Origin of the sequence: Halomonas cupida (assembly GCF_900142755.1) — a bacterium.
GTDB lineage: Bacteria > Pseudomonadota > Gammaproteobacteria > Pseudomonadales > Halomonadaceae > Halomonas > Halomonas cupida.
This window is the reverse complement of record NZ_FRCA01000002.1, coordinates 227,094-284,764: the sequence shown is the minus strand read 5'-3', so window position 1 is coordinate 284,764 and position 57,671 is coordinate 227,094. Positions and strand designations below refer to the sequence as shown.

47 protein-coding genes (2 of these 47 cut by a window edge) are annotated in these 57,671 nt (G+C 60.3%); 22 read left to right on the top strand and 25 right to left on the bottom strand.

The annotated features are described in order from the left end of the window. The 8 genes from BUE38_RS05490 to BUE38_RS05455 all read right to left on the bottom strand — a co-directional run. A protein-coding gene (locus tag BUE38_RS05490; protein WP_073434020.1) for an alginate lyase family protein crosses the window boundary here: on the bottom strand, positions 1-598 show its 5' end (the start). 695 nt of this gene lie to the left of the window's left edge; only the first 598 of its 1,293 coding nucleotides appear in the window; its start codon is at positions 596-598; its stop codon lies off the left edge, out of view. 28 nt (positions 599-626) lie between these two features. Then, on the bottom strand, positions 627-1,553 hold the full coding sequence (locus BUE38_RS05485) for a polysaccharide lyase (protein WP_174788048.1): 927 nt from the start codon (positions 1,551-1,553) through the stop codon (positions 627-629). Positions 1,554-1,611: 58 nt separating this feature from the next. Continuing rightward, positions 1,612-3,423, bottom strand: coding sequence for a PilZ domain-containing protein (locus BUE38_RS05480; RefSeq protein WP_234986782.1), 1,812 nt, complete (start codon positions 3,421-3,423; stop codon positions 1,612-1,614). A 20-nt stretch (positions 3,424-3,443) separates the two neighbouring features. Next, complete coding sequence (locus tag BUE38_RS05475) at positions 3,444-5,039, bottom strand: glycosyltransferase (protein WP_234986781.1); 1,596 nt, start codon at positions 5,037-5,039, stop codon at positions 3,444-3,446. Positions 5,040-5,048: 9 nt separating this feature from the next. Next, positions 5,049-6,395 (bottom strand): UDP-glucose dehydrogenase family protein, encoded by a 1,347-nt coding sequence (locus BUE38_RS05470; RefSeq protein WP_073434019.1) that lies wholly within the window; start codon positions 6,393-6,395, stop codon positions 5,049-5,051. 530 nt (positions 6,396-6,925) lie between these two features. Continuing rightward, positions 6,926-7,246: a hypothetical protein gene (locus BUE38_RS05465; protein WP_073434018.1), complete on the bottom strand. Its 321-nt coding sequence runs from the start codon at positions 7,244-7,246 to the stop codon at positions 6,926-6,928. A 101-nt stretch (positions 7,247-7,347) separates the two neighbouring features. Next, entirely contained in the window at positions 7,348-7,959 is a 612-nt protein-coding gene (gene cobO, locus BUE38_RS05460) for a cob(I)yrinic acid a,c-diamide adenosyltransferase (RefSeq protein WP_073434017.1), read from the bottom strand. 59 nt (positions 7,960-8,018) lie between these two features. Further along, on the bottom strand, positions 8,019-9,533 hold the full coding sequence (locus BUE38_RS05455; protein WP_073434016.1) for a RimK family protein: 1,515 nt from the start codon (positions 9,531-9,533) through the stop codon (positions 8,019-8,021). Positions 9,534-9,765: 232 nt separating this feature from the next. Between BUE38_RS05455 and BUE38_RS05450 the strand changes: the two genes are divergently transcribed. The 4 genes from BUE38_RS05450 to pepN all read left to right on the top strand — a co-directional run bounded on the left by BUE38_RS05450 (position 9,766) and on the right by pepN (position 14,312). Continuing rightward, positions 9,766-10,233, top strand: coding sequence for a GNAT family N-acetyltransferase (locus tag BUE38_RS05450; protein WP_073434015.1), 468 nt, complete (start codon positions 9,766-9,768; stop codon positions 10,231-10,233). A gap of 169 nt (positions 10,234-10,402) precedes the next feature. Next, positions 10,403-10,888 carry a YajQ family cyclic di-GMP-binding protein gene (locus BUE38_RS05445; protein WP_073434014.1) on the top strand — a complete coding sequence of 162 codons (486 nt, stop codon included), beginning with the start codon at positions 10,403-10,405 and terminating at the stop codon, positions 10,886-10,888. Positions 10,889-11,135: 247 nt separating this feature from the next. Then, entirely contained in the window at positions 11,136-11,516 is a 381-nt protein-coding gene (locus BUE38_RS05440) for a YbaN family protein (RefSeq protein ID WP_307725402.1), read from the top strand. Positions 11,517-11,678: 162 nt separating this feature from the next. Then, a complete protein-coding gene (pepN, locus tag BUE38_RS05435; RefSeq protein WP_073434013.1) occupies positions 11,679-14,312 on the top strand; it encodes an aminopeptidase N in 2,634 nt (877 codons plus the stop codon). 191 nt (positions 14,313-14,503) lie between these two features. Here pepN and BUE38_RS05430 read toward each other — a convergent pair whose 3' ends face one another. Together BUE38_RS05430 and BUE38_RS05425 are read right to left on the bottom strand one after the other, a co-directional pair. Further along, positions 14,504-14,791, bottom strand: coding sequence for a hypothetical protein (locus BUE38_RS05430; protein WP_073434012.1), 288 nt, complete (start codon positions 14,789-14,791; stop codon positions 14,504-14,506). Between the two features lie 54 nt (positions 14,792-14,845). Continuing rightward, positions 14,846-16,465 carry a cation:proton antiporter family protein gene (locus tag BUE38_RS05425; protein ID WP_073434011.1) on the bottom strand — a complete coding sequence of 540 codons (1,620 nt, stop codon included), beginning with the start codon at positions 16,463-16,465 and terminating at the stop codon, positions 14,846-14,848. Positions 16,466-16,640: 175 nt separating this feature from the next. Here BUE38_RS05425 and yegS point away from each other — a divergent pair, with 175 nt between their 5' ends. Further along, positions 16,641-17,570, top strand: coding sequence for a lipid kinase YegS (yegS, locus tag BUE38_RS05420; protein ID WP_073434010.1), 930 nt, complete (start codon positions 16,641-16,643; stop codon positions 17,568-17,570). An 85-nt stretch (positions 17,571-17,655) separates the two neighbouring features. Beyond that, positions 17,656-18,396 (top strand): hypothetical protein, encoded by a 741-nt coding sequence (locus BUE38_RS05415; protein WP_073434009.1) that lies wholly within the window; start codon positions 17,656-17,658, stop codon positions 18,394-18,396. Between the two features lie 207 nt (positions 18,397-18,603). Here BUE38_RS05415 and BUE38_RS05410 read toward each other — a convergent pair whose 3' ends face one another. After that, the gene (locus BUE38_RS05410; RefSeq protein ID WP_073434008.1) at positions 18,604-18,810 is read right to left on the bottom strand and encodes a cold-shock protein; all 207 of its coding nucleotides are present in this window, start codon (positions 18,808-18,810) and stop codon (positions 18,604-18,606) included. A 344-nt stretch (positions 18,811-19,154) separates the two neighbouring features. Here BUE38_RS05410 and BUE38_RS05405 point away from each other — a divergent pair, with 344 nt between their 5' ends. Together BUE38_RS05405 and BUE38_RS05400 are read left to right on the top strand one after the other, a co-directional pair. Continuing rightward, positions 19,155-19,583, top strand: a complete 429-nt coding sequence (locus tag BUE38_RS05405; RefSeq protein ID WP_073434007.1) for an NINE protein — start codon at positions 19,155-19,157, stop codon at positions 19,581-19,583. Next, positions 19,583-20,236 carry a LysE family translocator gene (locus BUE38_RS05400; protein WP_174788049.1) on the top strand — a complete coding sequence of 218 codons (654 nt, stop codon included), beginning with the start codon at positions 19,583-19,585 and terminating at the stop codon, positions 20,234-20,236. Before BUE38_RS05405 ends, BUE38_RS05400 begins: the two co-directional genes overlap by 1 nt. A 495-nt stretch (positions 20,237-20,731) precedes the next feature. Here BUE38_RS05400 and BUE38_RS05395 read toward each other — a convergent pair whose 3' ends face one another. After that, positions 20,732-22,708 (bottom strand): transglycosylase SLT domain-containing protein, encoded by a 1,977-nt coding sequence (locus BUE38_RS05395; RefSeq protein ID WP_073434005.1) that lies wholly within the window; start codon positions 22,706-22,708, stop codon positions 20,732-20,734. Between the two features lie 292 nt (positions 22,709-23,000). Between BUE38_RS05395 and BUE38_RS05390 the strand changes: the two genes are divergently transcribed. From BUE38_RS05390 to htpG, 3 genes are all read left to right on the top strand, one after another. After that, complete coding sequence (locus tag BUE38_RS05390) at positions 23,001-23,348, top strand: YkvA family protein (protein ID WP_073434004.1); 348 nt, start codon at positions 23,001-23,003, stop codon at positions 23,346-23,348. A 123-nt stretch (positions 23,349-23,471) separates the two neighbouring features. Next, complete coding sequence (locus tag BUE38_RS23220; RefSeq protein ID WP_234986780.1) at positions 23,472-24,494, top strand: PaaI family thioesterase; 1,023 nt, start codon at positions 23,472-23,474, stop codon at positions 24,492-24,494. 159 nt (positions 24,495-24,653) lie between these two features. Further along, complete coding sequence (gene htpG, locus BUE38_RS05375; RefSeq protein ID WP_073434003.1) at positions 24,654-26,558, top strand: molecular chaperone HtpG; 1,905 nt, start codon at positions 24,654-24,656, stop codon at positions 26,556-26,558. A gap of 226 nt (positions 26,559-26,784) precedes the next feature. On the opposite strand, the gene sstT is transcribed toward htpG, so the two are convergent. From sstT to trpB, 5 genes are all read right to left on the bottom strand, one after another. Continuing rightward, positions 26,785-28,026, bottom strand: coding sequence for a serine/threonine transporter SstT (gene sstT, locus BUE38_RS05370; protein WP_073434002.1), 1,242 nt, complete (start codon positions 28,024-28,026; stop codon positions 26,785-26,787). Positions 28,027-28,394: 368 nt separating this feature from the next. Further along, a complete protein-coding gene (locus tag BUE38_RS05365; RefSeq protein ID WP_073434001.1) occupies positions 28,395-28,682 on the bottom strand; it encodes a type II toxin-antitoxin system RelE/ParE family toxin in 288 nt (95 codons plus the stop codon). Further along, positions 28,679-28,927 (bottom strand): type II toxin-antitoxin system ParD family antitoxin, encoded by a 249-nt coding sequence (locus tag BUE38_RS05360; protein WP_073434000.1) that lies wholly within the window; start codon positions 28,925-28,927, stop codon positions 28,679-28,681. The genes BUE38_RS05365 and BUE38_RS05360 overlap by 4 nt, the downstream gene beginning before the upstream one ends. 455 nt (positions 28,928-29,382) lie before the next feature. Next, a complete protein-coding gene (gene trpA / locus BUE38_RS05355; RefSeq protein ID WP_073433999.1) occupies positions 29,383-30,204 on the bottom strand; it encodes a tryptophan synthase subunit alpha in 822 nt (273 codons plus the stop codon). 73 nt (positions 30,205-30,277) lie between these two features. After that, positions 30,278-31,489 (bottom strand): tryptophan synthase subunit beta, encoded by a 1,212-nt coding sequence (gene trpB, locus BUE38_RS05350; RefSeq protein ID WP_073433998.1) that lies wholly within the window; start codon positions 31,487-31,489, stop codon positions 30,278-30,280. Positions 31,490-31,677: 188 nt separating this feature from the next. Here trpB and BUE38_RS05345 point away from each other — a divergent pair, with 188 nt between their 5' ends. Further along, the gene (locus tag BUE38_RS05345) at positions 31,678-32,682 is read left to right on the top strand and encodes a LysR family transcriptional regulator (protein ID WP_234986779.1); all 1,005 of its coding nucleotides are present in this window, start codon (positions 31,678-31,680) and stop codon (positions 32,680-32,682) included. Positions 32,683-32,716: 34 nt separating this feature from the next. Here the strand turns inward: BUE38_RS05345 and BUE38_RS05340 are convergent, their stop codons facing one another. The 3 genes from BUE38_RS05340 to BUE38_RS05330 are packed head-to-tail and all read right to left on the bottom strand — an operon-like array spanning position 32,717 to position 38,900. Further along, positions 32,717-33,616 (bottom strand): DUF4434 domain-containing protein, encoded by a 900-nt coding sequence (locus BUE38_RS05340; protein WP_200802139.1) that lies wholly within the window; start codon positions 33,614-33,616, stop codon positions 32,717-32,719. After that, entirely contained in the window at positions 33,613-36,720 is a 3,108-nt protein-coding gene (locus tag BUE38_RS05335) for an NfrA family protein (RefSeq protein WP_073433997.1), read from the bottom strand. The genes BUE38_RS05340 and BUE38_RS05335 overlap by 4 nt, the downstream gene beginning before the upstream one ends. After that, on the bottom strand, positions 36,717-38,900 hold the full coding sequence (locus BUE38_RS05330; protein WP_200802138.1) for a glycosyl transferase family protein: 2,184 nt from the start codon (positions 38,898-38,900) through the stop codon (positions 36,717-36,719). The genes BUE38_RS05335 and BUE38_RS05330 overlap by 4 nt, the downstream gene beginning before the upstream one ends. Positions 38,901-39,539: 639 nt before the next feature. On the opposite strand from BUE38_RS05330, the gene BUE38_RS05320 reads away from it, so the two are divergent. The 4 genes from BUE38_RS05320 (at position 39,540) to BUE38_RS05305 (ending at position 45,323) form a co-directional block, all read left to right on the top strand. Continuing rightward, entirely contained in the window at positions 39,540-40,040 is a 501-nt protein-coding gene (locus tag BUE38_RS05320) for a putative pterin-binding protein (RefSeq protein ID WP_073433995.1), read from the top strand. 23 nt (positions 40,041-40,063) lie between these two features. After that, on the top strand, positions 40,064-42,415 hold the full coding sequence (locus BUE38_RS05315; RefSeq protein ID WP_073433994.1) for an ATP-binding protein: 2,352 nt from the start codon (positions 40,064-40,066) through the stop codon (positions 42,413-42,415). A 126-nt stretch (positions 42,416-42,541) separates the two neighbouring features. Further along, on the top strand, positions 42,542-43,045 hold the full coding sequence (locus BUE38_RS05310; protein WP_073433993.1) for a putative pterin-binding protein: 504 nt from the start codon (positions 42,542-42,544) through the stop codon (positions 43,043-43,045). Between the two features lie 10 nt (positions 43,046-43,055). Further along, positions 43,056-45,323: an ATP-binding protein gene (locus BUE38_RS05305; protein ID WP_159438852.1), complete on the top strand. Its 2,268-nt coding sequence runs from the start codon at positions 43,056-43,058 to the stop codon at positions 45,321-45,323. 21 nt (positions 45,324-45,344) lie between these two features. On the opposite strand, the gene BUE38_RS05300 is transcribed toward BUE38_RS05305, so the two are convergent. After that, positions 45,345-46,595, bottom strand: a complete 1,251-nt coding sequence (locus BUE38_RS05300; RefSeq protein WP_073433991.1) for a threonine ammonia-lyase — start codon at positions 46,593-46,595, stop codon at positions 45,345-45,347. A gap of 111 nt (positions 46,596-46,706) precedes the next feature. Next, positions 46,707-47,477, bottom strand: coding sequence for a gamma-glutamylcyclotransferase (locus BUE38_RS05295; protein WP_307725403.1), 771 nt, complete (start codon positions 47,475-47,477; stop codon positions 46,707-46,709). Positions 47,478-47,712: 235 nt separating this feature from the next. Between BUE38_RS05295 and BUE38_RS05290 the strand changes: the two genes are divergently transcribed. Further along, complete coding sequence (locus tag BUE38_RS05290) at positions 47,713-48,153, top strand: YtoQ family protein (RefSeq protein WP_073433990.1); 441 nt, start codon at positions 47,713-47,715, stop codon at positions 48,151-48,153. A gap of 63 nt (positions 48,154-48,216) precedes the next feature. Here BUE38_RS05290 and BUE38_RS05285 read toward each other — a convergent pair whose 3' ends face one another. Continuing rightward, the gene (locus BUE38_RS05285) at positions 48,217-50,148 is read right to left on the bottom strand and encodes an alkaline phosphatase D family protein (protein ID WP_073433989.1); all 1,932 of its coding nucleotides are present in this window, start codon (positions 50,146-50,148) and stop codon (positions 48,217-48,219) included. Positions 50,149-50,267: 119 nt separating this feature from the next. Continuing rightward, positions 50,268-51,902 (bottom strand): FMN-binding glutamate synthase family protein, encoded by a 1,635-nt coding sequence (locus tag BUE38_RS05280; protein WP_073433988.1) that lies wholly within the window; start codon positions 51,900-51,902, stop codon positions 50,268-50,270. Positions 51,903-52,345: 443 nt separating this feature from the next. Between BUE38_RS05280 and BUE38_RS05270 the strand changes: the two genes are divergently transcribed. The 5 genes from BUE38_RS05270 (at position 52,346) to BUE38_RS05250 (ending at position 57,514) form a co-directional block, all read left to right on the top strand. Continuing rightward, complete coding sequence (locus BUE38_RS05270) at positions 52,346-54,016, top strand: GMC family oxidoreductase (protein WP_073433986.1); 1,671 nt, start codon at positions 52,346-52,348, stop codon at positions 54,014-54,016. Positions 54,017-54,197: 181 nt separating this feature from the next. Further along, positions 54,198-54,404 (top strand): cold-shock protein, encoded by a 207-nt coding sequence (locus BUE38_RS05265; RefSeq protein WP_021818720.1) that lies wholly within the window; start codon positions 54,198-54,200, stop codon positions 54,402-54,404. Positions 54,405-54,628: 224 nt separating this feature from the next. Continuing rightward, complete coding sequence (locus BUE38_RS05260; protein ID WP_073433985.1) at positions 54,629-56,404, top strand: SLC13 family permease; 1,776 nt, start codon at positions 54,629-54,631, stop codon at positions 56,402-56,404. Between the two features lie 111 nt (positions 56,405-56,515). Then, on the top strand, positions 56,516-57,184 hold the full coding sequence (locus BUE38_RS05255) for an alpha/beta hydrolase (protein ID WP_073433984.1): 669 nt from the start codon (positions 56,516-56,518) through the stop codon (positions 57,182-57,184). 105 nt (positions 57,185-57,289) lie between these two features. Further along, positions 57,290-57,514 (top strand): hypothetical protein, encoded by a 225-nt coding sequence (locus tag BUE38_RS05250; protein WP_073433983.1) that lies wholly within the window; start codon positions 57,290-57,292, stop codon positions 57,512-57,514. An 84-nt stretch (positions 57,515-57,598) separates the two neighbouring features. Here BUE38_RS05250 and BUE38_RS05245 read toward each other — a convergent pair whose 3' ends face one another. Then, a protein-coding gene (locus BUE38_RS05245) for a PhoH family protein (RefSeq protein ID WP_073433982.1) crosses the window boundary here: on the bottom strand, positions 57,599-57,671 show its 3' portion. 1,331 nt of this gene lie beyond the right edge of the window; only the last 73 of its 1,404 coding nucleotides appear in the window; the start codon falls outside the window, past its right edge; its stop codon occupies positions 57,599-57,601.

Genomic DNA, 57,671 nt, shown 5'->3' with positions numbered 1-57,671 from the left:
CGGTGTAGGCCTCGATCTGTGGGCGAACCAGGGAGTAGGCCATGCCGGCGGCAAAGATCATCGATTCGGTGGCAAACCAGGCCTGAGGCTCGATAGGGTCATAGTGGAAGTCCATCAGTGCATCATGCTGTGCCCACCTGTCGAGAAAGGAAACCAGGCATTCCGCGTAGTACTGGTCGCCGGTGGCTACATAGGAACCCGCCAGCATCGAGACACTGTCCTCGAACTGGAACAGTGGCTCGGATGCCAGCTCCCAGGCTTCCGGGCTGGGGTAATAGCCGGGGATGCGCAGGCGTGTGGTAATCGGCTCCAGCGCCAGTAGTTGCTGGCAGCTGGGGCCATTGGCCAACTGGTCACGCTCCTGCAGCAGGATCGAGTTCTCGGTATGGCGCAGTACCTCGATGCGAGAACCGAGGTCTACATACGAGGCGTCGGAATCCGTGACACGATAGTCACTGAGATCCAGCTCGGCGCGCTCATCAAGGGTCATGGCACTGACTGGTGCAGCGAGCAGAGTCGCGAAGGTCAGTGCCAGCACCCGCTGTAGCGGGTGCCTTGATGGTGGTGATTGCCACGCTGTGATGGCTCTGGTGAGCATGAAGTTGTCTCCTCGACAGGACATGTGCTCAGGAGGCCGGGGCATGGATACGGAAGTCGGCAAAGTCGGCGTGCTGGTCACGAGGTGTGCGCCACTCCTCGCCGTGTCCACCGAAGAAGGTCGAGAACATCAGCCCATCGATATGCACCGAGTCGCTGGTGCGGTACACCAACCCCTGCTGTTCCAGCACAGGCTGGCCATCGACCCACACGCGTACCACGCCATTGCTCTGGCCCGGGTCGTTGAGGATGACTTCCTGTTCCAGTTGAACCCACTGACCACTGGGGAAATACCACTGTCCGCGACCGACGGACTCGCCATAGTCATCATCGTCCTTGTTGACGACGTATTCGTAGAGTTCTCCGGCGCCTTGCTCGCGCCACATGTAGCGCATCGAGAAGCCGTTCTCGCCGGTCACCTCGTCACCTCCGCTGGGTGCCTCGCCGCCATACAGCCCGGGCAGCTTGCCGCCCTTGACGAAATCGAAGCCCGATTCAAAGCGAACGCGGTAGCTCAGGCAGGCATGGTCACGCCCCTGGAGCGCTGGCGGGGCGGAGTAGAAGCCGGCGCCGCCGACCTCGGTATCACCCGGAGAGGAGGTGTCCTCGGGATAGGTCACGCGCAGGGCGGTAGCCGTGCCGTCATTGAGCAGGTCGACATTCTCTTCAGTACCCCAGGTGCGATCGGTCGAGAAACCTGCACGGATTGCCTGATGGGCATCGGCACTGGTCGGTAATGGAGAGGGGGCGGCCACCAATGGCATGCGCGCGGAGCAGGGTGCCACTGCGGGAACATTGAGTTGAGGCTGATCGTCATCGGCCTGCACGTTGAACGACAGGCCAGCCATCAATGGCAGGGCCAGCAAGCCCATTCCGGTTGCGGTTTTCAGGGGTACTGTTCTGGACAGCAGGGCCTGCAATAGTGCGGATCCTGAAGGCATGAATCTTGATGTCATGAAGCTTGTCCCTGTTGTTGCGCCCCGGCTTTCGCGGGAGCGCAGTATGAAAGATGAATTACAGAGCGGCTTGCTGTGGGTCCTGCGACGTCTCATCGTCAGCCAGACCAAGCATCTGACTGGCGCCCTGGAAGACGGCACGGCCGCCTTGCCAGATCCATTCAGCGGTGGCCCCCAGCATCGGCTGTTCGGTGAAACGCACATCGACCGGTGTACCGACAGCCTCGACGGGGATCGGCTGCTGAGGCACCAGCAGTACGCTGGCTACGTTCTGTTGCTGACGGACCCAACTGGGAAAGCCGGCTCGTGGCTGGCGCTCGATATCCAGTGCCACACTGCGAACTCGGGCGCTGATCGGGCCAGTGGTATTCGGCAGCGAGATGTAGGCCAACTGATCCGGCTCGATACGTGCGATGTCTTCCATATGCACCAGCGCCTCGACCATCACCTCGTCCTCGCCGGTGCGAATCAGGGTCATGATCTTCTCGCTCTCGTTGATATAGGTGCCGTCAGCACTACTCAGTGCCCAGGCCACCAGGCAGTCGCAGGGGCTGTAGATCTCGTTCTGTGACTGACGTGCCTGAAGGGCTGTCAGGCGAGAGCTCTGGAAGTCCCGTGCGGTCTCGAACTGTTCAATACGCGCCTTGGCCACGTCAGGAGAAACGTTCTCGAAGCTCAGCGACTCGCCATTGGCGGGCTCGGCGGAGTTGGCCAGGCTGACATCCTGACCGCTGGAATTGTCGATGCTCTCTTCGAGGTTCTCGATCAACTGGGAGTTATAGCGCTGCGCCGCCTCGGCCAGAATCAGATCCGACTCCAGGTCTACGTCCTTCACCTGGGTCAGGCGTTCGTCACGGGCCACGCTGTCCCCCGCCTGCAGGTCGTGGGCCATGAGGATGCCGGGGCTCGGTGCGCGAATATCGATACGCGGTGCAGTCACGGCAGCGAAGCTGGGCTCGATCAACATGAAGTTGCGGTAGGCGGTGGCGGCAGCGACCACAGCCAGCACGGCGAAGGCCATGAACAACGCCACGTAACGGCCCAGTGGTTTGGGAGGCCGTTGAATGGGTTGCGGTGCGCTCCCGGTGCTACGTCGCTTGCGCGGAGTCTGGGGATCCTCGCCCTGCAGCAGGTTCTGCACATCCAGCGGGCGCCCCGAGAGGTGAGCGCGCACGACCTGACGCAGCAACTCGAGATGGGCGGGGCTGATATCCAGGATCTCGAAGCCAGCGATATAGTGGCTTCTACGGCCAGGTTGAGCCTGACAATGGCGACATTCAGCCGTTACCGGAACCAGTAGTTCGGTACCTGAAGTAAGGATGGCCAGTTCACCACGTATTCGGGCCTGGTCACGCATCGGGCGCGGAGTCTCGAGGGCGAATCCGCCCTGACTCACGTCGACGCCTCGGAAGCGGTTCCCGTCCTCGAAGCGTACCTCGAAGCTGGCATTCACACGGATGAAGCGGCGCTCATCGCGGCGCTCATGGGACAGTGGCGCACCTGTGCTGGCCGGAGCCTCATGGGGGGCGGTATCGGCAGCAGGCGGCTCTTCCGACAGGTGGGGTTCACGGCGCTCACCATCCTCGCGGCGCCCACCACTGAAGTGGGCCGGTATGGCGGCTCGTGAGGAGCGGTCGGCTCCAGCCCGGCCATAAGGGCCGGACCCACGGTCGTCATGTCTGTTCATGCCGAGATCACGGTGGTCCGAGTCGCGGGGGAGGGCACGGGAGTCGAAATCGCGGTTGTCAGGGGCTCGAGTCCCAAAGTCTCGAGTTTCAGGGGCTCGGGCTTCAGGATCCCGGGTTTCGATATCCCGGGTTTCGATATCCCGGGTTTCGATATCATTGTCGTTGGCGAAATAGTCGCTCATGGCGGATTCCTTGTGTCTGATCAGGGGCTCTCATGGGGAGCTGGCGCGCTGGCAGGTGTCGGCTTGCCGGGGTCGAGAATCTGCAGGGACACGCGGTCGGGTGCCTTGAGCACCCCCGTGGCCAGCAGCAGCACGAAGACCATCAGGCAGACGTGGAAACCATGCAGGAGGTGCCCCATGCGTCGCTGGCGCCGAGCGGCGGCAAGGGAGTCGGGTTCACCGGCGGAAATACCCTGGCGAGACCACTTCTGGCGGTTGAAGCGGAAACTCACCCAGGTCTTGAGCAGCGCGCCGTAGACCTGGTTGTAATAGATGAGCGGTATCCACAGCAGGCTGTAACGCCCACGCTGCCAGGCCAGAATCAACGTCGAGATACCCCGGGTCATCAGAATCCACAGGGCATAGACGAAGATGAAGGATGGCCGGATAAACAGGGTTACCAGTATCGCTACGCTGGGGCCGATCAAGGTCGTCCACATCGAGAGCCGTTGGTCGACCAGGCTCCACCACGTAAATAGCCCCATGGGCCTCGGGCCCAGAGCGATAGCGCGTCCGCTGGTACGCAGCATGTTGCCGTACCAGCGCCGCATCAGATCGGTGGTCGAGGCGAAGAAGCGCTTGCGGTCGGGTAGCTCCTCGAAGCCAGTGACGAAGACATCAGGGATGTAGAGCATCTTCCAGCCGTTCTTCAGCAGCCAGTACCAGGTCGACTTGTCATCGCCGGAGAGGAACTTGAAGTTGCCGAAGCGCCAGTGATTGACATGATCGTTCTCGACCATCTCGATGAAGGTCGGATGAGTGGCCAGGTCTGCACGGAACACACTGTAGCGTCCTGTCAGCACCAGCAGGCGCTCGGAGACTGACATGGAGCTCATCACCAGATGACGCTGGGCATAGCGTAGGTCGTACCACTCGGCGGTAGCATCAGTACCGGTGACAATGGCGCTGTTGTTGGTGGTCAAGGCGCCAAGGTCATCGCGCAGGGCGAAGAACGACAGTGAGCGTTCCAGGGTGTCCGGTTCGAGCAGGATGTCACCGTCCATGGAGATCAGCAGCGCCCCGGGAGCCGGCGCACGGCGTGAGATGGCTCGCAATACCTCGGCCATGGCCGAGCGCTTGCCGTCGCCCTTCTGGAACATGTAACGCAGCTCGATGTTGGCCGGCCAGCCGTGGTCCTGAAGGACATGGCCGATGATATCGACGTCGGTCTGATCAGAGACCGAGGCGAATATCGTGGTCGGGACGCCGTAATTCCGAACCTCGCGGATCAGGGCGTCATAGACGCGGTAGCAGACCGGAGGGTCGATACGAAAGGACGTGCACAGAACGTACAGCTCGGGTGGCAGACCCGACTCGCCCAGCGCATCGGCTTCGGCACGCATGCGCGGGAAGATTCGCCGGTTGTACCATACCGAGCGCAGGGCCTGGATGAACCACCAGCTGTAACGCCAACTGCCGACCGCACCGATGGCAAAGAAGAAGCTCTTCGACTCGGTCGAGAAGATCTCGCGTGGCAACTCACTGATCAACACGATCAGCAGGGCCAGCATCAGCAGCAGTACCGTCAATTCCGTGGCCTTGCTGGCCACGGAAACATGCCTGGGGAGATTCGACATGGCGTGACCTCAGCGGCCGGTCGGACGCAGAGAGTCACCGCGCCCGATGGCGTAGTAGTCGAGTCCGGCACGTTTGACGTCTTCCGGCGAGTAGAGATTGCGGCCATCGACAATGACCGGATGGTTGAGCGTTCGGGCAATGTATTCGAAATCCACGCTGCGGAACGCCTTCCATTCGGTGCAGATGACCAGGGCATCCGCACCCTCCAGAGCGGCATCACGCTGGCGGGACAGGCACAGATCCGGGCGCTCGCCATAGAGGCGGTGGCACTCTGCGGAAGCCTCAGGGTCATAGGCCTGAACACGCGCACCTTCCGCCCATAGCTGCTCCATCAAGGTGCGGCTGGGGGCCTCGCGCATATCATCGGTATTGGGCTTGAATGCCAGTCCCCAGAGGGCGATGGTGCGTCCCTTGAGGTTGCCGTGCATGGCCTGCTTGAGCTTGTCGAACAGGCGCGACTTCTGGGCTTCGTTGACCTCTTCCACCGCATGCAACAGCTGAGCCGGGGCGCCCACTTCGCCAGCGGTCCGGGCCAGTGCCTTGACGTCCTTGGGGAAACAGGAGCCACCGTAGCCACAGCCGGGATAGATGAAGTGATAACCGATGCGCGGGTCACTGCCGATCCCGTGACGGACCTGCTCGATATCGGCACCGAGGCTTTCCGCCAGGTTGGCGATTTCGTTGATGAAGCTGATCTTGGTGGCAAGCATGGCGTTGGCGGCGTATTTGGTCAGCTCGGCGCTGCGCACGTCCATGAAGATCAGCTTGTCCTTCTGGCGGCTATAGGGGGCATAGCACTCACGCATCAGTCGTTGAACCCGCTCGGACTCGCTGCCGACCACGATGCGAGCGCCGCGCGAGAAGTCCTCGATGGCGGCGCCTTCCTTGAGGAACTCAGGATTGGAGCAGACATCGAAGTCCAGTGTTTCCGTGCGGTCTTCAAGCACTTCATGAATGGCCTGATGGACCCGGTCGGCAGTGCCGACAGGTACCGTCGACTTGTTGACGATGACTCGGTAATCACCCATGTGCTGACCAATGCTGCGTGCCACCTTGAGCACATGAGTGAGGTCGGCGCTGCCGTCTTCATCGGGGGGCGTGCCTACGGCGATGAACTGTAACAAGCCATGCTCGACACCTTCCTCCGGGTTGGAGGTGAACCGCAGACGACCGCTTTCCAGGTTGTAGCGAATCAAGTCTTCGAGACCTGGTTCGTGAATTGGCACGTTACCCTGCTTGAGGCTGGCAATCTTGATCTGATCCACATCGACACAGACGACGTCATGTCCCACGTCTGCCAGGCAGGCGCCGGTAACCAGTCCCACATAGCCGGAACCATGAATGGTGATCTTCATCAATGACCTCCTCGCGTCACTTCAGTCAAAAGGGGCTCCCAGTTGCTGCGTCAGGCGCCGACCGGCACCGGCCAGGGCATGCGCTGGAGGCGCATACCGTAGCCGGCGGCGGGCGTCACTGGGGGCGGTAGTCGGCGCTCGTCCGGGCATCTAGCCGGGCAACGAGGCCTGGACCGCGTGTTTGGTAGCGATGAGGTGCAAGAACTGATCCAGCAACGGAATTTTTGTTTGTGAACAGTGTTTTATTTGATGGGAGGCGATGGTTCCGACAAAGAAGACAGACGCCGTTGCGCCAAATACGTCGCCAGTGGGCGACGTAAATTCGGGATGAGTATTAAATATCAATTAAAACAGCATGATATGTGTATGCGGTCGGCTACGTCGGGGATGGCAGACACACAGATTATCGACCACAAGCGCGGCTTCGCAGCGGGTGACAGGAAACAGGGCAATGACACCTGGGGAGCATGAGGCCAGTGGTTCGGGGATGATTCGGCACCCAGGTGTTGGCTCGGGCTGACGCTTGAGCATCAGTCCGAGCTATTAACATGGCAATCAAATAGCTCATCCTGATCGATTTGATTGTCGTCCGCACCCCACTGGCGCAGATGCGCGGATCTGCTGGTGTGGTGCGGTCTCGCGTCGGCCTGATGGCCGACGGCGGCACGTCCGTGTGCCGCTATTAACCCAACATAAAAGGATGCCGGGTTAATAACATGGCAATCAAATAGCTCATCCTGATCGATTTGATTGTCGTCCGCATCCCACTGGCGCAGATGCGCGGATCTGCTGGTGTGGTGCGGTCTCGCGTCGGCCTGATGACCGACGGCGGCACGTCCCTGTGCCGCCATTAACCCAACATGACAGCATGCCGGGTTAATATATCGTACGCGCGGTAGGTGGCAGATCAGATGGTGGAAAATCAGTTGATGGCGGATCAATCGACGCCAGATCAGAAATCGATGCCGCGGCGTGCCTTCAGGCCGTTGTTGAAGCCATGCTTGACCTCGTTCATTTCGGTCACGGTGTCGGCCATCTCCACCAGCTCGCGGTGGGCGTTGCGACCGGTAATGATGACCGTCTGTTCGGCTGGACGGTTGTTCAGGGCGTTGCGCACTCTTTTGATGTCCAGGTAGCCGAACTTGAGCATATAGGTGATCTCGTCGAGCACCACCAGATAGACTTCCGGGTCTGCCAGCATACGCTCGGCCTGTTCCCAGACTTCGAGACAGGCGGCGGTATCGCTCTCACGATTCTGGGTATCCCAGGTGAAGCCGGTGGCCATGATGGCAACCTCGAGATTGTCGTCGGCCATCAACTTCTCGCGTTCACCGCACTCCCAGAGTCCCTTGATGAACTGCACCACGGCAACCCGGTAGCCGTAACCCAGGGCGCGGGTGACAGTGCCCCAGGCGGCAGTGGTCTTGCCCTTGCCATTGCCGGTGAAGACCAGCATCAAGCCGCGCTCCTCGTCGGCGGCGGCCACTTTCTCATCAACATGGGACTTGAGTTTCTGCATGGCCTTCTTGTGTCGAGTATTCCTTTGCGAGTCGTGATCTGTCATGGGAAGGCCTCCGGCGCCGTGAACGAGATCTGGCAGCGTAGCGCAGACGCCAGCCCACGTCAGCCTGCGCTGGTCTGGCGGCCCGGCAGGGAGCGAGCCAGGTGGTGACGTCTGGCTTCCATGCGGGTGAGAAATACCTGCATCACTCGATCGTAGAGCTGGTTGCCAAGCACCGCATCCTCGATGCCGGCATCGATATTGGGATTGTCATTGACCTCGATGACCACGACTCGTTTGCCGCTCTGTTTGAGGTCCACGCCATACAGGCCCTGGCCGATCAGGCGGGTGGCCTTCAGCGCCGTATGGATCACGGCACGTGGCACATCCTCCACAGGGTGAGTGGTAAAGCCACCACTCTTCACCCGCGCGCTGGAATGGTCATAGATCTGCCAATGACCACGTGCCATGAAGTAGCGGCTGGCAAACAGTGGCTTGCCATCGAGCACGCCGATGCGCCAGTCGAACTCGGTGGGCAGCCATTCCTGCAACAACAGTAGATCGGAAGAAGCGAACAGCCTTGTGGCTTCCTCCACCAGTTGCGCCGGCGAGGTCACCTTGACAATGCCCCGGGAAAAAGCGCCGTCGGGAATCTTCAGCACCAGCGGGTAGTCAAGCCGCTCGGCCTGGGCGAGTAGCCGGGTTGCCGATGCCTTCTTCAGCAGCTGTCCGTTAGGGGCAGGAATACCACGAGCCCGGAGTAACTCATGCAAGTAAACCTTGTTGGTACAGCGCAGAATATCCTGCGGGGCATCGATGACTACCAGATCTTCATGTTCGGCCCGCCGAGCCAGGCGCCAGGTGTGATGATCGAGTGACGTCGTTTCGCGGATGAAGAGTCCGTCGAATTCCGCCAGACGGCCGGCATCGCGGTGGGTGATCAGCGAGACATCAATGCCTTGACGACGACCGGCGCGGATGAATGCCTTGAGTGCCCCCTTGTTGCTGGGCGGCAGACGCTCCTCGGGATTGACCAGCATCGCCAGGTCGAAACGATAGCGGCGCCTTGCGCGAGGAGTGCGCCATATCTTGCGTGAGTGACGGTTGAGAGCACGAGCAAACTGGTCCTGCTCCACACCTTGCAGATCCTTGAGGCGCAGCGGCTTGATGCGGCTGAGGCGCCAGGTATTCGACTTGCGAACCAGGCGCACATCCAGCAACGGGCAGGGCAGACGCTCGAACAGTCGACGTGCCAGGCGTGCCAGTAGTGACTCAGCACACTCACCGAACATGACCTTGAGGCCGAGAGTGTCCGGCAACTGTTGAGCCTCGGGGTTACGCGACAGCTCCTCCAGTATGGAGGCCAGTCCTTCCAGCTGCATGTCGGTGGTCGACTTGCGACGCAGGGTGTTGAGCGTATCGACGCTGGGCAGGACACGATCGCCACGAGCCTGGGCCAGCAGCGAGACATAGTAGCCGGTGCCCAGATAGTCGAGATCGGAGCACAGGTTGATCACCTGATGCTGGTGGTCGGCCTCGGTCCGCGACAGGTAACCATCGGCGTCGATCAGATCATCGGTGGGATAATAGGGGCGCCAGTCGTCGTGACGATCCACGACAATCCGTAACGAGCACATCACGGTAAATTCCTCGAGCAACCCCGGAGGGGCGACGAAATATCGCCGCCGGGTTGCGCAGAGAATGCACCTGAGCTGAAGGCTGCACAAGCTGGGATGAACGTGAAATGATTTCACGTTCATAGTGGCTGACAGTGATCCTGGTCAGGCGGCAGAATGCCGATAAGCCGCTTGTCGTTGTACCAGCCCACAGTCTCACTCTGGGGCTCACTGAGTCAGGAAACTTCCATTCATGTCCGCCTCGATTCGCCCCGCGCAGGGGAGTGATCTCAATGCTCTGGTTGATCTGGAGGAACAGGCCTTCAATGGCGATCGTTTCTCGAGGCGTCAGCTATGGCACCTGATTCATCGCGCCAATGCGCGGACGCTGGTGGTCGAGGCCGAAGGGCAGTTGCTGGGTTACGGCACCTTGCTGTTGCGACGCAACAGTCACAATGCGCGACTCTATTCGCTGGGCATCGCTCCCGCCGCACGGGGGCATGGATATGGGCGCCAGTTGCTCGAGGCGCTTGAAGGGCTGTGCCCCGATCTTGGTTGTCGTCTGCTGACGCTGGAAGTGCGCGCCGACAACCGCACCGCCCTGGCGATGTATCGACGCTCTGGATTCCGACTCATGAGCTGGGTGGAAGACTATTACGAGGATGGCTGTGCTGCCTGGCGGATGCGCAAGGTCCTCGCTGTCGAACAATTGGCGGGGTGATCCCACGGCCCCCCCATTTCCTCGACCGCCCCGTGTCCTCGACCAACGCCCGGTTTTCCTGGCCAACCCCTGGTTTTCTTGGCCAACGCCCGGTTTTCTTGACCAACATAGTGACCGTGACGGCATGCTGGTAGAATAGCGGCTTTCTCTCGCGCAGCAGGAGCCTTGCATGCCTTCCTTTGACATCGTCTCTGAATTTGATCGCCATGAAGCCCAGAATGCGGTGGATCAGGCCAATCGCGAAGTGCAGGGGCGTTTCGATTTCCGTGGCGTCGATGCCAGTTTCGAACTCAACGATGAAACCGTCGCCCTGAGTGCCGAGGTCGATTTCCAGCTCCAGCAGATGCTTGATGTGCTGCGCAACAAGCTGGTTGCCCGCAGCATCGATCCGCGTGTCATGGATATCCAGGATCCCGAGCTGTCCGGCGTCAAGGCTCGCCAGAACGTCAAGCTCAAGCAGGGCCTGGATCAGAAGGAAGCCAAGGACATCGTCAAGTTGATCAAGGACAGCAAGGTCAAGGTCCAGGCACAGATCCAGGGCGACAAGGTGCGTGTCACCGGCAAGAAGCGCGACGACCTGCAGGGCATCATGGCGCTGCTGCGTGGCGAGCAGGGCCCCGAACTGGCGCTGCAGTTCGATAACTTCCGGGACTGATCGGCCCGCAAGCGGACCGATCAAGCCTTAAGCTTTAAGCTGTAAGTAACCCCGACCCTGGAGCAGAGTTTGGTTCACGGACATGTCACTATCAGTCGTGCGTTGGACGGCTCGCAGCTCGACACTCCGTCGCTTACGGCTTACGGCTTACGGCTAACACCTTGATAGTTTGGGACCATTGGCCTTCGAGGCGGAAATCAGCTTCAATCAGGTTATGTTGATGGATGAAGGCAAGGGGAGAGGTGCTGTGATCGGACCTGTCAGACGCGCCCTGTATCTCACTCTGGCCTGGCTGAGCTTTGGCCTCGGGGTGCTGGGTGCTTTCCTGCCGCTGCTGCCCACTACCTGCTTCATGCTGGTGGCGGTGTGGGCAGCCTCGAAGGGGTCGCCGCGGTTCGCCAACTGGATTCGCTCCCATCCGCGCTTCGGCCCGACCGTGGTGGCCTGGGAGGAGTCGGGTGCCATCCCGCGTCATGCCAAATGGCTGGCCATGACCATGCTGGGCATCTCGATCATCATTCTGGCCTTCACCGTTTCTCTGATGTGGTTGAAGGTTGCCTTGATTGTTGGCCTGATGGGGTTGGCCATCTGGATCATGACCCGCCCCGAACCCGTATCCTCATCCTGACGCCTTCGTCTCTGGCGGACACTTCTGCCCAGCCCCGGCACCAACGAGGCTGGTCTGCGCTGCGTATTGTTCTGTGACATTTTTCTTCAAGCACACTTCTTTGAGCATCGGTGCTCAGGCACCGTACAATGCTTACGACCTTTCTGAACTGGAGCATCACTGATGTCCGAACCCCAGCCGATTCATTTGAGCGACTATCGTCCGCCTGCCCATCGTGTGACACGTACCGAGCTGACCTTCGACCTTGATCCCGGTGCCACGCGCGTCAAGGCACGTCTGCACCTCGAGCGTCATCCGGAGCGTGAGGCAGGCGAGCCGTTGTGGCTGGATGGTGAGTCACTGGTGCTCAAGAGTATTGCCATCGACGGTCAGGCGCTCGACGCCGACGAGTATGAGCAGAGCGATAACGGGCTCAGAGTGCACCGGGTCCCCGAACAGTTCATTCTCGACACCGAGGTCGAGATCGCTCCCAGTGAGAATACGGCGCTGGAAGGCCTCTATCAGTCTGGTGGAATGTATTGCACCCAGTGCGAGGCAGAAGGCTTTCGTCGCATCACCTTCTACCCGGATCGCCCGGATGTGATGGCAACTTTCACCACCACGGTCATCGGTGGCCGTGATCAGGAACCGGTACTGCTGTCCAACGGTAACCCTGTCGAGCGCGGTGAATTGCCCAATGGTCGCCACTTCGTGACCTGGCAGGACCCGCATCCCAAGCCCTGCTATCTGTTTGCGTTGGTCGCCGGTGACCTGAAGAAGGTCGAGGACCACTTCACCACCATGAGTGGGCGTGAGGTCACGCTGCAGATCTGGGTCGAGGAAGAGAATCTCGGCAAGACCGAACATGCCATGGAGTCGCTCAAGCGATCCATGCGCTGGGATGAGGAGGCCTACGGCCGCGAGTATGACCTCGATCTATTCATGATCGTGGCGGTGAACGATTTCAATATGGGCGCCATGGAGAACAAGGGGCTCAACATCTTCAACTCTGCGGCGGTGCTGACCCATCCGCAGACCGCGACTGACGCCACCTTCCAGCGGGTCGAAGGCATCGTGGCCCACGAGTACTTCCATAACTGGTCCGGTAACCGCGTCACCTGCCGTGACTGGTTCCAGTTGTCGCTCAAGGAAGGCTTCACGGTCTTCCGTGATCAGAGCTTCTCGGCCGATGTCAATTCCGCACCGGTCAAGCGCATCGAGGAGGTCTCCTTCTTCCGCACTGCCCAGTTCGCCGAGGATGCTGGCCCGACGGCTCACCCGGTGCGTCCTGACCAGTACATCGAGATCGGTAACTTCTACACCCTGACCATCTACGAGAAGGGCGCCGAGATCGTTCGCATGCTGTGCAACCTGGTGGGCGAAGAGAAGTTTCGCGAGGGCTCGGACCTGTACTTCTCGCGCTTCGACGGCCAGGCAGTGACCATCGAGGACTTCGTGACCTGTATGGCTGAGGTCTCGGGGCTGGATCTGACCCAGTTCATGCACTGGTATCGTCAGGCTGGTACCCCGGAGATTGATGCTTTCGGCGAGTACGATTATGCCAATGGCCAGTACCGCCTGTTGCTGCGCCAGCGGACGCCGGCCACACCGGGACAGTCCGACAAGGTGCCGTTGCATATCCCGGTACGTCTCGGCCTGGTGGGCACCAAGAGTGGCCGCGACCTGCCGCTGACGCTGGATGGCGAATCGCTGGGTACGGACGCGGTGGTGCATCTGCGTGAGCAGGAGCAGGAGTTCCTGTTCACCGACGTCGATGAAGCCCCGATTCCTTCGCTGCTGCGTGGCTTCTCGGCACCGGTCAAGCTTGCCTTCCCGTATTCTCGTGAAGACCTGGCCTTCCTGCTGGCCAATGACAGCGACGGCTTCAACCGTTGGGATGCCGGTCAGCGTTTGACCCTGCTGGCGTTGGACGACCTGATTGCTGCGCACCGCAATGGTGTCGAGAAGGTCATGGATAGCCGTGTGGTTGACGCCTTCCGTGTTCTGCTCGAGGAAGATACGAATGACAAGGCGGTGCTGGCCGAAATGCTGACACTGCCCAGCGAAGCCTATATTGCCGAACAACAGCCGCTGGTGGATGTGGATGCCATTCATGCGGCGCGTGAGTTCGTGCGTCAGTCACTGGCCCGGGAACTGCGCGACGAGTTGCTGGCCGTGTATCGCGCGAACCAGAGCGATGCTGCCTATGAGCCGACACCTGAACAGATCGGTCAGCGTGCCTTGAAGAACGTGGCGCTGTCATATCTGATGAGTATCGAGGATGAAGAGGGCGTGGAGGCAGCGAAGGCCCAGTTCGATGCCGATCACAACATGACCGATGTGCGTCATGCGCTGACTTTACTTGTGCACAGCTCGCGTGCCGACATCGCTGACCCTGCACTCAAGGCGTTCGGCCAGAAGTGGGCCAACGACACCCTGGTCATGGATCAGTGGTTCAGCCTCCAGGTGACTCGCCCGCAGCCGGATGCGCTGGAGCGTGTGCGTTATCTGATGCAGCACCCGGCGTTCTCGCTCAAGAACCCCAACAAGGTACGGGCCCTGATCGGTGCCTTCGCTGGCCAGAACCGTATCAATTTCCATCGTCTCGACGGTGAAGGCTATCGTCTGCTGGCCGATGTGGTCATCGAGCTCAACCGTCTGAATCCCGAGATCGCGGCTCGCATCATTACACCGCTGACCCGCTGGCAGCGCTTCGACGAGCAGCGTCAGGATCTGATGAAGGCGGAGCTCGAGCGTATCCGTCAGGAAGACCTGTCGCCCAACCTCTATGAAGTGGTGACCAAAGCGCTGGCCTGACGCGCCTTGCGCCCGGGGGCGCAAGGCGAGCTGTAAGCTGTCAGTCGTAAGCTATAAGTCGTGTGGTGCAGGATTGAGACTGCACCACCGGCTACCGAGCTTTGGGGGAGCTTACCGCTTATAACTTATGGCTTATAGCTCCGAGCTGCTTGCAGCTCGTTGCTCGGGGCTCGCCGCTCGAGGCTTGCTCCTCACGCCATCAACGTCGACAGCACCAACAGGCCCAGTAGCGTCCAGACCAGCGCGGCGACGACCGAGCGGTGCATGGCGGCGCGGATCGCTCGCCACAGCATGAACAGTCCGAGAATCAGCAGCGCCAGGCTGAAGAAGGACGGTGCAATGCCCAATGAGCTGGACAGGCCGTTGATGAAACCGGCACCGGCGTCGTCGAGGCCGGAGAAGATGGCGCCAAGGCCATCGACAATGAAGCGAATCAGGTGGCCGAGTGTCTCGCCAAGCCAGGTGAAGATGTCTTCCATGGATAGGGGATCCTTGAATTCCGGGGGCGCTATTCTAGCCCAACTGCTCGCTGTCTAGCCCAACTGCTCGCTACGCGAGGTCAATCCTGCCTCTTCTGCGGCGCTGTCAGCCAGAGCGCGTCCAGCCTCATCATAGACGTGGTAGACGGCATGAGCACCCAGCTCCCGAATCGGTTCGATTTCCTCGGGGTACTCGACGACCGCGGTGATCTTGCCCGGGAACTGGCGGCTGCGCAGCTGCTTGAGCGCAAAGAGGTTACCGGCGTGGTGAGGCATGGCCAGCACCACCAACTGAACCTCGGAGGACATCAGCATCTTGTCCCAGAAATCCGAGTCAACGGCATCACCTTCGAGAATATTGAAACCAGCCTCTCGGAGGGTGACCACACTGCGTGGATTGGAGTCGATACCCAGTACCTTCAGGCCGTACTCCTTGGTCAGGCGGCGATAGACGCTGCGGCCGATACGCCCCATTCCCAGTACCACCGCTTCGGCGTCGCCGACCTCCAGTGGCCGGTCGCTGGGCGACAGATCCACGATGTCGATCTTCGGTAGATGAGGCTCGGCCCGTTGGTAGATCTGCTCACTCACGGTATTTAGCAGGGCCGACACGACGAGACTGAGGGCCAGCGCCAGCGATATAACCACCATCCACTCTGGCGACAACCAGTGGTGCGACACGGCGATGGCACCGACGATCAGGCCGAACTCCGAGTAGTTGCTCAGGCTCAGTGTCGCCAGTATCGAGGTACGATGGCGAATACCGAAGCGCATCAGTACCAGCTGGTAGATCAAGGCCTTGAGAGGTAACAGCAACAGCAGCAACAAGGCGGCGCTGAGCAGCGTCCAGGTAGGGAGAGCACTGAAGCCGATGGTCAGGAAGAAGCCGACCAGCAGCAGTTCCTTGATGTTGAACAGCGAACGCGCCAGGGATTGGGCGGCGGCATGTGGTGCCAGCAGCATTCCGACAATCAGGGCGCCAAGGTCTCCCTTGATGTCCACAGCCTCGAAGAGTCCGTAGCCGAGTACCAGGGCCATCACCATGCCGCATAGCATCTGCATCTCGCCGTGCCCCATCCGGTCGAGCAGTCGGGCCAGCCAGGGGGCCAGCGGAATCAGTGCCAGTAGCCCGAGAGCCAGCAGACCAGGGGGCTCTCCTTCGGAGAAGGTCAGGAACACCACCGCAAACAGATCCTGCATGATCAGAATGCCGATCGACAATCGACCATAGGCTGTCTGTGTCTCACTGCGCTTTTCGAGTACCTTGACCACAAATACGGTACTCGAGAAGGAAAGGGTAAAGCCCAGCAACAGTAATGTGGGAAAATCGAGAGACGACAGCAGGTCGCTGGCGCCGAGTCCGGGTATCATCCACAGGGCGGCCCTGACACCGACCAGCAGGGCCATGATGGCGACGGTCGTCAAGCCCATGCTCAGGGTGGCACCACCCCATATGTCGGGTCGCAGCAGGGTGCGAACGTTGAGTTTGAGACCGATGGAAAACAGCATCAGTGTCACGCCGAGGTGGGCGATGGTGTCCAGCAGCGGCGGCTTTTCGTAACCCTGCGCGTTGAGTACAAAACCTGCGACGAGAAACCCGACCAGTGGTGGTAGTCTCAACAGTAGCGCTGCGACGCCGGAAAGAAATGCCGCAAGGATGAAAACTGGATCCATCGATCACCTGTATAGTCGGAAAGGTAATTGCAACGGCCAAGTGTAACGGTATTGTTACGGGATTGGGACGATCTTGCCCGGCACACTCATCAACCGGAAATTTCCTCGCCAGGGACGCCCAGGAATCGATGAACTCCCATGAATAGCGTTCAAGAATAACCAGGGAAGCGTCAGGATGACCCAGCCGTCAGGCACCAATCGACTGATTCTCAATGGCAAGGCGGCGAATTCCCCCGAGGTCCGCAGTGCGATCTACGCCTGTCGCCGTGGAGGCATGGATGTCGATGTGAGGGTGACGTGGGAGAAGGGCGATGCCCAGCGTCAGGCGGCTCAGGCGGGGCGAGATGGTGTCCGCCGGGTCATCGCCGGCGGTGGCGACGGCACGGTACACGAGGTGGTCAATGGACTCATGCAGTTGCCTCGTGACATGCGCCCGGAACTGGCGATCATGCCGCTCGGTAGTGCCAATGACCTTGCGCGATCGCTGGGCCTGCCGGTGGGGCAGGCTGCGGCGTTGGATGCTGCGTGCCGGTTGCCTAGCCGCTGGGTCGATATCCCGCGGATGAACGACCACTATTTCATCAATATGGCCACTGGAGGCTTCGGTGCCGAGATCACTACCTCGACACCCAAGGGGCTCAAGCGGCTGATGGGCGGTGGTGCCTACTCTGTTGTGGGTGCACTCAAGGCATGGCGTTACAAGCTTTATCCGGGGCGCCTGGCCTGGGATGGCGGAGAAAGCCATACCGAGATATTCCTGCTGGCCATCGGCAATGGCGTTCAGGCTGGTGGCGGTCAGCAGCTGACACCGGCAGCGCGACTGGATGATGGCCTTTTCGATGTCATGCTGGTCCGTGACTTCAAGTCGCTGCGTCAGCTGCGAGCCATGATGCAGGAACTGCGGACCCGCCCTTATCACGGCCTGCACGTTGATGCCTTCCGCTCCGCCTGGCTGCGGTTCGAGGCCGATGGTGATGCCTGGCTGCCACTGACCCTGGATGGTGAATCCTGCTACCAGCGCTGTTTCGAGGCGGAGGTGACCCCATTGGCGCTGCGCCTGGTGATGCCCGACCGTTGTCGCCTTGCCGCGCCACTGGGTGAGTAGGTCCGGCGGGGCTGCGTGATAGGCGGCGCTTGCGCCTCGGGTGTGGCTTTGGTGCAATACAGGCTTATTTCATGGAGAGACGCTGATGGCAATGAGACCCGGCAAGGCCGTGTTGGCGGCGATGCTGCTGCTGGCCCTGACTGCCTGCGACAGTGATGAGTCGGCAGGAGAGGGCGAGTCGGCATCGAGTGCCGAGCCGACCGCCGCTGAGTCATCGGCGGCAAACGGTGATGTAGCGAGTGATGAGGTTGATGGTGCGGCGGAGTCGAACGTCGGCACTGAGGTCGGTAGTGAGAGCGCGGAGGAAGAGGTTCCTGCATCTGGTGCAGCTGAGGGCTCCAATCAAGCTGAAGGCTCTGGTCAAGCTGAAGGCTCTACAGAAAGCAGCCTGGGTGCAGACGCCGAGGCGACGCTGGACGATGAGACTGCGTTGCCCAATGAGACCAGTTCCAGCGAAGTCGATGCGATCATTGAGGAGACCGAACGACGCTTCGAGGAAGCCAGTCGTGAGCTGGATCAGCAGTTCGAGGGAGTCGATGACCCGGAGCTGGCTCCTTCAGAACCTGCGACTTCCGCGGAAAATATGCCCAGCGATGATGTCTCCACCGAGAGTTCGATTGAAGACGAGCTGAGCAGAGATCCGACGACCAGAGAAGTCGATGCGATCATCGAGGAAACCGAGCGTCGTTTCGAAGAGGCCAGTCGTGAGATCGACCGCCAGTTCGAGGAAGCCGAGCGTCAGGTGCCCGATGCGGTGCCGGCGGACGTGGAGGCGGAAGTCGACGCCAGTGTGGACTCGGAGAACGATGGTGACAGTTCGCAGTAGAGTATGATCTGCGGCAATCGTGACTCTGGAGCAGGCGGTAACTGGGTGCTACTATCCCCGCGTTCCGGCCTCCGCTCATTCCAGCACAAGAAGGCCCACCTTGTTGGTGGGCCTTTGACTGCGCAGGACGGTGTCGCTTGCGCAGACTCCGAGCTTGACGGAGTCGTTACTTCGGCGCGCTCGTCCTGGCCTGGTCAGTCACCAGGTTCAGTCGGTAACCTTGATGTTGGAAGCCTGAAGGCCTTTCTTGCCCTGAGTGACGTCGAAGCTCACCTTCTGGCCGTCCTGCAGGGACTTGAAGCCTTCAGCCTGAATTTCGGAGAAGTGGGCGAACAGATCATCACCGCCGTCGTCGGGAGAGATGAAGCCGAAGCCCTTGGTGTCATTGAACCACTTGACAGTGCCAGTTGCCATTGTCTATTTCCTTAACTCGCTATGAAGATGGTGCGGGTCCAGCCAGCCGGGGATCTTTTCCACCATGGCATGGTCCGAACCTTGATGCGTGGGCAAGGCAAGAAAGAAGACGTATTGCGTGTTTCGAAAGAATCGAGTGATCGACAAATCGAACTACCACTTACGACATTTCTGCTTGCTGTCCAACGCTGCGATTCGAGAACATGCCCGGCCACAGTCTGTAGAAGCTATTGTGACGAATGGCATGCCTCGGCTCGCCAGATTACTGTAGATCGAATGGGGTGCAGCGTCCAGAGCTCAGCGGGGCTGTATCGAACCAGGATTTGACCTGATCGGGATTTACGATGACGACATCGGTAGTACATTCAGAAAATACTCACTCCAAGGTAGTGGGATACCTGCTGTGGCTGTTCGGCTTTCTTGGCGCGCACCGTTTCTATTACGGTAAGCCAGTGACCGGAACCATCTGGTTTCTGACCCTGGGACTGTTCTTCATCGGTTGGATCATTGACCTGTTTCTGATCCCGGGTATGGATCGCGAGGCCGATATGCGCTTTCGCGGTGGCTCGATCAACTACACCGCCGCCTGGTTGCTGCTGACCTTTCTGGGCATCTTCGGTGTGCATCGCTTCTATATGGGCAAGTGGTTGACCGGCTTGATCTACCTGTTTACCGGCGGACTGTTCCTGATCGGCATCCTGTATGATTTCTGGACGCTCAATGATCAGATCTCCTTGAAGCACAGCGAAGAGCTGGGCGGCGTGTCTCGCTGATGGAGACGCTGGTCGATGCCCAGTTTCTGCCCTTTGTGGTGGCCATCACTCTGCTGAGTATTACACCCGGGGTGGACACACTGCTGGTCATTCGCAACACCGCTCGAGGTGGTCTGCGTGACGGGGCTCTGACCAGTCTGGCCATCTGCATGGGGCTGTTCGTGCATGCCACGGTATCGGCATTGGGCGTGTCGCTGATTCTGTTGCAGTCGGCGTGGGCCTTTTCGGCACTCAAGCTGATTGGCGCCGGTTACCTGATATGGCTGGGCATCCAGAGCCTGAATCAGGTGCGTTATTCCCGGGGATTGCCGGTGGCCGAGGTTGCTTCCGGTGAGTTTCAACGCACGGGTATCTGGCGACCGGTACGTGAGGGCCTGTTGTCCAACGTACTCAATCCCAAGACGGTGGTGTTCTACATGGCATTCCTGCCACAGTTCATCGCCCCGACCGACCCTGTCCTGCTCAAGTCATTGTGGCTGGCTGGCGTCCATTTCGTGATTGCCAATATCTGGCAGATCGGCGTTGCGGTGATGGTCGGCAGTGCCGGGTCTCTGCTGGCAAGGCCTGGTTTTTCGCGCTGGCTCAATGGCATCACCGGCGGTGTACTGGTGGCCTTCGGCATCAAGCTGGCGCTGGCCAGAGCCCCGAGCTGAACTGAAGAGCTGACCTGCCGTCCCGCGTGTGGACAAACGGTGTCAGACGGAAAAGCTGAAGACTGCCTCGTGGCTCCAGGCGCTGATCCGGGCCTACCCCATGGAAAGCCGATGAGCACCGGCACGTGGTTTCGATTCGGGCCCTTCAGGGGCTCGGCAGGGATGCCGAGCCGCAGCGTCGGCACAGGGATGTGACATCGCTGCGCCCGGGACCACGTGTCGGCGGCTATGTTCGTTCCCAACGAACAATCGCACTTCCCACATCCGTGTGGGTCGCGCAATGGAGTCGTCAGACCGGCTTTCCGGGGCGTGTTTCTTTTGCATCCTTTTCTTTCACGCAAAGAAAAGGGTGTCGCCATCAGGCGAAATAGGGAGCCGCCAGAGTGGCAGAGGAGTCGACCGGACCATTTCACGGCAAAGTGTGGCGAACCAAAAGAAAGGGCCTCGACGTTTCCGTCGAGGCCCTTGTCGTTGCCGGGAGTCAAAGTCAGACCATCAGCGCCTGGCCATCAGCCCTGTATCGTAGCGACGATCCCTTTCCGCAGGAGTCAGGACACTGACGCCCTGAGTGGAGCCGCCGTTGGCGAGGCTTTCGAATACCACTCGATACTCGAGCACCGCGCGCACATAGCGGCGTGTTTCCTTGAAGGGGATGTGTTCGACAAACAGGTCGAAGTCGCCGGGGGCCCGGGCCAGCCATTGGTCAACCCGCTGAGGCCCGGCGTTGTAGGCTGCAGCAGCAGCGATGCGATTGCCGCCGTAACGGTTGATCATGTCGCGGATATAGCGACTACCGAGGCGGATATTGGTCTCTGGCTCAAGCACACCATAGGGGCCAGGGTCACCGATGCCGACCTGGCGGCCCACTTGGGTGGCGGTGCCGGGCATCAACTGCATCAGACCTCGGGCACCGGCTGGTGACTGGGCTCTGGGATTGAAGGCACTCTCGCGCCGGGCGATCCCCATCAGCAGGTAGGGGTCGACGTCGTTGGCCTGGCCCCACTGCATGAAGTCCGCACGGTAGGCCTCCGGGAAGCGCCACTCCAGGGCATTGAGCATGTCGTCAGCGGCAATGGTGGTCTGCACCAGCAGCATGTACCAGCCACGATGGCGAGCGTAGTCTGCCAGGCGACGAGCGTCGTCAGGTGTGGCGTCCTTTACGGCATTGATCCACTCCAGATAGGCCAGACCATCCTGACCGATGCGCAGGAGGGCTTCGGTGCGACGCACGGTTGGCCAGCTGGCGACTTGTGCCCGCTCGGAGTCGCTGAAGGTACGGGTCTCCATGTTCAGATTGTAGGGTTGGCCAAGACGATCAGCAGCGACAAAGCCGAAGAAGTCGCGTTGACCGGCCGCACGGGCGAAGGCGGTCTGAGCTGTCGAGGATTGCCCGCGAATCTCCAGGGCTCTTGCCAGCCAGTACTGCCAGCGAGCCTTGCCCTGGGTTTCGGCCGGCATGATGCCTACAGTGCGCTCCACTGCGGCCCAGTCTGCGTCACGAATCGCCAGGCGCGCGCGTAGTTCATAGACTTCCGGGTCGGTCTGGCGGGGCAGGGCGGTATCGATCCATGACAACATCTGGCGCTGATCGCGGCGTAGTCCCCAGTAGATGATGTCGTGTTCGATGGTGCGTGTCGCATCCATCGAAAAAGGCTGCGAGCGGGAGAGCTGCTGCCAGGCACTGAGTGCCGCAGCGCTGGAGGAGCGTGCCGTAGACAGCAGGGCCGCGGTGTAGAAGTTCTCGTTGCCGGCGCAGTCGGGGCCGATACAGTTGCCGACACTGGTCAGAGCACTGGGAGTGACGGCCACGCGCTGCTGAGCAGCGACGGCGCTGGACCAGGCAGGACTCATCTGGCGGCCGAGGTAACTGACCAGTCCATCCTCGCCATTCTCCCAGGCCAGCATCATGCGTTGCCAGGTTTCGAGGTCGCCGATCTGGCCGTTGTTGCGCAAGGTGGCGAACAGCGAGTTGCAGGCATCCGGCTGTGAACTGCCGACTCGCCACAGGCGTCGCCCACCTTCGGCGGCGGTAGCCGGGTCGCTGGACATCAAGGCGGTGTAGTAGTGGCACTGTTCCTCGGTGCTTTCCGGAACACCGTTGGCTACGGCCAGCACGTTGTCGTAGCGTCCGGCCCTGCCGTACCGCAGGATAGCCTGTTCACGCATCCAGTCGCCCATGGGCGCGTCGGCATTGGCGGCGATGTAGTCGAGCACTTGCTGAGGCGTGGCATGGGGCAGCCGTTCACGCAACAGGTAGTATTCGACATAGCCGCTCAGTTCATGACCTCGGTATGCCGACTCACTGACGCTTTGCGCATCACCACGCCGCGCGGCATCAAGGGCTGCACTCAAGGTACTGTCACTGGCTTGCGCAGTGGCGCTGGTCAGTAGTGGCAGGCTCATGGCCGCGATGGCCACCAAAGGTGACAGGCGGCGTAACGGGGTAAAACGACGTAGCAACGCAAGCGGCATATGTTCCCTCCTCGACGACAATTCCGTGCGGTCTTCCTGCCATGGCAGGCATCCTGCCTGTATCGACCTCATGATCGAGGTCCATGGTCGCCTGGCGCGGTGTGGTTGAACAGTCCCCAGGTAACGAATAATCGCTGCTGTCCGTGGCAGATGTGTACCCAGCGAGTACTGAAACAGCATAGCTGGTGCTGGTCACAGCGCTTGAATGCCAGGCCAGTTGGCCCCATTACTGCGATACTGACAGAAGGCCGCTGGACCTGGGCCAGTGAGCCGTATCAGCAGGAGAGACTTCATGGCAATTCGCGACTATCTACCCATCATCGGACGGTTCTCGCAGCGTTCACGTGCGTTCAAGCAGATCCTGCGAGCGCTGAAACTGTTCGTCCCGATGCTGCGGGATGTGGTGAGTGGGCGCTATCGGCCGGTACCCTGGGCGGCGATCGGATGGATGGTCGCGGCCTTTGCCTATCTGGTGTCCCCCCTCGACCTGGTGCCGGATTTCCTGATGCTGATTGGTATCGTCGATGACGTGGTTATCGTCAGTTGGCTGCTGACCCGGGTTGACCGTAGTCTGGTCGACTACCGTGCCTGGCGTGGTGAGCCTGAAGAACCCTCGGACTCTGATACGCACGATATCTGACCTGGAGCTATCCTGTTGGGCGAGAGGCGCCTTTCGCCTCTGGTCGTATTGCGTGGGGAGCGGTGACAGGCCATATTCAGACGTACGTTTGAATGTCCTGCTCATCCACCACGGAATCCAAGAATGCCTCCTGCACCTACTCCCTCCTTCCCGTTGTGGCGGCGCGCATTGCAGCGTGTGGTCGAGGTAATCCCTCATACTCAGCGTCTCGACCTGCAGGTCGTCGAAGTCGATGATGATGGTGTGACATTCCATCAGCCCTGGCAGTCGAATCTTTGCGGTGATATTCAGCGTGAGCTGGTACACAGCGGTGTACTGAGCATGTTGCTGGATACCGCATCCGGTGCGGCACTGTTGCCGGCATTGCCGACACCGGAAATCTGTCCGACGCTCGACCTTCATGTCAGCCATCGCCGCCCGGCAACGGCCGGACAGGGGCTGTGGGTACGTGCCCGTGCGGTGGAAGTCACCCAGTCGCTGGTCTTCACCGAAGCCGAAGTCTGGCAACAGCCTGGTGTCGTCATCGCGCGTGCGACGGGCCATTTCATGCGCCTTGGGGAGCGCAATACACCGCCGGACTTTGCCATGGCATTGTTCGAAGGTCTGGAAGACGGTGCTTCGGATGAGACGGCAACTGCCGCTGCCGTCTCTCCCTCCGCGGTGCCCGCTTCGCAAGAGAGGAAGCTCGTGCCGGAGTTGCCGCTCGAATTCCGGGTGCTGGACTCTCTGAACCGGGGGCGCGAGAGTGGTGATATCAGCGCCTGGCTTGAGTGGATTCCCTATGCTCAATACATTGGCGTTCGGGCGGCGGGTAGCGAGGAGCCGGGGCAGTTTGTGCTTGAGCCTCGTCGACGCAATATCGGCAACTTCATGCTGCCTGCCCTGCATGGTGGTGTGGTAGCCGCCTTCATGGAAACGGCGGCAGCATTGAGTGCCCTGCAGGCCGGGCGGGAGCCGCGCCTGCCGCGCCTTGTCGATGTCACGCTGGACTACCTGCGCAGCGCCGAGGTCAAGCCGACCCATGCGCAGTGCTGGATCGAGCGGGAAGGGCGACGTATGGCCCACGTCAGGGTCAAGGCGTGGCAGGACGACGATCGGTTACCGGTGGCCAGTGCGCGCGTCAACTTCCTGCTCGGTGATTTGTAACATCCGCTGACCCATTTCTCTCGTCACGTGGCTTGAAATGCCACAGCCAGGCCCCATATCCCTGAGCATATCGCAGTAGCGCCCAATGATGGGCGTTGTTCAACGAGCGGCATCTGCCGTGGATCCTGGCCAGACATGTCGAAAGGGGTTCGACCAACCATGACCACCGCTACCCACGAAGAAACACTGGGTTTCCAGACTGAGGTCAAACAGCTCCTCAATCTGATGATTCATTCGCTGTATTCCAACCGTGAGATCTTCCTGCGCGAACTGATCTCCAATGCTGCGGATGCCTGTGACAAGCTGCGCTACGCGGCGCTGGACAATGACAGCCTGTATGAAGGCGACAGCGAGCTGCGTATCGAGATTGAGCACGACAACGATGCTGGTACGGTCACCATTCGTGACAACGGCATCGGCATGAATCGTGAGGATGTGGTGACCAACCTCGGTACCATCGCTCGCAGTGGCACCGCCGAATTCCTCAAGCAGCTCTCCGGTGAGCAGCAGAAGGATGCGCGCCTGATCGGTCAGTTCGGGGTGGGCTTCTACTCGGGCTTCATCGTTGCCGACGAGATCACGGTGCGGACCCGCAAGGCGGGTGATGAGGCCGCGGCCGGTGTTGAATGGCGCTCACGCGGCGAAGGCGAGTTTACCGTGGCCGATGTCGAGCGCGAGCAGCATGGCACCGAGATCATTCTGCACCTCAAGGAGGATGCCGCAGAGTTCGCTGACGACTTCCGCCTCCAGAGCCTGGTACGCAAGTATTCCGACCATATCGAAGTGCCGGTGAAGATGCCTCGCACCGAGACGGCGCGGGATGATGATGGCAATGAGGTCGAGGGATCCGAGGTTACCACCTGGGAGAACGTCAACGAGGCAACCGCACTCTGGGTGCGCCCCAAGAGTGAGGTATCCGACGATGAGTACAAGGCCTTCTACAAGCACATCGCCCATGACTTCTCCGACCCGCTGAGCTGGAGCCACAACAAGGTCGAGGGCAAGCTCGAGTACACTAGCCTGCTGTATGTACCGGGGCGTGCACCTTTTGACCTCTACGAGCGCGATGGTGCGCGTGGCGTCAAGCTGTATGTGCAGCGCGTCTTCATCATGGACGATGCCGAGCAGTTCCTGCCGCTGTATCTGCGCTTCATCAAGGGGGTGCTCGATACCCGTGATCTGTCGCTCAACGTGTCTCGCGAGCTGCTGCAGCAGGACCCCCAGGTCGACCGGATCAAATCGGCGCTGACCAAGCGTGCTCTGGATATGCTCAAGAAGCTGGCCAAGGACAAGGAAGCCTATCAGGGCTTCTGGAACACTTTCGGCTCAGTACTCAAGGAAGGTCCGGCGGAAGACTTCGCCAACCGTGAAAAGATCGCCGAGTTGCTGCGTTTCTCCACCACGCATAACGACAGTGCGACTCAGGATCAGTCACTGGCTGATTATGTGTCGCGCATGCCGGAAGGTCAGGATCGCATCTACTACATCGTCGCCGATGGCTTCAATGCTGCACGCAACAGCCCGCACCTCGAGATCTTCCGCAAGAAGGGCATCGAGGTGGTGTTGCTCCATGACCGCATCGATGAGTGGCTGATGAGCCATCTAACCGAGTTCGACGGCCACAAACTGGTGGATGTTGCCAAAGGCGACCTCGACCTGGGTGATGTCGAGAACGAGGACGAGAAGAAGGCGCAGGAAGAGACCGCCAAAGCCAAGGAAGATCTGGTCAAGCGCGTCAAGGATGCCCTCGGTGAGGAAGTGCAGGAGGTCAGGGTGACCCATCGTCTGACCGACTCCCCGGCCTGTGTGGTGCTGCCGGAGCATGAAATGGGCTTCCAGATGCGACGCATCATGGAGGCTGCCGGGCAGAACGTTCCCGAGGTCAAGCCGATCCTCGAGCTCAACCCGGAACATGCGCTGGTCAGTCGCCTGGAGGGCACCGAAGGTGACGGCTTCAATGATCTGTCGCGTATCCTGCTCGATCAGGCGATCATCGCTGAAGGTGGTCATCTCGATGATCCGGCCGCTTACGTCAAGCGTCTCAACGCTCTGCTCAGTGCCTGATAGATATGAGCCAAGGCTGATTGACTTGGGTCAATATAGATACCTCCATTGGCTGATATGGTGATACCACGCTCCCGGTGAAACCATGGATGGTTGAGCCCCTTCAGGACAGAAGAGGCCGGGAGCATTGACTTCTTCAGAGCGACATTGCGCAATGTTGCCCTTGAATCAAGCAAAAAGGCCGATACCTCAGGGTATCGGCCTTTTTTCATGGGCATCCAGCGTGTCAGTCGGCCGGTTGGCTGACTGCCTGGTCACGTTCGCGGGCCTGACAGGCGGCGGCGGTGAACAGTACATCCGTCGAGGAGTTCAGCGCCGTCTCGGTGGAGTCCTGCAGCACGCTGATGACGAAGCCGATCGCCACGACCTGCATGGCCACATCTGCCGAGATGCCGAACAGGCTGGCGGCCATGGGGATCAGCAGCAGTGAACCGCCGGCGACACCGGACACACCACAAGCCGCCAGTGCTGAGACAATGCACAGCAGCAGAGCAGTGGGAAAGTCGACGCTGATACCGAGGGTATGAGTTGCCGCCAGGGTGATCACGGTGATGGTGATGGCGGCACCGGCCATATTGATGGTAGCGCCGAGCGGAATCGAGATCGAATAGGTATCGGCGTGCAGTTTGAGTCGCTTGCACAGCTCGAGGTTGATCGGAATGTTGGCCGCGCTGCTGCGAGTGAAGAAGGCCGTGATGGCACTGCCGCGCAGACAGGTGAACACCAGCGGGTAAGGGTTGCGGTGGATCATCAGGTAGACAATCACTGGGTTGGTGACCAGCGCCACAAACAGCATGCAGCCGAGAATGATGGCCAGCAGGCGGCCATAGTCCAGCAGTGCGCCCATGCCGGAAGTCGCCAGGGTCCCCGCGACCAGGCCGAAGATGCCCAGGGGCGCAAAACGAATCACCAGGCGGACGATATTCGACACTGCACTGGATAGGTCATTGAGGGCGTTCAGGGTGGTGGCATTGGCGCCACGTAGTGCAATGCCCAGACCAACCGCCCAGGCGAGAATGGCCACGAAATTGGCCTCCGTCAGCGCACTGACGGGGTTGGCAACCACGCTGAGCAGCAGGTCACGCAGGATCTCGAGCACGTTGCCGGGAGGATTGCCGCTGGCCTGGGGCATGTCGATGATCAGCGTGGTCGGGAACAGGAAGCTGGCGGTGACCGCCACCAGGGCTGCGACCAGCGTACCGATCAGGTAAAGCACCAGCACTGAGCGAATGTGGGTGGGCTGGCCCTTGCGGTGGTTGGCGATGGCTGCCATGACCAGTACGAAAACCAGTATCGGTGCCACGGCCTTGAGTGCGGAAATGAAGATCTGACCCAACAGGGCGACGGACTCGGCCGTCTGAGGTGAGACGAGGACCAGCAGTACACCGCACACAATGCCGATGGCGATCTGCGGTATCAGGCCCAGGCGCAGGATAGCGCGCAGTGGAGCAAGCAATGGGGCTGTCATCTTGGTGTTCTCGGAGTGTGAAGTGGGGGCGGATCACGCCCTTTCATGGCCATGCACACGCGGGGGTAACCGCGAAGCGGCGCATTCTAACATTCCGATGCAGGAAGGTGGGGGCGACTTAAGTCGCAGAAAGCGAGTGATATTCCATGCCGAATGGCTGAAAGATAGATGAATCAGGTGGCTGGAAGGTCGGTGGTAGAGTAGATCAGCCACGAGCCACGAGCCACGAGCCACGAGAACGCTACGCTCGAGCCGAACCCCGAACCCCGAACCCCGAACCCCGAACCCCGAACCCCGAACCCCGGCTCGTGTTTGTGATCCAGGGTGCGGCACTATACTGCTCGAAGCTCGAAGCTCGTACTCGCCTGTCACAGGTGCCGGCCTACGTCCTGTCTTTCGTGGAGGACTCGAATGATTTGCAGATGATCGTCCCGATCCCGGAAGAAAATCACATGCGAGCCGGTGCGGCACTTCAGATACCCGGGACGCACGTCGGCTGTATTGCCCCGTTTCTGGCCCGAAGCCAGAGCAAGGCAGGCATCGCGGATTTCGTCGGTATAGCGGTCAGCCTGATCTGGCCCCCAATTCTCGGTGCTGTAGTCCCAGATACTGTCAATGTCAGCCCGCGCCGCAGGCGAGAATACAAGGGCTTTCATCCAGCCTTGTACTCCGCCCGTTTTCGGGCCTTGAATGCCTCGAAATCGAAGGGCTGTGGCTCCCCGGATTGCTCGCCTTCGACCAAGGCAGCTTCCAACGCCTTGACTCTGGTCTCGTGCTCTTCCAGCAGGCGCAGTCCAGCTCGAACCACATCGCTGGCAGAGCCATAACGGCCTGTCTGCACCTGCTCGCTGACGAAGTTGGTGAAGTGATCTCCAATCGTTACGGATGTATTCCGAGCCATGATGACGCCTCCTGCCGCTGGTTTGATGAGCGTATACCAATAAGTATTACAGTGCCAGTGTTCGGGAGCGTGGTGTCTGCTATACGAACAGGGCGGACAGGAAGTCACCGCACAGTGGGGCACTTGGCTCCGAGCCTGAGGAATAGCAGTAATTGCTGAGCTATTAACATGGCAATCAAATAGCTCATCCTGATCGATTTGATTTTCGCCCGCACGACACTGGCGCAGATGCGCGGATCTGTTGGTGTGGTGCGGTCTCGCGTCGGCCTGATGGCCGACGGCGGCACGCTCCTGTGCCGCCATTAACCCAACATGAAAGCATGCCGGGTTAATCACAGGTTGCACTGGACCACTCGTGGCTCGCGTCTCACGGCAGGGGTTGCCTGTGATCCAGGGGGCGGCACTATACAGCTCGCAGCTCGCAGCTCGCAGCTCGCGTCTCGAAGCTCTCTGCATTATCCCCTTGCGCCGCGCAATGCTGCGGCCAGCTCTCGGGTCAGCTTATGCACCGCTGCTGTACCCTGTTCAGGCGTTTCGCCGCTTGCCTGGGCATCGATCAGGGCTGAGCCGACTACCACGCCGTCGGCGAAGCGGCCGATGGTGGCTGCCTGTTCCGGGGTACGGATACCGAAGCCGACGGCGATGGGAATCTCGCTGTGTTCGCGGATCCGCTCGACTTCCGTGGCGACACGCTCGGCCGTCGGGGCGGCGCCACCGGTGACCCCGTTGCTGGAGACGTAGTAGAGGAAGCCCGAGGTATTGGCGAGCACCCCCGGCAGTCGTCGGGCGTCGGTGGTCGGGGTAGCCAGGCGAATGAAGTCGAGACCTGCGGCGGCCGCCGGCAGGCACAACTCATCGTCGTGTTCCGGAGGCAGGTCGACGACGATCAAGCCATCGACTCCAGCGCTGCGTGCCTCATCCAGGAAGCGCTCGACGCCACGGCGATAGATGGGGTTGTAATAGCCCATCAGTACCACCGGCGTATCGTCATCCTGACGGCGAAGCTCGCGCACCATATCGAGAGTCTTTTCCATGGTCTGGCCACCATCCAGTGCACGTCGAGTGGCATGCTGGATCGAGGGGCCATCGGCCATGGGGTCGGTAAAGGGCATCCCCAGCTCGATAATGTCGGCACCAGCCTCGGCAAGGCCGCTTAGCGTCGCGAGGCTGGTGGTGTAATCAGGGTCGCCGGCGGCGATATAGGTCACCAGAGCCGCACGGTCTTCCTCGCGTAACTGCTGGAAACGGCGGTTCAGGCGGTCGTGAGTCGTGGTCATCAGGTTATCTCCTCAAGGCGCAGTGACAATCAGTGGGCATCATTCGAGCAGCGAACGTCGAGGCCGGTACCTATCAAGCCAGGTGATCGGCCAGGTGCTCGGTGACAGTGGCCATGTCCTTGTCGCCGCGTCCGCTGAGGTTGACCACCATCAGATGGTCACTGGGCAGAGTGGGTGCACGACGGATAACTTCAGCCAGCGCGTGGGAAGACTCCAGCGCCGGGATGATGCCTTCCAGACGACACAGTAGGCTGAAGGCATCCAGTGCCTGCTGATCGGTGGCGGCGACATACTCGGCGCGTCCCACCTGATGCAACCAGGCGTGTTCAGGACCGATGCCCGGGTAGTCGAGGCCCGCCGAGATCGAGTGGGCGTCACTGATCTGGCCCTGCTCGTCCTGCAGCAGGAAGGTTCGGTTGCCGTGCAGGACTCCGGGGTGGCCACCCTGCAGGCTGGCGGCATGGCGTGGTGTGTCCATGCCTTCACCGGCGGCTTCCACGCCGATCAACTCCACCTCGCTGTCCTCGATGAAGGGGTGGAACAGGCCCATGGCATTGGAGCCACCCCCGATGCAGGCCACCAGCGAATCCGGCAGACGACCTTCCTTGTCCTCGAGCTGCTGGCGAACTTCCTTGCCGATCACCGACTGGAAGTCGCGCACCATGGCCGGATAGGGGTGAGGGCCGGCAACGGTACCGATGATGTAGAAGGTGTCCTCGACATTGGTCACCCAGTCGCGCAGCGCCTCGTTCATGGCATCCTTGAGCGTGCCATCCCCTGCGGTTACTGGCCGTACAGTGGCTCCCAGCAACTGCATGCGATGTACATTGGGCTGCTGGCGGTGGATGTCGGTGCTGCCCATGTAGATCACACAGTCGAGGCCAAAGCGAGCCGCCACTGTTGCAGTGGCCACACCATGCATGCCGGCACCGGTCTCGGCGATGATGCGAGTCTTGCCCATACGGCGAGCCAGCAGGATCTGGCCCAGGGCGTTGTTGATCTTGTGAGCACCGGTGTGCATCAGGTCTTCGCGCTTGAGATAGACCTTCGCGCCACCCAGGTGCTCGGTGAGTCGTGCTGCGTAGTACAGTGGGCTCTGGCGACCCACGTAGTCGCGTGACAGTTCAGCCAGTTCGGCGGCAAATTCCGGGTCCTGGCGGGCGAGTTCATATTCCTGTTGCAGATCAAGGATCAGCGGCATCAGGGTCTCGGCCACAAAGCGACCGCCGAAGTCGCCGAAGAAGCCCCGCTCGTCCGGGCCGATCTGAAGGTTGGCATGCGTCATGCTGGGAACCTCATCATTGCAGGAAAAATTCAACTGTTGTCAGTTTTTTCAACTGTTTCCATTTGCTGTCACCTGCCATGTTCGGGCCGGCGAGCCTTTGTATAGTGAGAGATTAGGTGTAGCAGGGCTCGAAGACTATCGATTAATTTGCCATGATGTGTGAGTTTTTATCACATGAGGAGTGGCTTGTGGCTGGCCCGGATTCCCGAGACCTGACGGATCTGCCGTCCCTCAATGCCTTGCGGGCCTTCGATGCGGTGGCCAGCGGGCAGAGTGTGTCCCGCGCCGCAGAGGTACTGCATGTCACCCATGGGGCGGTCAGTCGCCAGATCCGGCAGCTGGAGACACAGCTGGGTATTGCCTTGTTCGAGCGAGCTGGACGCGGGTTGGTGCTGACTGTTGCCGGGCACCAGTTGGCCGTGGCCACGCGACAGCACTTCTCCGGCCTGGCACGAACCTGTCGTGAACTTTCGCGAGCTGACGGCAAGGCGCCTTTGGTGTTGAGTTGTCCGGGCTCCTTTCTGGCACGCTGGTTTATCCCGCGCATGGCGGAATTGCAAAGGGCACTGCCGGAACTGGAGCTGCACTTGACGGCCAGTGACGACAGCAGCGTACTCAAGCCTGGTGTCGACGCTGTGCTGCGTTTTCAGGCTCCTCCGCTTGAGTGCGGTGAAAATGAACAACTGCATATTCTGGGGCCTGAACGCATCGGTCCCGTAATGCGCCCTGGCCAGTGGCCTGAGCTGGAAGGAGCCTCGACACTATCGCTCGGACAGTTGGCAGAGCGGCTGGCCAGATTGCCGCTTCTGCATACCGGCTCGCGTCCCGACGCCTGGGCCGACTGGGCTCGACATCAAGGGCTGGCAGGCGCAAAACTCGCCGCAGGGCAGGGGCCCGGACATCCGAGCTTTGAACATTCTGGTTTTGAACATCCTGGTTTTGAACATCTTGGCTTCGAACACTTGAGCTATCTGCTCGAGGCGACCCTGGTGGGGCTGGGTATCGGTATCGCCCCGGATTATCTGGTCGAGGAGGATCTGCGCAGTGGGCGCCTGGTGGCTCCATGGGGCTTTGTCACCACGGAGGCCCGCTTGACACTGGTGATTCCGGGAGACCGTGGAGCGCCCAGACACCCGGCAACCAGTGAGCTGGTGGCGTGGCTATCTCGTCAGTTGGCAGCCACGCCGAGCTGAATGTCGGATCTCTGGCCGGGCCGGTGAACAACGTTCAACGCAGAGTGTCTGCCCAACTCATGTAGCGCAGTGAGAAGACGGCCTGGGGGTGACAACTGTCGGGCTCTGTCTGTGGTGTGGCGGGCTCGGCGCGGAAGTCTTCATCCTCGGCAGAGACCACCTTGAAGGCTTCACGGATGATGCCGATATCGCAGGTCAGTGCCTGTTCGTAGGTGTCGCGTACCTGAGGAGACAGGCGATGGGTACCGCGGCCATCCTGCCACCAGACATGCCAGCCATTGTGGGCCAGCGTATCGCCCCATTCGGCATACAGGGCAGGAGACAGGAAGCCACCGGTGAACATGCTGAGATGCAGCTCACCATCCAGCGCCGCTGCGGTACTGGCCAGCTGTTCCAGCAGCTCGTGACGAACACTCTTGTCACGGAACAACCAGTCGTCCAGTTCCAGCGGTAGGTACCAGCCGACGGGATGCAGTGCCCATTCGTCCTGCAGCCGACGCTGTTGGCGGATGGCCTCCGCCATCTGTTGATACCAGTAGCTGGCAAAGCGTGGGTTGTCGGGCAGCGTTGCGTAGTATTCCGGGTCCTGAGTCAGGCCGAGGACCAGCTTCAGGCCGTGTTGTTCGGCGGAGGCCAGGGCCTGTGCCAGCCAGCCGGTATTGCCACCGAGGTCGTCCTCTCCGTAACGGGTCCATTGGACCATGACGCGATCGAAGCCGGCATCTCTGGTGTGTTTCCAGATAGCGTCCCATTGCTCGGATGACAGAGTGGCATCGCGATTCTGTGGTTGATAGAAGATCCCGTGGGACTCCCTCAGCTCTCGAGGAGGCACGTGCTGCATGCTGGCATGGGAGTCATTCAGCACTGTATGGATGATTTCTGCAGCCAGCAGTACCAGCAGGATAATGCACGCTGCGGTACCACTTCGCTTCACATGTCCAGTTCCAGATTTATCGCCCATCCATGGTTTCCACCGTATAGTTCGCCTGATACCGAGCGTTGAAATTCGGTGCCGATGGTAAGCTTGCGGCGATAGGCATTGTACTGATCCTCGTCATACCAGAGTTGCCAGCGAACGCCTGCCGCCACTCGGCCATCACTGTCCCAACCGTTGCCGCGCTGGCTGGTGAATTGAGCGGCCACATAGGGCATCAAGGTCTGTGCGGAAGTGGTGCCCAACTTGAACGAATGGCCCTGCTGGTATCGAGCATAGACCTGAGCGGATTCTCGGTGTATCCACCAGGCGCTGTCCAGATACAGCGAACGCTCGTTCCAGTGAGTTTCACTGGGCCGCCATTCACTACTGTAGTCGCCCTGGTCGAACAGTGAGGTGTTGGCACGCAGCATCACGTCGAGGTCGCTATCACCTCCGTCGCTGTGGTCGGCATAGAGTTCAGCATAGAGGTTCAGATTATGCGTGGCGAAGGGTCTGGCACGCAGTCCGAGGCCGAGGGACTGGCTGTCGGCGTAGCTGTGATGACTGTCGTTATCGCCCTCACTGCCACCAAGAATGGCACGGCCATATACCGCCAACTGACGACCATCGTGCCAGGGCTCGTTGCCCAGTGCATGATCCCATTCGAGGATCTGGGAGTTGATGCCTCCGCCGCTGTCATTGTTCTCTTTGTTGTTCTCTTCGTTGTAAATGCCAGCAGAGGGCAGGGTGGGGGCCCAGCTACTGGAAATCCGAACACTGTCACGCCGCGACAGGCTTTCATGCATGCGGCGCTGCCAATAGCGCCGATCGGCGATGACGGACGCTTCTGCCCCGCCGACGGCGATATCTTCCGACTGAAGATCGATGGAGCGCCTCAGCCAGTGGCGTGTGCTGGCGTAATTTCCTGATGAGAACTCGAGGTTGGCCAGACTGCTGGTGACCATGAAGTCCTCGGGATAATCCCGGCTGGCCTGCTCGAGTAGTGATACGGCACGCTGGCGTGTCGGCGCGTCATCGGCTGCGGCCAGGTTGATGCCCAACTGTCGGGTCAACTGAGGGGAGTTCGGATTGAGTCGCCAGGCCTGCTCCAACCACTGGGTGGCCAGGCGATCATCACCGACATTGGCTGCGACGGCACTGGCTTCGACCAGTTGTCCAGTGTCATCGGGATTCGTGGGTGAAGGCGTCACAGCGCTGCGTGCCAGTTCGAGGGCGTGCGCGTTTTCTCCCCGCGCCATGGCGATGCGTGCTCCCAGCAGGCGGGTACGACTAGAGCTGGCGTCGAGGTCCTGCCAGAGCGTCCAGGCATCCTCGGTGGCACCAATGGCCAGTGCACTGCGGGTTTCGGCCTCGTGAGCGGCGGCACCGAGATGCTGCCAGGGGATCTGTTGCCATTGTCGCCAGGCACCGGGATTGTCCCCGGCATTGCTCAGGGCATAGGCCAGCGCACGGCGGTTGTCCTCGATCAGGCGGGTATCGTGTTCGTCGAGGCTTTGACCCAGTGCCTTCTGCCAGAGCACCGCGGCCTGACCTGGCTGATCCTTGGCACACAGGGCCAGGGCGCGCCATGGTGTGGGACGCAGTGACTCAGCCAGTGGATTGATCAGGTCACAGCGTTGCGCGTACGCCAGACTTTCCAACAGAGGCCTGCGTTGCTCCGGGGAGATCCGGGCAGTGATGCTGGTGAGGGTCGTCGCGTCCAGGCTTTCGGGCGATTGGCGATAGAGGTCGGCGAGACGCTCGATGGTACGAGGGGCCAGGCGCTCAGGGTGTTGCTGCAGCACTGTCTGCAGCAGGGCGATGGCGTCCTGGTGATGTCCTGTTTCGGTCAACTGGTAGCTTGCGGTTTCCAGTGACCGAGGGTCACCGGTCAGGCGGTAGTGAGCCTGCCAGGCTCGGGCGGCGCGCAGGGAATCGCCGGCACGAGTGGCCAGCTCGGCCTCGAGCTGCCAGCGCTCGGGGCTGGAAGGCACCGCCTGCAGCCACGCAAGCGCCTGCTGCCAGTCATGCTGGCGAGCGTATCCGTGTACCAGAACCATGGTGCGCTGATCGTTGAGTGTCGCGGGAAGAGGGGTGTTCTCGATCAGTTCCAGAGTATCCAGTCGCGCTGCCAGATTGAGCCAGGTGGCTGCGCTCTCGGGTTGTCCAGGAGGGCACTGGCGGAGCACCTTGCGGGCATCCTCGACGGAGTGATCGGCCAGCCATACTGCCTCGCTCAGGCAGTTGTCACTGTTGTGCAGAGCAAGGTCACGGACGGTCCCGACGTCACTGACTTGAAGGGCCGTTTCCACCAGCTCCGCTCGGGTTGTCTCGTCCAATGCACCCAGGCGGTCGAGCTGCTTCAACCAGCGCTCGGCCAGCCTGGGGTGTCCCAGCGCAATGGCATGCTGGGCGCCTTCGTTCAAGGCGATGGTCTTCTGATCATCAGGCATCACTTCCAGCAGTCGGTCGAGGCCTGGGGCGTCGCGGTTGCCCACCAGCCCAGAGATCAGTCGTTGCCAGTCGTTATCGTCGAGCTCGCCGCGCTGGGCATGTGGGGTCAGCGTGCCTATAACGGTTGGCCAGTCCTGAGCGGATTCAGCAAGACTGGCACGGTAGCGATCAAGGGACAGATCGTTGCCGTTGCCGATGTCGCCCAGCCAGTCTGCAGCGAAGCCGGCACCACGGGTCACGCGTAGATGCTCCGCCTCGCTTCGCCACAGGCGCTCACGGCCACTGCCGGTGGTTTCCTGCACCCACTGCCTGACCTGATCAGGTGTTGCATGGCCGCTATTGATCCACTCCTCCTGGAGCGCCAGGCGCTGAGTGACGGCAATGTTGGTATCCAGGCCATGCAGGGCTGCTAGAGCTCCTTCGATATCGCCTTGTTCCTGCAGCGACTGCGCCAGTAGACGGTGTGCCTCCAGGTTACCGGGGACCCGAGCGATGAGATGCTCCATCAGTCGTTGGACGTCTGCCCAGCGGTGCTCATCGGCCGCACGGTAGGCGTGGTCGAGATAGGGATAACTGCGGAAGTTGTCGAAATGGCTCAGGTCCGCCTGACCCTGGGCTTGCACCAGGCCGGGAAGCAACATCATGGCAAGCGCGAGAGACTTCTTCATGCCGCTTGCCCTTCCAGTGTCTGACGTGCGAGTTGTTCTTCCTCATGGAGCACCTCGAGTGCCTGATCGAGAGTGGGGGTATCGATCATGCCTCGCTCCACCAGGAAGTCACCGAGTCGCTGCTGTTGGGGGGCGAAGTCGATCATGGCCTGGATGAACAGGGTATTCGACAGCCAGCCTCGTTCGAGCAGTACCTGGCCCAGCAGGACCTGATGACAGCAGTAGGCATCGAGACAGGCTTCGTCGACGTCGTCATCCGGCTGCCAGGCGGAAATCTGATGCTCTTCGTTTGGCTGGAGTTGGCTCAGGTGCCAGTGGCGAAGGCCGAGGGTGACACGGCCGGTCGGTACCAGATAGACCTCGACCTGACAGCGGAGTCGACGGCAGATAGCGCCAATGGCCACTGGTGTCAGGGGGGATTCTGTGGCCAGTTCGAGCACTCCGTCATGTTCGCCGATCGGCAGAATGGCATAGCGCATGGCCGTGGCGGTGGGGACTCTTTCGATCAGCTTCACAGGAATGGCCAGCGGATTGATCGAGCGCCAGTGCATCTCATGCTTACGCGCTAGTGCGCTGGCCAACTGGCGACCGCTGATCAGCCTCTGGACGAGCATTTCTCGGCCTTCTTCACGCTGAATTCCCTGTGCCTTGAAGGCTTCCAGCTGCTGGTGTGTGATGGCTCCGTCCTCCAGCAGGTATGTCTCCAGTGGCACCTGGACCGGCAGTTCCACATGCGGAAACTCATGGGTGGTCTTGTCCCAGGCGAAGGTACGGTGGCGAGCCCGTTGCATGAACAACCGCCAGGCGCGCACATTGGCGAGGAAATTGATCACGTTGCTCCACAGCATGCGCGGGAAGGACAGCAGTCCCTGGCGCCATCCGTAGTAGACCTTGACGAAATAGAAGCGCTGAAAGGCACGATTGGCCAGCAGGAGACCGTTGAGCCACAGCAGTGTGCTCAGCGGGCCACCGCTGAGAATATCGGGGAAACGCCAGGCTTCGGGAACCAGTACGGCGGCCAGCCACAGGCTGACGAGAAGGATCAGCAGGCAGGAGGCAATCAGGGCGACCGGGTAGGCGATCACGCCGCGTCGATCACGCCAGAGAAAGTAATTGAGGCGCCAGTCACGACTCCAGCCGAGGTGCTGATAGCCCTGGAATACGATACCGGTGATCCAGCGTGACTTCTGGCGGATCACTGCCTTGAAATTGGTCGGGAAGTGTTCGCGAACACAGATCACTCGGCTGTCGTGGTAACGCTGTCCCGCAGCGTGCTCACGGTGTGGTGACAGACGGTCGTCGTCGGTGCTGTAGCGGATGAAGGCGCAGGACATGCCTCTTTCGTGGAGGCGGAACCCGATGTCGTAATCCTCGGTCAGGCTCCAGATATCAAAGGTAATGCCGTCATTCAACTCGCGCAACAGGGTCAGTGCGCGGCGGCTGAAACAGGTACCGACACCAGCGCTGGGGACCTGACCGGTGATTGCCTCACGGGTGACCACATCCTTGCCGTGATACTCGGAAAACTCATCGATGTAGTGCCCGCTGGAAAGCTGGTACCAGCGTGGGCGAAACGGATAGACAGGAACCTGGATCAGATCCTTGTGAGGCAGCAGGTAGTTGAACATGCGCAGTTCGAGCGGCGAGATGACATCCTCGGCGTCGTGGAGTATGCAGCCGGCGAACTCTATCCCCGCCGCTGCCTCGAAGTCGGCGATGGCCTGGATGATGTTGTTGAGGCAGTCGGCCTTGCTGGTAGGGCCGGGGCGTGCCGTCACTACCTTGTGCACGTTGTGGAAGGTGCGGGCAACGACATCGACCTCGGCCTGGGTCTCTGGGTCGTTGGGGTAGGTGCCGACGAAGATCTGATAGTTCTCGTAGTCCATGGTGTTGGCCATGAGCTGTGCCATGGAACCGACGACGCCGACCTCCTGCCAGGCGGGCACCATGACGGCCAGAGGTTTTTCCGGCACGTCGTACAGCCGATCCTCGTTGGCATGCGGATGTTCCTGATAAACCGTCCAGCGGCGCCAGAAACGACGTGTCCAATAGCAGATATCGAGGAAGAGGTCGTCGAGGCCGCACAGCAGCATCAGCATGGCCAGGAGCAACGCTACCCACTTCAGACCGTAGAGCACATAGATGAGAATATCGACTGCCAGGAAGCTCAACTCGCTCATTCCACGCTCCCTGCCGCATCTCCACTCTGTTGCTGGCCCTGACGCTGCCGGGGCTTGATGGCGATGGTCTGGACAGCGTTGGTGCCTGTGTGAGACATGGTTTTCGCCACTTTCGGCTCGGGGGTCATGGAAACGCCTTCTCCGCTTTCTGGCACTGTGCCGACAACCATCATTACTGAATACATGTTGTATCCCTCGTCAAACAGCGGTTTCGGTGGCTCCAGTGCCATTGTGCGCAGAGCGGGCAGTCCCGGAAGTGCTCTGTTCGGATTGATGCGGAAACGGCTCGAGTTTACGGCCCGACACCATGGGTGTCCTGGTCGTGACTAGGCTAGAAGGGGTATGAGGGTATGACAAACAAGGGTATTGAAGTTTATCAGTCAATGGTAGTTGTATGGTGGTTCCATTGAGCAGTGATCGACTCTGCGCCATGTTCGGCTCGAGGCATCCTGTGGCGTAGTGGTTGAATGGTATCTGCATCGCATTGTGGGCAGCGTGTCGGGGCTGTGACGGCTGATTCAATGGGGAGGTGTATTGGTAGTCAAATTTACTGGGTTTTCTGCTCGTACGTAAGTATGTAGTTCAGGTGTCGTGCGCCATTCGTCCAGGCGTGCCTTGCCATCTTGTGGAGGTGAATACATGGCCGGTCGTTGGATAGTAGTGGTGTTCGGTCTCTGGGGGCTGGGGACTGGGTGGAGTCATGCGCTTGAGCCGCCGAAGGGGCCTGTGGTGTTGGTGGTCAGAGGTGATATCACCCACACCAATGTCGGTGATGAAGCGCATTTCGACCGGGACATGCTTGAGTCTCTGCCGCAACGCGAGATTTCCACGGATCTACCCTGGTACGATGGCCCATCGCATTTCAGTGGTCCGCTGACGCGTGAGCTGCTGGAACTCGTCGGTGCGCGAGGAGACGAGCTGTATGTGGAGGCCCTCAATGATTACGCAGCACAGATTCCTCTTATCGATGTGATCGACTACGACGTAATACTGGCCACGAGTCGCAATGGCCGCACACTACGTATTCGCGACAACGGCCCTCTGTTTGTTGTCTACCCCTTCGATGACCACCCAGAACTGTGCACCGACATCTACCTGACCCGCTCGGTGTGGCAGGTAGCCAGTATTGAAGTGCGTTGAGTCGCCTGACCCGGGGCCAGAATATGTACTCTCTTCCCTTCCGTTCACGAATTTCGGCCATCGCGACACTGCTGTTCTTTGTGGCGGCTCTGGTGGCCGGGGGGCTGACCTACGATCGACAGCAGGAATTGCACCAGCGCGTGCTCGACACGGTGACCTGGGGCCTCTATCAACTGGATCGCAGTGTGAGTGATCTGCGGGTATGGGTGACCGATGGTGATGTCGAGCAGTCCCTGCTCGATTACGAGATCCTGTACGGGCGAGCAGCGATGCTCGACGAGGGGCAAACGCGGCGTTTTCTCGAGGAAAGCGAGGGTAACCTGGACTGGTCTCGGGAAGTCGGTTCCGAGGTGCAGGCACTGGAGCCGATCATCATGAGTATCGCGACGGGGGACCAGACGCTCGAAGGCGAGACGCAGCGCGCGCTCATCGCAGCACTGGATCGGCTTCAGGTCACCACCCGCAGCATGTTGCTCAAGCACAATGAATATGTCGCTCAATTGCGTAGCAGAGACACTCGTGAGTTGATGCGGCTCTACGTCGTGGTGCTGCTGTGTATTGTCCTGATCATGGTCGCGGGGACGATCCTGGTGATGGCGCTGATTCGCGAGGGGCGAGCGCATACGCTCAAGGCTGAGCTGCTGGAGGCTCAGTCCCGAGCGTTGAGAGGGGCTGCCCAGCGTGCCGAGTCGGCCAACCGGGCCAAGACGGATTTCATGGCGATCATGAGTCATGAGATGCGTACGCCACTGAGTGGCGTCATGGGCATGGCGGATCTGCTCAAGGACGAGCAGCTCAGTGAGGAGGGGCGACAGCACATCGAGGGCCTCGAGGCCAGCGCAGTAGGGTTGCGCATGGTGATCAGCGACATCCTCGACTATACCCGTATCGAGTCGGGGCTGCTGGATATCGAGAAATCACCGTTTTCACTGAAGAACCTGCTTGATCAACTGGCACTTGGCTACCGCACTCAGCCCGATGGGCGGGTACAGTTTCTGATGCGACAGGCGCCATCCCTGCCCGAGAATGTCGAAGGCGACCGATATCGCTTGCGTCAAGTATTGATGAACCTGCTCAACAATGCCTTCAAGTTCACCGAGCAGGGCTTTGTCATGTTGCGGGTCTGCCGCGCGGAGGCATCACGCATATCCTTCGTGGTCTATGACACCGGTTGCGGTATTGCTGACCAGGATCTGGGTTTGATCTTCCAGCCGTTTATCCAGCGCGATACAACGCTGGCCTGGCGCCATGAAGGCACTGGTCTCGGACTTGCCATATCACGCAGCCTGGTCAAGGCCATGGGCGGAGATCTACGAGTGGATAGCCAACCCGGCAGTGGCAGTCGATTCTGGTTCGAGATCCCTTTGCCGGTCAGCAATCGAGAGGAGGTGGTTGAGCCTCCTTCCCCTGGCGATGGGCTGGCATTGCCGGACCCGCACCATGTGTTGGTGGTCGAGGATAATTCGCTCAACCGTGATCTGGTTGCTGCCATGCTGTCACGACTGGGGCAGTCCTGTGAGCTGGTCGCCAATGGCGAACAGGCACTCGATGCCCTGGCCGAGCGTGATTTTGATCTGGTGCTGATGGATCTTCAGATGCCGGTGATGGACGGGTTGGAGACCGCCCGACGTTGGCGTCAACAGGAGCACCAATGGCTGGAGGAGGGTCGTCTCGCACAGCCTCTACCACTGGTTGCGGTGACGGCCAATGTGTTGCCGCATCACCGCAAGGTGAGTTTCGAGGCGGGGATGGATGATCTGATCAGCAAGCCATTCACCCGCCGTGAACTGCGTACGATACTGCAACGCTATCCATCGCGGCTCTACGCATCCTTGAGTACGGGGCTGGAGCAGGGGGAAGCGCTGCGCTCACAGGACATCACTGACCCGGCAGAGGGTGGCGCCAGGGTAGTCACAACGGCACACAACGCCGCCGTGGGAGACAGTCTGGTGGTGCAGGAGGATCTACTGGCTTGCCATGCTGGCAGTGAGCCGGTTGACGACATGGCCGGAAAGCTGGACAGCGAGGTGCTGGCTGAGTCGACGGTCAAGGAGTTGTGCTCTGTCATGTCGCCTGCGGCGCTGGAACGTATGGTGCTGGGCTATCTGGCACGGTTCCCGGCGCGCCTCGAGCGCATGTACGCAGCTATCGAGGTGGATGACCGCGAAGCGCTCGAGCAGGAGACCGAGGAGCTCAGGAGTGCCTCGGCTGTGATGGGCTGTCGAGCGGTAGAGCAGGCGGCCATGGAGTTGGCGGACCAGCTTGCTGAACGGGACCTGCAAGGACTGCGTGCCCGTGTCAAGGACATCGAGCTTCAGGGCGCGCGGACAGGCAACGCCTGGCGGGATCTCGAGGTACTCCGCCATCACCACTGAAGACCATATTCCGCGTCAGGCTTTCCTCGCCGCCGTCAAACAATTAGCATAATCTCAATCTTATACCTCTCGATAGTCCCCTTGAATCTGGGGGAACACCGCACTTTGCCTGTAAGGAGAAGGCTTATGGCCTCGCAATGTTGGCGAATGCTGCTGAGCGCGTCATTGTTGCTGATCAGCTTGCCGTCATTGGCTCTGGAGGCCCCGACCGGGCAGGTTATCCTCGAGATTACCGGACGTATCGGTGCAACCAATACCCAGACTGAAGCGCACTTTGATCGAGACATGCTCGAAGCGTTGCCTCAGCATAGCGTGATCACCGGCCAGCCATGGATTGATGGGCAATCAACCTTCGAAGGTCCATTGCTGCGTGATGTGATGCAGGCTGTCGATGCACAGGGCGAGACTATGAGTGTGCAGGCCATCCGCGATTACAAGGCGGATATTCCGTTATCCGATGCGCAGGATCACGATGTCATCCTTGCCCTGGTTCGCGATGGTGCTCCGATGCGTATTCGTGACAAGGGGCCGTTGTTTGTCATCTACCCCTTTGATGAGCACCCTGAGCTCAAGACCAATATCTACTACAGCCGCTCGGTCTGGCAGGTTGCTCGAATCGAAGTGCGCTAACCGGATGCCCATGGTTCTGCGATCCACGAAAATTCCCGTAGTGGCAACTGTCGCCGCTGTGCTGTTCATGGTGGCACTGATGGTGGCCGGTGGTCTGATCTATGACCGTCACCGTACCCTGTCTCACCGTCATATCGATACCGTCACCTGGACGCTGTACCAGTTCGACCGTTCTGTACGTGATCTGCGAATGGCCATATGGAAGCGTGGTGACGCTGAGCTCGACGATACTCTGCTGGATTTCGAGATGTTGTATGGCCGCTTGCGTGGGCTTCAGGAGGGCCAGGCTGCCAGTTTTCTGCGTCAGTTCCCCGAAACGTCGGCCGATGTCGGAGAGATCGAAGGGGTCATGACGAAGCTCGATGAGATGTTCTCTGAGCTCGGCGATGGTTCGGTGAACTACGACGCGGCCATGCGGCGACAACTAGGGGATACCCTGGAGGAACTGCAGACGCGCAGCCGCCAGTTGATGCTGATTCATGGGCGGATTTCAGCCGAGACGCGATCCCGCGATATGCGTCTGCTGACTCGACTATACGGTGTCGCCTTGATGTCACTATTGTTGATTCTGGTTGCCGGTGTCTGGTTGATCCAATCAGTGGTGCGGGAGAGTCGCGCACGTGACAGCAAGACACTACTGTTGGAGTCGCAGTCGGAGGCCCTGCGCGAAGCCTTCGAGCGCGTCGAATCGGCGAGCAGAGCGAAGTCTGATTTCATGGCGATCATGAGCCACGAGATTCGTACTCCGCTCAGTGGTGTGCTGGGCATGGCCGATCTGTTGCGAGATGAGAACCTCTCCGAGGAAGGGCGTCGGCAACTGCTGGGGTTGAAGGAAAGCGCCTTCAGCTTGCGCATGGTGATCAACGATATCCTCGACTACACCCGCATCGAGTCCGGCCATCTGGACATTCAGCAGCAGGCCTTCGATTTCCATGCCATGCTCGAGCACCTGACAACGGCCTGTGGCGCTTACGAACACGGCAAAGTGCAGTTCCTGGTGCGTGCGGCTCCAGATCTACCGAAAAAGGTCGTGGGTGATCTGCACCGCCTGCGCCAGGTGTTGATGAACCTGCTGGACAATGCTTTCAAGTTCACCGATCAAGGCGTGGTCATGTTGCGAGTGTCTTGCCTGTCCGGAGATCGAGTGTCCTTTGTCGTTCATGATACCGGCTGCGGGATCGAGCCTGGAGCGCTAGGCACCATTTTCGAGCCCTTTGCTCAGAGCGATACCACCCTGGCTCGCCGCCACGATGGTACGGGGCTTGGGCTGGCAATCTGTCAGCGTTTAGTGAGAGCTATGGGCGGAGAGATCCTGGTAGATAGCCAGCCAGACAGTGGGAGTCGATTCTGGTTTGATATCAATCTGCCGCGCCCGGAATACGACGCGGAGCCGGTGGCTGAGGACGAAGGTATCGAGCCCGGCGCTCATCATGTGCTGGTCGTCGAGGATAACTCTCTCAATCGCGAGTTGACGGCGGCTATGCTGGTTCGCCTGGGGCTGACTTGCGAGTTGGTGGCCAATGGCGATCAGGCGCTGCGGGCATTGGGCAAGCGGCACTTCGATCTGGTCTTGATGGACATGCAGATGCCGGTCATGGATGGCCTGGAAACCACCCGCCGTTGGCGTCAGCAGGAGGCCGAGGCAGCCGCTGCTGGTAGCCCGCAGCCTGCCTTGCCGGTGGTGGCCTTGACCGCCAACGTCATGCCGGAGCATCAGCGTGCCTGTCTGGAAGCCGGAATGAATGAGGTGGTCGGCAAGCCCTTCTCGCGTGCGGAGCTGGCTGAGGTGCTGGCGCGCTATCCGGTATCCACAGAGTGTCCCCGGTCGACGGTCTCGGCTGAGGGGCGGGATTCTACCCAAGCCGGTTCGGTTGAGCCGATCAGTGCCCCTCTGCTGGCGGCAGGTACGCTGTCGACGGCGAGAATCGACAGCACATTGCTGTCCGAGGACACTCTGGCGGAACTGCATGAAGTAATGTCTTCCGGCGGCGTCCAACGCTTGATGAAGAACTACCTGCAGCGTTTTTCCGAACGCCTGTCGTGTTTGAGAACTGCTCTGGCCATACAGGATCGGGCTGGTCTCGAGGCCGAGGCTCACGAACTACGTGGAGTTTCGGCATCACTGGGCTTCAGTGCCATCGAAAACGCCGCTGCGGAACTCGAGGAAGGGGCGCAGCAGGCCAGTGATGAAGCGCTGGAGACCACGCTGGCCTGTCTGGAAAGACTCGGGCCGGCCTCGGGCAAGGCACTGCACGAGGCCGGTATTCTTGGGCACTGAGGTGGCTGTCTCCAATCAGTATCAGTGTGGCTCGGTACTCGCCCAACGTTCGTCAGGGTGCACTTCATTGGCGGGCATGACCGGGTCATAGCCTTCGGCACTCAGGGCGTCGATCACCTCTCGAGTGTGCTCACTACCCAGCGTTTCCAGCGTTGCTTCCACTTCGGTGGCACGCAGCGACAGGTCCGTGAAGGTACGCTGGTGAGTAATATGGATGACATTGGCCCGCTCGCGGGCCAGCAACGAGGTCAATTCCGAGAGTGCACCGGGAACATCGGGAATCGCGACCCGCACGCGCACCACCCGGCCCGAACGCACCAGCCCACGCTGAATCACCGATGACAGCGCCTGCATATCGATGTTGCCGCCGCTCAGTACCAGTCCGACATGGCGACCACGGAATCGCTCGGGCTCGCTGAGGATGGCGGCGAGGCCGGCAGCACCAGCGCCCTCGGCCACGGTCTTCTCGATTTCCAGCAGCATGAGAATGGCGCGCTCGATATCCGCTTCATCGACCAGCAGGATATCGTTGACGTGTTCGGCTACCAGTTGGCGAGTCAGCTCGCCGGGTTGCTTGACCGCAATACCCTCGGCGATGCTGGCTTGGCCACAGTGTACGGTCTGGCCGGCAAGAAGTTGCTTCATGGCGGGAAAGCGCGCTGTCTGAACCCCCAGGATCTCGATATCCGGGTTGAGGCTGGAGGTCGCCACCGCGTTGCCGGCGATCAGTCCTCCACCGCCAATCGGTACCACCAGAGCATCCAGTTCCGGTGCGTCCTCGAGCATCTCCAGTGCCACCGTGCCCTGTCCGGCGATGATATGGGGGTCGTCATAGGGGTGGACGAACACCAGTCCGTGCTGATCAGCCAGTTCGCGCGCATGGGCGCCTGCCTCGTCGACCCCATCGCCGACCAGGCGTACATCGGCACCCAGCGCGCGAGTGTTGCGGACCTTGAGGTTGGGAGTATGGCGAGGCATGACGATGGTCGCCTGAATGCCCAGGCGAGCGGCATGGTAGGCGACTGCCTGGGCATGATTGCCGGCTGACATGGCGACCACACCACGTTGACGTTGTGCCTTGTCCAGCATCAGCAGATGGTTGAGTGCACCGCGCTCCTTGAAGGCGGCAGTGAACTGGTGGTTCTCGAACTTGATGTAGATCTCGCAACCGGTCAGGCGTGACAGGGTGGCAGAGTGCAGGCAGGGAGTACGAACCAGTTGGCCAGCGGTCGCTCTGGCGGCACGCTGCACGTCGTCAAGAGTGATGCTCATCCGGGATCTCCAGTCGGCATATGATGGTTGTAGCCGGGGTAACGGCGTCGTCGACAGGTGGTTGTCAATGGGCCTTCGTCAATGGGAACGGGGTAGGCAGCGTACAGCGGATCAGCGCGGTATCGCCGCACCCGGCATTCGCTCGCGCAGGGTGGTGTCGAGATCGAATACATGCTCGTCATGACCACCAAGCTTACGCAAGGCATCGGCGAGGTTGTGGAGATAGTCGGCGTTGGCGCCGCTGGGGCCCTGTGCCTCACCGATCTGCTCGACCATCCTGGTCAGCGGGGCCTCACCGAGCCAGGCGGTATTCTCGGCGGTAGCGATGTACACCAGACCTTCGGCGCTGTCAGGGGCGAAAGCAGCGGCAGCCGAATCCGTCGCCGGCTCATCGACGAAGTGCATGGTGGTGACGCGGCGCAGGTAGCCGTTCTTCTCGCGCAGGTCGAGCGGGGCCAGGAGGTCGCGATCAATCAGGTAGGCCATGCCCAGGCACTCGGCGCCGGGTTCGTCGACCAGAGTCACCACTCGGCCGGGGGCTTCAGGGGTGCCCCTGTGGTCGTGGGAGCCTTGCCAGAAACGCCGTGACAGGCCATGGATCACCGCCGGACGGCGCTGATGCCAATCGAAGTCGGCTTTCCAGATCAGTGAGCCATAGCCGAACAGCCATATCATCGACTGCCCTTCGAAATGGTTCATGCGACGGTTGAGTTCGCGGGTATCGGCTGAGCGGAACGTTGGTGTGGTCATGGCAAGTGGCGTGGTCGGCATTTCGGTTTCTGATCTCCGGCTCCTGATCTTGAGCCCTGCTCCCGGCGGCTCCTCGTCATGCACCGGGTTACTTACCATCATGCGATAGAAGGGCGTTGATGATCCAGGCATTGATGCCTTCAGAGTGCCATTGGGTTTGTATACAAGAATTGTCGACGTATGATGGTTGGCAAGCATCGAGTCACGAGCTTCGAGCACGCTTTGCTGGAGCAGTACCCTGTACCCGAACGTCTGGATGTTATCTGTGATCCTCGGCGCGGCGCTGGACTGCTTGAGACTGCAGCTCGTCATTCGTAGCTTGTTGACTCTGGGAAGATTGACCCTGACAAGACCGAGGAGAACCACCATGAGTTTGCATGTCTATCTGTCCGGTGAGATTCACACCGACTGGCGTGACGAGATCAAGCGGGGTGCCGAGAAGGCAGGGCTTGATGTGGTCTTTACGTCGGCAGTAACCGACCACGATGCCAGTGATGCCGCTGGTGATCACCTGGGAGCGGAATCGGATAGCTTCTGGCGCGATCACAAGTCGTCAAAGGTCAACGCGATCCGTACCCGGACCTTGATCGAGCAGAGCGATCTGGTGGTGGTACGCTTCGGTGACAAGTACAAGCAGTGGAATGCCGCCTATGACGCAGGTTACTGCGCGGCACTCGGCAAGCCCTATGTCACGCTTCATGCGGACGATATCGTGCACCCATTGAAGGAAGTCGATGGCTCGGCCATGGCCTGGGCACAGACCACCGATCAGGTCGTGGAAATCCTGGCCTACGTCACGCGTAGCTGAGTCTGGAAGCGGCGAGCAGTCGAGTGGCCTCTTTCGGGGCTCGATGCTCGTCGCAGGGGCCTCTCAGGGCCTCTTCCTCGGCGGTGGAAACACGACTTCCATACCGCGAGCGTCGAGTTGGCGGATGTCTTCCGGACTACCGTCCTCGGCGAGGGTAATGAGGCCCATGCCGGGACCATTCCATAGCCGTTCTCCGGCCTTTGCACCATCCGGATCGCGTGGCCGGATCGCCATGGGACGTCGGCGGGTGAACCAGTTGAGTGGTGAGCGGGGTGAGAATAGCCAGCGGTTGAGGCGATCGAAGACATCCAGCAGGGTGTCAGGAAAGCAGTTCTTGATGCCACTGGAGGTGACCTGCCAGATCTTTGGCCCTTCGCGACGGTGGCGAATCAGGATGTCGTAGACGAAGGAATAGTGTACGTCGCCGGACAGCACCACATAGTGCCCGGGGGTACGGGAATGGCGGAAGATGTTGAGCATGGTGTTGGCGGCACCGCGGTGGGCCATCCAGTTCTCGGCATCGACCAGTAGCGGTTTGCCGATCATGGTGAACAGCTTCTGGATGATCTCGATCAACTTGACTCCGAACATCGGAGCCGGAGAGACGATGATGACCGAACGAGCGCCGAGGATCTGCTGCTGCAGCTCGGACAGAGCCTCCCAATCCATCAATCCTGAAGGATGTTCGGGGTCGCGTTCACTGCGCCAGCGCCGGGTGCGGGTATCCAGAGCCACCAGTTTGGGATTGCCATCGATCTCGAAGCCCCAGCCCTCGAAGCGCAACAGATGTCGAATCACCTCGTCGAGTCGTTGACCGTCCAGCCAGTTGTGATTGGCTGCGGCTGCTTCAAGCAGAGTCTGAGCTTCATCGAGCGGTGTGGCGAGCCGCTGGGGGTCGTTGCCCCAGCCCTGACAGAGCAGATACCCCAGCAGCGCGTTTCCGATGATCCGCCGCGAGAACGGATGGCCATAGGCGGTGCGCTCCCAATCGGCGGTCAGGTTCCAGTCATCGGTGATGTCGTGATCATCGAAGATCATCAGCGTCGGCAGGTTTGCCATGACCCGTGCGGCTGCCGGCAGCGTTGCGACGAATCGCTCGATGACTTCCGCTTCGTTGTCATAGGTCGCCCTGTCCTCATCGGACAGCTCCGGTGGTTGCATATCGATCAACCGCCAGGGAGTCGGTGACCACACCAGCAGGTACATGGCGATGACTTCGGCAAAAGTCATCAGGTGATTGTTGGCGCTGGCCGACGTAAACACGGGTTTGCGCGCACCACCGAAGAAACGCTTGCGCAGCTCGCGGCTTTCCTTCACGTCGGGCAGTAGCTGCTGGCGATGGTAGTAGCAGGCATCACAGGAGTAGAGCGCCTGGCTGTCGGGGAGGGTGGCTTCCTCGAGAGGCTCGTCAAACAGTCCCAGTCGTGCGATCAGCTCATGAATGGCCACCAGCATGGGACCGGCAACGTCATCGGCATACACCTGGTCGCCGGTCATCAACAGCCAACTGGGCCATTCGGAGGGCTGTTCGAGCCGTTGCTCCAGCCAGCCATCGACATGGGCCAGCCCATCCGGCCCATCAAAATGGGGGCGTCGGCAGGAGCCATGCAACAGACGACGCTGCTCGGCGGTGATGACGAAACCGGGATTCTGTTGCTGTGGATAATGGAGGTGGGGCGCCCAGTCGGCAATGCTGCCGCCGTCACGGATGCGCAGATCATAGTCGATGTACTGACCGGTCGGCAGTGGGCTGTCCAGACCTACCTCAATCAGATGCAGAATTGCATGATGGCCCAGCGGCATGCGACGGCACTGCTCGTCATCAAGAGGCAGCTCCTGCAGAGGTTGATCACCTGGCTTGAGCTCCAGGACCAGGTCGAGGGGGCGACTGGCGACCAGCCAGATACGCAGTCGTTCCGGTGAGCAGCGCCGCAGAATCGGACCAGCCAGTACGTCAGGCAGTGTTGAGGTCCGAGGCTGTCCATTGTCGCTCATGAGGCTCCCTTCGCGTCGCAGGTCTCCGGTAGTGGCCGGAGAAACGATTTCTGCCGCCACCCCGAACGCGGGGTGGCGGGTCCCGGCACAGAGAATATCATTGCCCCACGCCTTGTGTGTTACACCAGTTTACTGGAGCGCAGCCTGGCGATGGCTTCCGGCGCCGCGAAGCTGTCGGCATCTGACACGTCCCAGAATTCACGATACAACGGATGATCGACAGCGCCGCCTTCCAGGAGTTCGCTGGGCTTGAGGGTGTCGAGCAGGCTGATGTAGGGCCTGGCGGAGCCATTGTCGAGGCGCCGGATGATATGCTCGGGGCCCAGTTCGCCGGGATGTTGCAGGCCTGCGGCTTCCAGCAGCTCGCGCAGCGCATGCAGCGTATTGCTGTGGAAGTTCCTGACTCGTATCGCTTTGTCATCGATATCCAGGCGTCCACCGCGCAGTGGATCCTGGGTGGCGACGCCACTGGGACAGCGGTCGTTGTGGCAGCTCTGTGCCTGAATGCAACCCAGCGAGAACATGAACCCGCGAGCCATGTTCACCCAGTCGGCGCCCAACGCCATGGTGCGACAGATATCGAAGGCACTGATGATCTTGCCACTGGCGCCGATACGGATATCCTCGCGCAACCCTGCGCCGACCAGGGTGTTGTGAACCAGATTGAGAGCGTCATCGAGCGGCATGCCCAGGCGGTTGATGAACTCCAGCGGTGCGGCACCCGTCCCGCCCTGACCGCCGTCAACGATGATGTAATCGGGGTGGTCATTTTCCTCACGCATGGCCTTGACCATGGCAAACCATTCCCAGGGGTGGCCCACTGCGAGCTTGATTCCCACGGGTTTGCCCCCGGAAAGCTCACGCAGGGTCTGGATGAAACTGATCAATTCGCGGGGAGTGGAGAAGGCCGAGTGACTGGACGGAGAGACTACGTCCTGCCCCTCCGGCACGCCGCGGGTGGAGGCGATTTCTGCGGTGACCTTGGCCGCCGGCAGGATACCGCCATGGCCGGGCTTGGCCCCCTGAGAGAGCTTGATCTCGATCATCTTGACTTCTTCGCGCTGGGCGTTGCGACGGAATTTCTCCGGATCGAAACCGCCGTCATCACGCCGACAACCGAAGTAGCCGGACCCCAACTGCCAGACCAGGTCCCCTCCACGCAAGTGATAGGGGGAAATCGACCCTTCACCGGTGGTGTGATAGAAGCCGCCCATGCGTGCGCCCTCATTCAGAGCGCTGAGGGCATTGGGCGATAGCGCTCCGAAGCTCATTGCCGAGATGTTGACCGCACTGACGCTGTACGGCTGGGCACGGTTCTGTCCCACCACAATGCGGAAGTCCTGGTCTCCGATGTGTGTCGGTGCCATGGAGGGACTCATCCACTCATAGCCGGGGGCATTCATGTTGTGCAGTGAACCGAAGGGCTTCTTGTCCACGGTATTCTGGGCGCGACGGTAGACAAGGCTGCGCTGTTCACGGGAGAAGGGTACCTGGTCGGTATCCGATTCGATGAAGTACTGACGAAACTCCGGGCCGATGGATTCGAGTAGGTAGCGCATGTGCGCCAGAATCGGATAGTTGCGGCTGACGGTACGGCGGCGTTGCCGCAGGTCATGGGTGCCGAGCACCACCAGGGCGGCGAAGATCACTACGCCGATCCACCATAGACCGTCGAAGGCCAGGCCGATCAGACTGAGGATCAGGCCGGCGATGCTCAAGGCATAGGTGGTGAAACGCACAGGCAATACGGACATACAGGTCTCCTCGAAAGACAACGCGGGTCATGTCCAGACCGGTCCTTTTGGCTTTTCCATCGTTGTCGTAATGGCCACGGTTGGTGCTGATGATATATCGGGTCACCATAACGCCATTGTAACGCCAATGCAGAACCGCGATGTGACCCGGCGCATGACTGGCCTGGACGTTGGCAGCATTGCGGGAGGGCAATGAGTCGATAGTCTGTCGTTATTGACCCGGCAAGCTTTCATGTCGAGTTGACCGCGCCACAGGGAAATGCCGCCGTCAGGTTGAGGCGAGTGACCATCAAACAGCTCGGGGTGATCCACGTGATGACTATGTTGGTCGTGATAACCCGGTTGGTCGTGATAACCAGGTTGGTCGTGATAACCAGGTTGACCGCGATGACCAGATTGATAGCGACATGCCGGATCCTGGCTGGCACCAGGAGAGTGACTCGATGAGCAAGGCAACCACCAGCTTCGACTACATCATCGTAGGGGCGGGCAGTGCCGGCTGTCTGCTGGCAAAGCGCCTGAGTGAAGATCCGACGGTATCGGTTCTGCTGATCGAGGCCGGGGGGCGCGATAGTTATCCCTGGATCCATATCCCGGTTGGCTACCTCTATTGCATTGATAACCCGCGTACCGACTGGCGTTTCCGCACTCAGCCTGCCGCCGGGCTCAATGGCCGCACGCTGCTGTATCCACGGGGCAGAACCCTGGGGGGCTGCTCGAGCATCAATGGCATGATCTACATGCGTGGTCAGGCTCGAGACTATGACCATTGGGCAGCGTTGACCGGTGATGATGCATGGCGCTGGGAGTCATGCCTGGAAGACTTTCGGCGCCATGAGGACCACTATCGGCTGGATGATGGGGGGAGCGAGCAGCAACGACGCTTTCATGGCCATGGCGGCGAGTGGCGGGTCGAGCAACAGCGCTATCGCTGGCAGGTGCTGGACGATTTTGCCGCGGCAGCCCGAGAGGCGGGCATTCCGGCAACGGATGACTTCAATCGAGGCTGCAACGAGGGTGTCGACTATTTCGAGGTCAACCAGCGTGCCGGCTGGCGCTGGAATACCTCGAAGGCCTTTCTGCGCAAGGCGCTGGCACGTCCCAATCTGACACTCTGGCACGACAGCCTGGTCGAGCGCCTCGACTTTGCTGCCACCAAAGGTGCCGAGGAACCGCGTTGTACGGGAGTCAGTGTCCACCGTCAGGGGCAGCAGGTAACCGCACAGGCGAGCAGGGAAGTTATTCTGAGTGCCGGGGCCATCGGCTCGCCCCATCTGCTGCAGCTTTCCGGTATCGGCCCACGGGAGTTGCTGGAGCAGCATGGCATTGCGGTGATCAAGGAGGCGCCCGGGGTGGGCGAGAACCTTCAGGACCACCTTCAATTGCGCGCCGTCTATCGCCTGGAAGGGGCACGGACCCTGAACACCATGGTCCATCGCTGGTGGGGCAAGGCGGCGATTGCACTGCACTATCTGTTCAAGCGTTCCGGCCCGATGAGTATGGCGCCATCGCAACTGGGCATCTTTACTCGCAGCAGTCACGATCAGCAGCATCCGAATCTGGAGTTTCATGTTCAGCCATTGAGCCTCGAGGCCTTTGGTCAACCGCTTCATGAGTTCCCGGCGGTCACTGCCAGCGTCTGCAATCTGAACCCTACCAGCCGAGGAACGGTGCGTCTGGTGAGTGCAGACCCCCGTGAGGCGCCGGCCATTGCGCCCAACTATCTCGCCACCGCCGAGGATCGCCAGGTGGCAGCAGACTCATTGCGAGTGGTAAGGCGTATCGTCGAACAGGCGCCACTGGCGCAATATCGGCCTGAGGAGATCAAGCCGGGGGCATTTCTTCAGAGTGATGAGGAATTGCAGCAGGCGGCAGGTGACATCGGCACGACAATCTTTCATCCTGTCGGAACCACGGCCATGGGGCGAGCTGATGATCCCATGGCCGTGGTTGACTCTCGGCTGCGTGTGCTGGGCGTCAGTGGTCTAAGGGTGGTGGACGCTGGTGTAATGCCGACGATCGTGTCGGGTAACACCAACTCACCAACACTGATGATCGCCGAAAAGGCTGCGGCCTGGATTCGTGAATCAGTGTCATCCTGCGGTCATGATTGATAATTAGTGTTGACGTGAGCGCTCAGACCGCGCATGCTGATCGCAGTAGGTTAGCAAGTCGAACATATCTTCAGTGGTCATCGAAGCCTGATGCATCGGTTTCCCGGGGGAAGTTTCTTGTTTTACCCACTGCTACTCGGGTATTTCCCGGTAATTCAATTGCTATTCGAGGAATTCGATAATGGCTACTGGTACAGTTAAGTGGTTCAACGACACTAAAGGCTTCGGCTTCATTTCTCCGGACGACAACGGTGACGACCTGTTCGCTCACTTCTCCGAGATTCAAGCTGACGGCTTCAAGTCTCTGCAGGACGGTCAGAAGGTCTCCTTCGACGTCACTCAGGGCAAGAAAGGCCTGCAGGCTTCCAACATCAAGGTCATCGACTGATCTGATGCTGGTCCAGAGCTGAGGCTCTGAATGCAGAAGAAGGCTCGCCATTGGCGGGCCTTCTTGCGTATGTGGCTTGCGAAATGCCACAACTCCGTATTCTGCATGCCGAAGGCTCGGCATGCCTTCTTATCCCCGATGGATATAAGTGGATAAGAACCAGGAACTTTTTCGAATAAGCTGCAGCGGTCACAATGAGGCTCCTCCCGCAAGGATGCCCGCTGATGTCGCTGGACGCCTGGATTTCCCTGTTTGTTGCTGGTGCTGTCTTTCCCCTCATGGCCATGACTCGGATCAGCCCGGACATGGTGTTGATGGGCGCTGTGGTGCTGCTGTTGAGCCTGGGTGTCATCGACACCGAGCAGGCCCTGAGTGGCTTCTCCAATAGTGGTTTGTTCACTGTCGCCTTCCTGTATATCGTTGTCGCGGGGCTGCGTGAGACCGGTGGCATCGATCTGATCATTCGCTATGTGCTGGGACGGCCCCTCGGACCACGACGAGCACTGGTACGTCTGGTGCTGCCGGTGGCGGCGATCAGCTCACTGCTCAACAATACTCCAGTGGTCGCGACCTTCATTCCTGCCGTGATGAGCTGGAGTCGGCGTTTGGGACTGGCACCACAGCTATTGCTGATGCCATTGAGCTTTGCCTCGATTCTCGGTGGCACCATCACCCTATTGGGCACCAGTACCAACCTGGTGGTGCATGCGCTGGCGGAGCAGCGTATCGACGGACTCGATATGGGGCTGTTCGATGTCGCTTGGCTTGGCGTTCCCATGGCGGTGGTCGGCGTGGGTTTCCTCATCCTGGCAGGACCGCGTCTGCTGCCCCAGCGCAGTGGTACGGACGATGCCTTCTCCAACCCCCGTGAATTCACCATCGAGATGGAGGTCGATCCGCAGGGCCCGTTGGTCGACAACACGGTGGAAGAGGCCGGACTGCGTCACTTGAGCGAGCTGTTCCTGGTCGAGATCGAGCGTGGCGGTAACGTGGTCAGCGTTGTCGGGCCTGGTGAGCGTCTCAAGGGCGGTGATCGTCTGGTGTTTGCCGGCACCGCCGGTGGCGCTGTGGAACTGCAGCAGTTGCGTGGACTCATCCCCTCGAGCCAGGGCATGTCGAATCTCGAGAAGGAGTTCCGGGAGCGGCGCCTGGTCGAGGCGGTGGTCTCCGATCAGTGCCAGTTCATCGGCCAGCGTATTCGTGATGGCCATTTTCGCACCCAGTACGGGGCAGCAGTGCTGGCCGTCTGTCGGAGTGGTGAGCGGGTATCCGGTAATCTCGGTCAGATTCGTCTGCAGCCGGCTGATGTGCTGCTGCTGGAAGCGCGCCCGGCTTTCATCGAGCGTCATCGTCAATCGCGGGACTTCCTGCTCATCAGTCAGTTGGATGGTGCGGCGCGTCCAGTGCATGAGCGTGCCATTCGCGCCTGGGGGATTCTGGCGGCCGTGGTGGTACTTGCCACCAGCGGTGTGATGAGCATGATGAATGCCGCCATGCTGGGGGCGGCGGCAACCCTGCTGAGTGGTTGTGTGAGCGTCGCCGGCGCGCGCCGCAGTCTCGATACCCAGGTGTTGCTCACCATCGCCGCGTCCTTCGGTCTCGGGGCGGCCCTCGACAGCTCCGGTGCGGCATCCGCAGTGGCCGGGAGTCTATTGGCGATTGTCGGCAATCAGCCATGGCTGTTGCTGATCGGCACCTATATCGTGGTGGCGACACTGACCTCGCTGGTGACCAACAATGCCGCCGCAGTAATCACCTTTCCGATTGCCATGTCCGGGGCTGAACACCTCGGTGTCAGCCCGATGCCCTTTGTGGTGGTTGTGATGTTCGCTGCCTCGGCAAGCTTTCTGACACCGATCGGTTACCAGACCAATCTGATGGTCATGGGACCCGGGGGATATCGACTCGGCGACTATCTGCGTCTGGGCGGTCCGCTGAACCTGCTTACGGCGGTTGTGGTAGTTGGGTTGACGCCGCTCATCTGGCCTTTTGGCGGTTGAGGGAGGGGCTCGCGAAGGCACGGCCATTTGCGCTACTGTGTCGTCTCGATTTCAATGGCTTGCTGAAAGCCATCGCCCCTTGAGTCTATCGACCAGAGCCACGAGACAACCATGAGCGACAACGACCAGATCGTCATCAACCCGACCGGTGGCGCGCCTGCCGACGCCTGTATGATCATCCTGCACGGCCTGGGAGCCGATGGCCATGACTTCGAGCCGGTGGCGCAGATGATGCCGCGCCCCGACTACGCCCAGGTGCGTTTCATCATGCCCCATGCCCCTCGGCTGGCGGTGACGGTCAATGGCGGCATGGTCATGCCGGCCTGGTACGACATTCTGGAGATGAGCCTCGACCGCCGCGTTGATGAGGAACAGTTGCGTCGCTCAGCTCAACGCATCCAGGCCATCATTCGCGAGCAGATTGCGGCCGGTATCGATAGCCGCCGGATTCTGCTGGCTGGCTTCTCCCAGGGCGGTGCCGTGGCCTATGAAGCGGCATTGAGCCTTGATCAGCCGCTGGGCGGCCTGTTGGCCATGTCGACCTACCTTGCCACGGCAGACTCCGTTTCGCTGGCAGAGGCCAACCGCGGGCTGCCGATCGAGATACATCACGGCAATATGGACCCTGTGGTCCCCGAAGCCCTTGGACGCGCTGCCCATGCGCGCCTGGAGACGCTCGGCTACACCGCCAATTATCGTCAGTATCCGATGGCCCATGCGGTCTGTCCGCAGCAGATCGCCGATATCGGTGAATGGATGACATCACGTCTGGCGCAGTAGGTCTCGCTTGATGCTGCAGTAGACTTCGCTTGATGAAAATGCCGGACGCTCGTGCCTTGAAGTCGGCTGGAGTGCCTCAAGGTTCGAGAGGAGGAGGTGATAAGCATGTCTTTGAGTGAGAATCTACGTCTTCCGAAGCCCTGTCCAGTATGTGGTAGCCATAACATGCGTGTGCCGAGCACGCACAATCCGGACGAGAAGGTCCATTGTGCGTCCTGCCGCACCTACATCTGTCTGTATTCGGATGCCATGGCGATGCTGGAAAAAGAGCCTCGCAGCGAGGAGGAAAGGCTGATCGAGGACGTCGTCAATCGTGATGACCGATCCTGACACAAGAGGTTCTACACAACACCCCCAGCCGTGATGGCTGGGGGTGTTGTTCAGGTGGATGGAGTCGGGTCAGTTCATGGACTGTCAGAGCAGTTCTTCACCAGCCAGGGCGAGGCGCGAACGCTCGACGCTCTGCAGGGTGACATGACCGGCATGC

Bases quoted from the DNA above. Each gene is read 5' to 3' on its own strand.
- BUE38_RS05335 (WP_073433997.1), bottom strand. From the start codon at position 36,720: ATGAAGAAGTCTCTCGCGCTTGCCATGATGTTGCTTCCCGGCCTGGTG.
- BUE38_RS05330 (WP_200802138.1), bottom strand. From the start codon at position 38,900: ATGAGCGAGTTGAGCTTCCTGGCAGTCGATATTCTCATCTATGTGCTC.
- BUE38_RS23220 (WP_234986780.1), top strand. From the start codon at position 23,472: ATGCCTCCTGCACCTACTCCCTCCTTCCCGTTGTGGCGGCGCGCATTG.
- BUE38_RS05295 (WP_307725403.1), bottom strand. From the start codon at position 47,477: ATGCCTGGATCATCAACGCCCTTCTATCGCATGATGGTAAGTAACCCG.
- BUE38_RS05430 (WP_073434012.1), bottom strand. From the start codon at position 14,791: ATGGAAGACATCTTCACCTGGCTTGGCGAGACACTCGGCCACCTGATT.
- trpA (WP_073433999.1), bottom strand. From the start codon at position 30,204: ATGACCACGACTCACGACCGCCTGAACCGCCGTTTCCAGCAGTTACGC.
- BUE38_RS05365 (WP_073434001.1), bottom strand. From the start codon at position 28,682: ATGAAAGCCCTTGTATTCTCGCCTGCGGCGCGGGCTGACATTGACAGT.
- BUE38_RS05450 (WP_073434015.1), top strand. From the start codon at position 9,766: ATGTCCGCCTCGATTCGCCCCGCGCAGGGGAGTGATCTCAATGCTCTG.
- BUE38_RS05485 (WP_174788048.1), bottom strand. From the start codon at position 1,553: ATGACATCAAGATTCATGCCTTCAGGATCCGCACTATTGCAGGCCCTG.
- BUE38_RS05465 (WP_073434018.1), bottom strand. From the start codon at position 7,246: ATGGCGGCACAGGGACGTGCCGCCGTCGGTCATCAGGCCGACGCGAGA.
- BUE38_RS05405 (WP_073434007.1), top strand. From the start codon at position 19,155: ATGACGACATCGGTAGTACATTCAGAAAATACTCACTCCAAGGTAGTG.
- pepN (WP_073434013.1), top strand. From the start codon at position 11,679: ATGTCCGAACCCCAGCCGATTCATTTGAGCGACTATCGTCCGCCTGCC.
- BUE38_RS05395 (WP_073434005.1), bottom strand. From the start codon at position 22,708: ATGCCGCTTGCGTTGCTACGTCGTTTTACCCCGTTACGCCGCCTGTCA.
- BUE38_RS05470 (WP_073434019.1), bottom strand. From the start codon at position 6,395: ATGAAGATCACCATTCATGGTTCCGGCTATGTGGGACTGGTTACCGGC.
- BUE38_RS05260 (WP_073433985.1), top strand. From the start codon at position 54,629: ATGTCGCTGGACGCCTGGATTTCCCTGTTTGTTGCTGGTGCTGTCTTT.
- BUE38_RS05360 (WP_073434000.1), bottom strand. From the start codon at position 28,927: ATGGCTCGGAATACATCCGTAACGATTGGAGATCACTTCACCAACTTC.
- BUE38_RS05480 (WP_234986782.1), bottom strand. From the start codon at position 3,423: ATGAGCGACTATTTCGCCAACGACAATGATATCGAAACCCGGGATATC.
- BUE38_RS05265 (WP_021818720.1), top strand. From the start codon at position 54,198: ATGGCTACTGGTACAGTTAAGTGGTTCAACGACACTAAAGGCTTCGGC.
- cobO (WP_073434017.1), bottom strand. From the start codon at position 7,959: ATGACAGATCACGACTCGCAAAGGAATACTCGACACAAGAAGGCCATG.
- BUE38_RS05250 (WP_073433983.1), top strand. From the start codon at position 57,290: ATGTCTTTGAGTGAGAATCTACGTCTTCCGAAGCCCTGTCCAGTATGT.
- BUE38_RS05475 (WP_234986781.1), bottom strand. From the start codon at position 5,039: ATGTCGAATCTCCCCAGGCATGTTTCCGTGGCCAGCAAGGCCACGGAA.
- BUE38_RS05310 (WP_073433993.1), top strand. From the start codon at position 42,542: ATGGCCTCGCAATGTTGGCGAATGCTGCTGAGCGCGTCATTGTTGCTG.
- BUE38_RS05255 (WP_073433984.1), top strand. From the start codon at position 56,516: ATGAGCGACAACGACCAGATCGTCATCAACCCGACCGGTGGCGCGCCT.
- BUE38_RS05300 (WP_073433991.1), bottom strand. From the start codon at position 46,595: ATGAGCATCACTCTTGACGACGTGCAGCGTGCCGCCAGAGCGACCGCT.
- BUE38_RS05455 (WP_073434016.1), bottom strand. From the start codon at position 9,533: ATGTGCTCGTTACGGATTGTCGTGGATCGTCACGACGACTGGCGCCCC.
- BUE38_RS05400 (WP_174788049.1), top strand. From the start codon at position 19,583: ATGGAGACGCTGGTCGATGCCCAGTTTCTGCCCTTTGTGGTGGCCATC.
- BUE38_RS05305 (WP_159438852.1), top strand. From the start codon at position 43,056: ATGGTTCTGCGATCCACGAAAATTCCCGTAGTGGCAACTGTCGCCGCT.
- BUE38_RS05415 (WP_073434009.1), top strand. From the start codon at position 17,656: ATGGCAATGAGACCCGGCAAGGCCGTGTTGGCGGCGATGCTGCTGCTG.
- BUE38_RS05425 (WP_073434011.1), bottom strand. From the start codon at position 16,465: ATGGATCCAGTTTTCATCCTTGCGGCATTTCTTTCCGGCGTCGCAGCG.
- BUE38_RS05445 (WP_073434014.1), top strand. From the start codon at position 10,403: ATGCCTTCCTTTGACATCGTCTCTGAATTTGATCGCCATGAAGCCCAG.
- BUE38_RS05410 (WP_073434008.1), bottom strand. From the start codon at position 18,810: ATGGCAACTGGCACTGTCAAGTGGTTCAATGACACCAAGGGCTTCGGC.
- trpB (WP_073433998.1), bottom strand. From the start codon at position 31,489: ATGACGCATGCCAACCTTCAGATCGGCCCGGACGAGCGGGGCTTCTTC.
- BUE38_RS05315 (WP_073433994.1), top strand. From the start codon at position 40,064: ATGTACTCTCTTCCCTTCCGTTCACGAATTTCGGCCATCGCGACACTG.
- BUE38_RS05270 (WP_073433986.1), top strand. From the start codon at position 52,346: ATGAGCAAGGCAACCACCAGCTTCGACTACATCATCGTAGGGGCGGGC.
- htpG (WP_073434003.1), top strand. From the start codon at position 24,654: ATGACCACCGCTACCCACGAAGAAACACTGGGTTTCCAGACTGAGGTC.
- yegS (WP_073434010.1), top strand. From the start codon at position 16,641: ATGACCCAGCCGTCAGGCACCAATCGACTGATTCTCAATGGCAAGGCG.
- sstT (WP_073434002.1), bottom strand. From the start codon at position 28,026: ATGACAGCCCCATTGCTTGCTCCACTGCGCGCTATCCTGCGCCTGGGC.
- BUE38_RS05390 (WP_073434004.1), top strand. From the start codon at position 23,001: ATGGCAATTCGCGACTATCTACCCATCATCGGACGGTTCTCGCAGCGT.
- BUE38_RS05285 (WP_073433989.1), bottom strand. From the start codon at position 50,148: ATGAGCGACAATGGACAGCCTCGGACCTCAACACTGCCTGACGTACTG.
- BUE38_RS05320 (WP_073433995.1), top strand. From the start codon at position 39,540: ATGGCCGGTCGTTGGATAGTAGTGGTGTTCGGTCTCTGGGGGCTGGGG.
- BUE38_RS05290 (WP_073433990.1), top strand. From the start codon at position 47,713: ATGAGTTTGCATGTCTATCTGTCCGGTGAGATTCACACCGACTGGCGT.
- BUE38_RS05280 (WP_073433988.1), bottom strand. From the start codon at position 51,902: ATGTCCGTATTGCCTGTGCGTTTCACCACCTATGCCTTGAGCATCGCC.